The organism is Solidesulfovibrio fructosivorans JJ], from assembly GCF_000179555.1.
GTDB classification, from domain to species: domain Bacteria; phylum Desulfobacterota; class Desulfovibrionia; order Desulfovibrionales; family Desulfovibrionaceae; genus Solidesulfovibrio; species Solidesulfovibrio fructosivorans.
The window spans coordinates 1-41,067 of the sequence record NZ_AECZ01000036.1 but is presented as its reverse complement, the minus strand read 5'-3'; the positions used below and the strand labels follow the sequence as shown (position 1 = coordinate 41,067).

Annotated in this window: 36 protein-coding genes and 1 riboswitch; of the genes, 20 read left to right on the top strand and 16 right to left on the bottom strand. The window is 65.5% G+C overall.

Annotated elements, in window-relative coordinates; all coding sequences use genetic code 11:
- Positions 1 to 57: 57 nt before the first annotated feature.
- The gene (locus DESFRDRAFT_RS17775; protein ID WP_005996262.1) at positions 58 to 246 is read right to left on the bottom strand and encodes a hypothetical protein; all 189 of its coding nucleotides are present in this window, start codon (positions 244 to 246) and stop codon (positions 58 to 60) included.
- Between the two features lie 237 nt (positions 247 to 483).
- Positions 484 to 570, bottom strand: a riboswitch (cyclic di-GMP riboswitch).
- Between the two features lie 326 nt (positions 571 to 896).
- Here DESFRDRAFT_RS17775 and DESFRDRAFT_RS17770 point away from each other — a divergent pair.
- Together DESFRDRAFT_RS17770 and DESFRDRAFT_RS17765 are read left to right on the top strand one after the other, a co-directional pair.
- Positions 897 to 2,729: an ABC-F family ATP-binding cassette domain-containing protein gene (locus DESFRDRAFT_RS17770; RefSeq protein ID WP_005996260.1), complete on the top strand. Its 1,833-nt coding sequence runs from the start codon at positions 897 to 899 to the stop codon at positions 2,727 to 2,729.
- A 283-nt stretch (positions 2,730 to 3,012) separates the two neighbouring features.
- Positions 3,013 to 5,406: a methyl-accepting chemotaxis protein gene (locus tag DESFRDRAFT_RS17765; protein WP_005996258.1), complete on the top strand. Its 2,394-nt coding sequence runs from the start codon at positions 3,013 to 3,015 to the stop codon at positions 5,404 to 5,406.
- A 202-nt stretch (positions 5,407 to 5,608) separates the two neighbouring features.
- Here DESFRDRAFT_RS17765 and DESFRDRAFT_RS17760 read toward each other — a convergent pair whose 3' ends face one another.
- On the bottom strand, positions 5,609 to 6,574 hold the full coding sequence (locus DESFRDRAFT_RS17760; RefSeq protein ID WP_005996257.1) for a queuosine salvage family protein: 966 nt from the start codon (positions 6,572 to 6,574) through the stop codon (positions 5,609 to 5,611).
- An 80-nt stretch (positions 6,575 to 6,654) separates the two neighbouring features.
- On the opposite strand from DESFRDRAFT_RS17760, the gene DESFRDRAFT_RS23165 reads away from it, so the two are divergent.
- A complete protein-coding gene (locus tag DESFRDRAFT_RS23165) occupies positions 6,655 to 7,320 on the top strand; it encodes an NUDIX hydrolase (RefSeq protein ID WP_005996256.1) in 666 nt (221 codons plus the stop codon).
- On the opposite strand, the gene DESFRDRAFT_RS17750 is transcribed toward DESFRDRAFT_RS23165, so the two are convergent.
- Together DESFRDRAFT_RS17750 and DESFRDRAFT_RS17745 are read right to left on the bottom strand one after the other, a co-directional pair.
- Positions 7,317 to 7,892, bottom strand: coding sequence for a class I SAM-dependent methyltransferase (locus DESFRDRAFT_RS17750; RefSeq protein ID WP_005996255.1), 576 nt, complete (start codon positions 7,890 to 7,892; stop codon positions 7,317 to 7,319). The genes DESFRDRAFT_RS23165 and DESFRDRAFT_RS17750 overlap by 4 nt on opposite strands.
- A gap of 60 nt (positions 7,893 to 7,952) precedes the next feature.
- Positions 7,953 to 8,567 carry a TetR/AcrR family transcriptional regulator gene (locus DESFRDRAFT_RS17745; RefSeq protein ID WP_005996254.1) on the bottom strand — a complete coding sequence of 205 codons (615 nt, stop codon included), beginning with the start codon at positions 8,565 to 8,567 and terminating at the stop codon, positions 7,953 to 7,955.
- A gap of 152 nt (positions 8,568 to 8,719) precedes the next feature.
- On the opposite strand from DESFRDRAFT_RS17745, the gene DESFRDRAFT_RS17740 reads away from it, so the two are divergent.
- The 7 genes from DESFRDRAFT_RS17740 (at position 8,720) to DESFRDRAFT_RS17710 (ending at position 16,492) form a co-directional block, all read left to right on the top strand.
- Complete coding sequence (locus tag DESFRDRAFT_RS17740) at positions 8,720 to 9,688, top strand: ArsR/SmtB family transcription factor (protein ID WP_005996253.1); 969 nt, start codon at positions 8,720 to 8,722, stop codon at positions 9,686 to 9,688.
- The gene (ahcY, locus tag DESFRDRAFT_RS17735; RefSeq protein ID WP_005996251.1) at positions 9,669 to 11,093 is read left to right on the top strand and encodes an adenosylhomocysteinase; all 1,425 of its coding nucleotides are present in this window, start codon (positions 9,669 to 9,671) and stop codon (positions 11,091 to 11,093) included. Before DESFRDRAFT_RS17740 ends, ahcY begins: the two co-directional genes overlap by 20 nt.
- A 490-nt stretch (positions 11,094 to 11,583) precedes the next feature.
- Positions 11,584 to 12,768, top strand: coding sequence for a GGDEF domain-containing protein (locus tag DESFRDRAFT_RS17730; RefSeq protein ID WP_005996248.1), 1,185 nt, complete (start codon positions 11,584 to 11,586; stop codon positions 12,766 to 12,768).
- A 200-nt stretch (positions 12,769 to 12,968) separates the two neighbouring features.
- Positions 12,969 to 13,463 (top strand): tRNA (N6-threonylcarbamoyladenosine(37)-N6)-methyltransferase TrmO, encoded by a 495-nt coding sequence (gene tsaA, locus DESFRDRAFT_RS17725; protein WP_005996246.1) that lies wholly within the window; start codon positions 12,969 to 12,971, stop codon positions 13,461 to 13,463.
- A gap of 113 nt (positions 13,464 to 13,576) precedes the next feature.
- The gene (locus DESFRDRAFT_RS17720; protein WP_005996244.1) at positions 13,577 to 14,275 is read left to right on the top strand and encodes a GTP-binding protein; all 699 of its coding nucleotides are present in this window, start codon (positions 13,577 to 13,579) and stop codon (positions 14,273 to 14,275) included.
- Positions 14,272 to 15,261, top strand: coding sequence for an ATP-binding cassette domain-containing protein (locus DESFRDRAFT_RS17715; protein ID WP_005996241.1), 990 nt, complete (start codon positions 14,272 to 14,274; stop codon positions 15,259 to 15,261). The genes DESFRDRAFT_RS17720 and DESFRDRAFT_RS17715 overlap by 4 nt, the downstream gene beginning before the upstream one ends.
- Positions 15,262 to 15,268: 7 nt before the next feature.
- Entirely contained in the window at positions 15,269 to 16,492 is a 1,224-nt protein-coding gene (locus tag DESFRDRAFT_RS17710; protein WP_005996240.1) for an ABC transporter substrate-binding protein, read from the top strand.
- Between the two features lie 481 nt (positions 16,493 to 16,973).
- On the opposite strand, the gene DESFRDRAFT_RS17705 is transcribed toward DESFRDRAFT_RS17710, so the two are convergent.
- Entirely contained in the window at positions 16,974 to 17,489 is a 516-nt protein-coding gene (locus tag DESFRDRAFT_RS17705) for a class IV adenylate cyclase (RefSeq protein WP_005996238.1), read from the bottom strand.
- A gap of 211 nt (positions 17,490 to 17,700) precedes the next feature.
- Between DESFRDRAFT_RS17705 and DESFRDRAFT_RS17700 the strand changes: the two genes are divergently transcribed.
- From DESFRDRAFT_RS17700 to DESFRDRAFT_RS17685, 4 genes are all read left to right on the top strand, one after another.
- A complete protein-coding gene (locus tag DESFRDRAFT_RS17700; protein WP_005996236.1) occupies positions 17,701 to 18,132 on the top strand; it encodes a flavodoxin in 432 nt (143 codons plus the stop codon).
- A 102-nt stretch (positions 18,133 to 18,234) separates the two neighbouring features.
- Positions 18,235 to 18,594, top strand: a complete 360-nt coding sequence (locus tag DESFRDRAFT_RS17695) for a tetratricopeptide repeat protein (protein ID WP_005996235.1) — start codon at positions 18,235 to 18,237, stop codon at positions 18,592 to 18,594.
- Positions 18,595 to 18,897: 303 nt separating this feature from the next.
- Positions 18,898 to 19,260, top strand: a complete 363-nt coding sequence (locus DESFRDRAFT_RS17690) for a MarR family winged helix-turn-helix transcriptional regulator (protein ID WP_005996234.1) — start codon at positions 18,898 to 18,900, stop codon at positions 19,258 to 19,260.
- Entirely contained in the window at positions 19,257 to 19,688 is a 432-nt protein-coding gene (locus DESFRDRAFT_RS17685; protein WP_005996233.1) for a flavodoxin family protein, read from the top strand. The genes DESFRDRAFT_RS17690 and DESFRDRAFT_RS17685 overlap by 4 nt, the downstream gene beginning before the upstream one ends.
- A gap of 183 nt (positions 19,689 to 19,871) precedes the next feature.
- Here the strand turns inward: DESFRDRAFT_RS17685 and DESFRDRAFT_RS17680 are convergent, their stop codons facing one another.
- From DESFRDRAFT_RS17680 to DESFRDRAFT_RS17655, 6 genes are all read right to left on the bottom strand, one after another.
- Complete coding sequence (locus DESFRDRAFT_RS17680; protein WP_005996232.1) at positions 19,872 to 21,050, bottom strand: SpoIIE family protein phosphatase; 1,179 nt, start codon at positions 21,048 to 21,050, stop codon at positions 19,872 to 19,874.
- A complete protein-coding gene (locus tag DESFRDRAFT_RS17675; RefSeq protein WP_005996231.1) occupies positions 21,050 to 22,798 on the bottom strand; it encodes a [Fe-Fe] hydrogenase large subunit C-terminal domain-containing protein in 1,749 nt (582 codons plus the stop codon). Before DESFRDRAFT_RS17675 ends, DESFRDRAFT_RS17680 begins: the two co-directional genes overlap by 1 nt.
- A 105-nt stretch (positions 22,799 to 22,903) precedes the next feature.
- Positions 22,904 to 23,146 (bottom strand): (2Fe-2S) ferredoxin domain-containing protein, encoded by a 243-nt coding sequence (locus DESFRDRAFT_RS17670; protein WP_005996230.1) that lies wholly within the window; start codon positions 23,144 to 23,146, stop codon positions 22,904 to 22,906.
- 320 nt (positions 23,147 to 23,466) lie between these two features.
- Positions 23,467 to 24,771 carry a DUF2325 domain-containing protein gene (locus DESFRDRAFT_RS17665; protein ID WP_005996229.1) on the bottom strand — a complete coding sequence of 435 codons (1,305 nt, stop codon included), beginning with the start codon at positions 24,769 to 24,771 and terminating at the stop codon, positions 23,467 to 23,469.
- A 414-nt stretch (positions 24,772 to 25,185) separates the two neighbouring features.
- Positions 25,186 to 25,686: a hypothetical protein gene (locus DESFRDRAFT_RS17660; protein ID WP_005996228.1), complete on the bottom strand. Its 501-nt coding sequence runs from the start codon at positions 25,684 to 25,686 to the stop codon at positions 25,186 to 25,188.
- A gap of 45 nt (positions 25,687 to 25,731) precedes the next feature.
- Positions 25,732 to 26,397 (bottom strand): YkgJ family cysteine cluster protein, encoded by a 666-nt coding sequence (locus DESFRDRAFT_RS17655; protein ID WP_005996227.1) that lies wholly within the window; start codon positions 26,395 to 26,397, stop codon positions 25,732 to 25,734.
- 330 nt (positions 26,398 to 26,727) lie between these two features.
- On the opposite strand from DESFRDRAFT_RS17655, the gene dsrA reads away from it, so the two are divergent.
- From dsrA to DESFRDRAFT_RS17630, 5 genes are all read left to right on the top strand, one after another.
- The gene (gene dsrA / locus DESFRDRAFT_RS17650; RefSeq protein WP_005996226.1) at positions 26,728 to 28,041 is read left to right on the top strand and encodes a dissimilatory-type sulfite reductase subunit alpha; all 1,314 of its coding nucleotides are present in this window, start codon (positions 26,728 to 26,730) and stop codon (positions 28,039 to 28,041) included.
- A 16-nt stretch (positions 28,042 to 28,057) separates the two neighbouring features.
- A complete protein-coding gene (dsrB, locus tag DESFRDRAFT_RS17645) occupies positions 28,058 to 29,221 on the top strand; it encodes a dissimilatory-type sulfite reductase subunit beta (RefSeq protein ID WP_005996225.1) in 1,164 nt (387 codons plus the stop codon).
- Positions 29,222 to 29,284: 63 nt separating this feature from the next.
- A complete protein-coding gene (locus DESFRDRAFT_RS17640) occupies positions 29,285 to 29,512 on the top strand; it encodes a dissimilatory sulfite reductase D family protein (protein ID WP_005996224.1) in 228 nt (75 codons plus the stop codon).
- 130 nt (positions 29,513 to 29,642) lie between these two features.
- On the top strand, positions 29,643 to 31,058 hold the full coding sequence (locus tag DESFRDRAFT_RS17635; RefSeq protein WP_005996223.1) for a cobyrinate a,c-diamide synthase: 1,416 nt from the start codon (positions 29,643 to 29,645) through the stop codon (positions 31,056 to 31,058).
- 489 nt (positions 31,059 to 31,547) lie between these two features.
- On the top strand, positions 31,548 to 32,636 hold the full coding sequence (locus DESFRDRAFT_RS17630) for a hypothetical protein (protein ID WP_005996220.1): 1,089 nt from the start codon (positions 31,548 to 31,550) through the stop codon (positions 32,634 to 32,636).
- 11 nt (positions 32,637 to 32,647) lie between these two features.
- Here DESFRDRAFT_RS17630 and DESFRDRAFT_RS17625 read toward each other — a convergent pair whose 3' ends face one another.
- The gene (locus tag DESFRDRAFT_RS17625; RefSeq protein ID WP_005996218.1) at positions 32,648 to 33,472 is read right to left on the bottom strand and encodes a tetratricopeptide repeat protein; all 825 of its coding nucleotides are present in this window, start codon (positions 33,470 to 33,472) and stop codon (positions 32,648 to 32,650) included.
- A gap of 290 nt (positions 33,473 to 33,762) precedes the next feature.
- On the bottom strand, positions 33,763 to 36,387 hold the full coding sequence (gene polA, locus DESFRDRAFT_RS17620; protein WP_005996216.1) for a DNA polymerase I: 2,625 nt from the start codon (positions 36,385 to 36,387) through the stop codon (positions 33,763 to 33,765).
- Positions 36,388 to 36,639: 252 nt separating this feature from the next.
- On the opposite strand from polA, the gene DESFRDRAFT_RS17615 reads away from it, so the two are divergent.
- The gene (locus tag DESFRDRAFT_RS17615; RefSeq protein ID WP_233489651.1) at positions 36,640 to 38,262 is read left to right on the top strand and encodes a TolC family protein; all 1,623 of its coding nucleotides are present in this window, start codon (positions 36,640 to 36,642) and stop codon (positions 38,260 to 38,262) included.
- A gap of 101 nt (positions 38,263 to 38,363) precedes the next feature.
- Here DESFRDRAFT_RS17615 and DESFRDRAFT_RS17610 read toward each other — a convergent pair whose 3' ends face one another.
- From DESFRDRAFT_RS17610 to DESFRDRAFT_RS17600, 3 genes are all read right to left on the bottom strand, one after another.
- Positions 38,364 to 38,549: a hypothetical protein gene (locus tag DESFRDRAFT_RS17610; protein WP_043795252.1), complete on the bottom strand. Its 186-nt coding sequence runs from the start codon at positions 38,547 to 38,549 to the stop codon at positions 38,364 to 38,366.
- On the bottom strand, positions 38,546 to 39,835 hold the full coding sequence (serS, locus tag DESFRDRAFT_RS17605; protein ID WP_005996210.1) for a serine--tRNA ligase: 1,290 nt from the start codon (positions 39,833 to 39,835) through the stop codon (positions 38,546 to 38,548). Before serS ends, DESFRDRAFT_RS17610 begins: the two co-directional genes overlap by 4 nt.
- Before the next feature lie 203 nt (positions 39,836 to 40,038).
- Positions 40,039 to 40,998 (bottom strand): GDP-L-fucose synthase family protein, encoded by a 960-nt coding sequence (locus DESFRDRAFT_RS17600; RefSeq protein WP_005996208.1) that lies wholly within the window; start codon positions 40,996 to 40,998, stop codon positions 40,039 to 40,041.
- Positions 40,999 to 41,067: the final 69 nt, after the last annotated feature.

Sequence of the window (41,067 nt, the reverse complement as noted above, 5' to 3'; positions counted from 1 at the left end):
ACGGGTCCGCGTCATCTTGCAGACGCGGACCCGTCCCATACGCCGACGCGGACCCGATCAGACCTTCACGTCAAGGCGTGTGCCCACCCCGGGCTTGGCGTTTTGCACCGGCGCCGGCTGGGCGGGTTGCTGCGCGTTCTCCGCATTCGCGGCGAAAACACGCTTAAAGTATTGCATCTCCTTGTTGGATAGGACGGACGCCGTGGCGTCGCTGCCGCAAAGTCCGATCCCCGATACATTGCTCATGACCGTACTTCTCCTTCATCTCGAGCAACACTCCTGAGGGCCGGTTCGCCTTTTCTCCCGCCGAGGTGAAAGGCGCGCCAGGCCGTAAGCGGCAAAGGCGGAAAGTCCGCGCCCCTCTCCCGAGCGGGGACGATCCATGACGAAATAGGGAATGGGGGTGGAATGGATCAGGCGTCGCGTGGCATACCCGTACCTCCTTTCACGCTGGCCAAGGCGCTGTATCGGAGGATGCGGCGCATTGGCGGCCCGGCTACCGTATCCCTTGCGGGACGTAGGCCCGTGGCTTTGCGTCCCCTTCTTTCGAAGGGTTTGCCTTTTTCAGTGCGGTTTCGTTGTCCGGCACATCGTAACCGTCGCGGAGCGCGGTGTTGTCGGGGCCTAGTGGTTACCGACAAGGACCGCGCGGTCGCCGGGAACACGGCATGCGGACCGGCCTTTTCCGTGGACGCGTTCCCCGCAAGGCGGGGCGGCGCGCCCGAATATGAGGGCGACGCCATCGTCCAATGCAATAGGTGAAAAAGAGATTACAACTATTTTATTCTCTCGTAAATAAACAAACGTCACCTTTCGCTGGCTTTTGCGTCGGAGAGTTGCGTCAAGGGAAGCGATGGTTTGACGCCGGGGCGGCCCATGCACTACTGCAAGCGGCCATGAGCACATGCGTCACGCTGCGAAATATCGCCAAGGCCTTTGGCGTCCGTCGCCTGTTTTCCGATATCTCCCTGGCCGTTTCCGAGAAGGAACGCATCGGGCTGATCGGCCCCAACGGCTCGGGCAAGTCCACGCTTTTGAAAATCATGGCTGGCCTGGAACCGCCGGACGCGGGTGAGCGGACCCTGCGCCAGGGCGTGCGCCTGGCCTATGTCGCCCAGCAGGACAGCTTCGCCGACGGCCTGACCGCGCAAAAAGTCGTGACCCGGGCGGCGTCGGCCGCCTTTGACCGGCCCGAGAACGATCCCGAACAGTTGGCCCGCGTGTCCGTGACCCTGGGTCGGCTGGGCTTCGAGGACCCGGATGTGGCCGTGGACGCGCTTTCGGGCGGCTGGCGCAAGCGGTTGTCCATGGCCCGCGCCCTGGTGACCGAGCCCGACGTCTTGCTCCTCGACGAGCCGACCAACCATCTGGATCTGGCCTCCATTCTCTGGCTCGAGCGGTTCTTGTCCGCCGCGCCCTTCGCCTTCGTGGTGGTCAGCCACGACCGTTTTTTTCTGGAAAAGGTGTCCAGACGCACCATCGAACTCTCCGCCGCCTATCCCCAGGGATACCTCAGCGTGGACGGCCCCTACAGCGCGCTGCTCGAGACCCGGGAAGCCTTTTTGGAGAACCAGGGCGCGTTGGAACAGACGCTCGCCAACAAGGCCCGGCGCGAGATCGAATGGTTGCGGCGCGGGCCCAAGGCCCGGGCCACCAAGGCTAAGGCGCGCATCGAGGCGGCGGGGGAGCTTTTCGACGAACTGGCCGCGACCCGGTCCCGCAACCGGCAGATCGCCAAGGCGGGCATCGATTTTTCCGGGACCGGCCGCCAGACCAAGCGCCTGCTCGTGGCCGAAGGACTGGCCAAGGCATACGAGGGGCGGCCGCTTTTCTCGGGTCTCGACATGGTGCTTTCGCCCGGAGTGCGGCTGGGGCTGACCGGTCCCAACGGCTCGGGCAAGTCCACGCTCCTGCGCGTGCTGGCCGGCGAGGAGCGCCCGGACGCGGGTTCGGTCAAGCGCGCCCCGGGACTCGAGGTCGTGGTCTTCGACCAGAAGCGCGAACAGCTCGATACGGAGCGGACCCTGCGCCAGGCCTTCACCCCGGATGCGGACAGCGTCATCTACCGGGGCAACCCCGTGCACGTGGTGACCTGGGCCAAGCGCTTCGCCTTGCGTCCGGAACAGCTCGACTTGCCGGTGGGACTCCTCTCCGGCGGCGAGCAGGCCCGGGTGCTCATTGCCCGGCTCATGCTGCGCCAGGCCGACGTGCTGCTGCTCGACGAACCCACCAACGACCTCGATATCCCGACGTTGGAGATGCTCGAGGAAAGCCTGTTGGAATTCCCCGGCGCGGTGGTGCTCATCACCCACGACCGGTCCTTGCTCGACCGGGTGTCCACGGTGCTTTTGGGCCTCGACGGCGCGGGCGGTTCGGAAGTCTACGCCGACTATGCCCAGTGGGAGGGCGAGTTCGAGGCCGACCTGCGCGAGCGCGCCCGGGAGGCCAAGGCCAAACGGGAGCCGAGGGCCAAGCCCCGACCCCAGGCCGCGCCGGCCAAGAAGCTCTCCTATAAGGAACAGCGCGAATACGACGGCATGGAAGAAGCCATCGCCGAGGCCGAGGCGGCCCAGCAAGCGGCCATGGCGGCGCTCGAGGATCCGGCCGTGGCCTCGGACGGGGCGGAACTGTCGCGCCGGCTGGAAGTCTTCCAGGCGGCCGAGGCGACCGTGGAAGGGCTTTACGCGCGCTGGGCCGAACTCGAGGCCAAGCTGACGCCGCCCGCTTGAGCGGTGAGGGGACGCAAGCCGGGGCGGAGGTGTCTGTTCGGTTACAGCGGTGAGGATCAGGGCAAGCCGATGGCGTATCGTCCGGCCGTGGTTATTTTGAAAGAATGACCGGCTGCGCGGTATTGGTTTGGCGCCCGCATCGGATTTCGCGCGTCTCTTGTAACAAAGGAAAAGGGGCGTCGCCGAAATGACACATGGATTTCACTGTGTTGTGCGCCAGCGGGATATACCAGAGCGCAAATGCCGCCAGCCGGCGAGCACCGCTTAATCCCCGAGAAGTAGCATGACCCTGAAGTACAAGCTCATCTGTTTCTGTCTGGCCATCAGCATCCTGCCCCTTGCCGTCACCGGCGTCGTCAGCGTGCGCCAGGCCTCCGGCATCCTTGGCGAACAAGCCTTCGGCGGTCTGGCCGCCGCCAGGGACAGCCGCAAGGAGGCCCTGGAAGCCGCCGCCGCCACCTGGCTGCGCGAGGCCGCCATCATGGCCTCGGTCAAGGAAGTCTACAACGCCGTGGGCATGACCCGCGATTATTTCATGGGCACCAAGCCCGGCCGGCGGGCCCCTGTGGATACCCCTGACTACAAGGACCTCCACGAATACGTGGGGCCGGCCTTCGGTCCGTTCACCAAGGTGCTGGGCTTTGCCGACGCGTTGCTCGTGGCCGACGACGGCCGGGTGCTTTTCGGCGCGGCCCAGGGCAAGGAGGTGGGCGAGGACGTCAAGGAAGGGCCGCTTAAAAACACCAGCCTGGCCGCCGCCTGGCGCGGGGCCATGCAGGGCCGCATCGTGTTCGCAGATTTCACCCCCTATCCGCCCCTTGGCGGCGAGCCCACGGCCTTTGTGGCCGCGCCGGTCAAAAACCACACCGGCACTATGATCGAGGCCGCCGCCATCCTGCGCGTGCCCAAGTCCGAACTGACGCGCATCATGCGCCAGGGCGAGGGCACGGGCGTGACCCGCGATTTCCTGCTGGTCGGCGGCGACGGGGGCCTTCGGGTGGAAGCCGCCGCCTCCGATACCGATGCCGCCGTGCCTTCCGGCGACGCCGTGGCCCGGGCGCTTGCCGGGCAAACCGGCAACCTGACCGACAAGGACGCCTCGGGCCATGAAGCCCTGACCGCGTTCGCGCCGGTCCGCTTCGGCGACGTCACTTTCGCGCTTTTGGCCCGCACCCCGGCCTCGGAGGCCTTTGCCGCCGCCCATGGCCTGCGAAACGTGTCCCTGGCCGTGGCCGGCGTCACGGCCGCCCTGGTGCTGCTGGCCGTCACCGTCTTCCTGCGCCGGGAGATCCTCAAACCCCTGGCCGGCATCCTCACCTACCTGGCCGCCGTGACGCGCGGCGATTTCGCCGCCGGGAAGCCGGCGAAATGCAAGGGCGAGCTGGAAGATCTGCGCTCGGGCCTGCTCCAGATGGTCGACGAGATCAAAAACAAGCTGGGCTTTGCCTCGAGCATCCTCAAGGCCGTCACCATCCCCTGCCTCGTGGTCGATACGGCGGGCAAGGTCACCTTCGTCAACCCGCCGCTTTTGCGCCTTCTCGGCCTGGACGCCGATTACAAGGCCGTGCTCGGCCGGCCGGTGGCCATGATTTTCGGGGCCAACGCCGCCGCCGCCGGCCAGATGACCGCCTGTCTCGACGACAACAACTGCCGGCTGGGCGTGGAATTCCAGCTGGACGACGGCAAGGGGACCACGCGCCATGCGCGCATGGACACCGCGCCGCTCTACGACCTCGACGAGGGACTTATCGGGGCCTTCGCCCTGGTGGTCGACCTGTCCGACGTGAAATCCAAGGAAGCCATGATCGTCTCGCGCAACGAGGTGCTGCGCCGGGTGGCCGGGGAGGCCGAGGACATCGCCCGCCATGTCGCCGCCAACGCCGAGGAGCTTTCCGGACGGGTCGCCGCCGTGACCAACGGGGCCATGTCCCAGACCGCCCAGTTGCAGGAAACCGCCGCCGCCTTCGAAAGCCTCAACCAGGCCCTCGATGACGTGGCCTCCGGCGCCGAGGGCGCGGCCTCGGGCGCCGAGTCGGCCATGGCCGAGGCCAGGGCCGGCCGGGAGGCCGTGGAGCGCACGGCCAGGGCCATCGCCCAGGTCAACGGCATTTCCGATGCCCTGCGCCAGAGCATGGACGCCCTGGGCAATCGGGCCGCCTCCATCGGCGGCATCATCGCCGTCATTTCCGACATCGCCGACCAGACCAACCTGCTCGCCTTAAACGCCGCCATCGAGGCAGCCCGGGCCGGAGAGGCCGGGCGCGGCTTCGCCGTTGTCGCCGACGAGGTGCGCAAACTCGCCGAAAAGACCATGTCCGCCACCAAGGAGGTTTCCTCCTCGGTCCATGCCGTGCTCTCGGCCGTGGACGACAGCGCCGGCAAGGCGGCCTCCGCCACCCAGGCCGTGGCCGAAGCCGACGGACTGGTGTCCCGCTCGGGCGAAACCCTGGCCTTGATCGTCTCGCGCTGCGAGGACGCGGCCCGGGCCGTGCGCGCCATCGCCGCCTCGGCCAAGGCCCAGGCCAGCGCCCACGACGAGATCAACCGGGCCGTGTCCACCATCGGCGAGGTGGCCGAGGAAACGGCCATGGGCATGGACGAGGCGGCCGGCTCCGTCACCGACCTTGCCGGCCAGGCCGGCGAACTCATGCGCTTGATTGAAGATATGCGGGAATAGAGGAGGGGAGAGAAAAGAGTGGAAGAGAATGCGAGAGGGGCAACCCTTTAAAAAGGGTTGTCCCCTCTCGCGCTCTCCCCTTCCTAAATTTTTAATAATATAAATGAGTAACGAGTACTCATTCGTTATCGTCAAAAGTCTTTGGAAGGGGGCTTGGGGGGAAACCTTTCTTCAGAAAGGTTTCCCCCCAACTCTTCCTCCTCTAATAATACCATGTACGGCAGCGGGGGCGGGGCACGGCCTTGGAGGCGGGGCGTTGGCCCTTGTTCCAGAGCAGGAAATCGAGCTGCAACGGGCTCGCTTCCTGGCCGCGCTCCCGCAGTGCCGCCGCGATGCGCTCCACGGCCTGGACCGTGGCCGCCCGCATTTCCACCTCCTGCGGCGAATCCTTTTCCAGCAACTCCCCGACGGCGATGCGCGCCGCGAGTCCGGCCTCGAAGCGCAGGATGCCGTCGAGGCGCAGCACGTGGGGCACCAGGTTGTCCGCGAAGACGGTCAGCTCCCCCAGGTCGTCAAAGCGTCCCGGTCCCTGGCCGTCGAAGGCCACGGCCAGATCCGCCGCCGTGAGCTGGGCCCGCTTGTAAAAGGCCGTGGCTTGCCCCATATACGGCTGCTCGTCCCGGAAAAGTTCCATTTGCGCCAGGATGCGGCACAGGCGTTGGGCGCTGCCCGAGGCCGCCTCGATAAGGCGCGGCGCGCTGCCGCCATACTCCTGCTCCAAAAGCCGCCCCAGATCCTGAAGCGCCCGGGCGAAAAGCCCCATGAGCTCCATGGCCACGGGGTTTGCGCCATCCTGTTGGAACAGCTTTGCCGCCGCGTGCGGCGTCATGGCCAAAAGCGCATCCGCGTGAAGGGGGCCTTTGGCGGTAAAGCGCTCGGTCAGCCGGGTGGCCACGGTGAAGTAGCCCGAGCGCCCCGGCACCTTGCGCAGGTGGGGAAAGTAGCCGGAGCCGAAATTGACGGCGTCGAGGATGAGGAAAAAAAGGGCCGTGTCCGCGCCATGGCCGAGGTAATGGCTTTTCGGATCGTGCCGGGGCGCGGCCAGGGCCGCCAGGTCCAGCCCGGCGGCATAGGCGGGGATCGCCTCGTCGTTTATGGTCACGAAGCGGGCCGTGCGGCAAACCCGGGCCGTTTCGTCGCGGATGCGCCTGAAAAGGGATGCGGACATGGGGGCTCCTGGCTGTTTTTTGACTTATTGTATAAAGTACAATAACAACGGCGACGGGAGGGCGTCAATGCGGAGGCAATGTGGTTTTTGATCGGGGACGGGTGAGTCTGGCCGTGGACTGCGCGGTGTTCGGCTTTGCCGGGGAGGGCTTGCGTGTCTTGGCTGTCAGGCGGGGCGTGCCGCCTTTTGCCGGGAGTTGGGCGCTGCCCGGCGGCTTTGTCGAGGCGGGGGAGACGCTGCTTGCGGCGGCGGGGCGGGAATTGGCGGAGGAAACGGGTGTCGCGGCGGCGCGGTTGATCGAGGTCGGTTGTTTCGACGCCCTGGACAGGGACCCGCGCGGCCGGGTGGTGTCCGTGGCCTTTGCCGGGCTTGTGCGGCGTGAGCATTTGACGCTTCGGGCCACGGCCGACGCCGGGGAGGCCCGCTGGTGGGACCTGTCGGACCGGCCGGCATTGGCCTTCGACCATGAGGCGATCGTGACGGCCGCATTGGAGCATGTGCGCGCGGCCATGTGGGAACGGCCCCTGGCTCTGGAGCTTTTGGGGGAGCGTTTCACCCTGGCCGAGGCCCGGGCCGTGTACGAGGCCGTGGCCGGCGCGCCGTTCGATGTGCGCAATTTCCGCAAGCGGCTTCTGGCCACGGGCCTGGTGCGGCCCCTCGACGCCCGGGAAACCGGGGTGGCCCACCGGGCGGCCCGGTACTATGCCCGAAGCCGGAACGCCGCGTCCGGAGGCCGGGCCGGTTAATCCCGCGCGAAAAGCGCCGACAGGCTGAGCCGGATGCGGGGCGCGGCAATGAGCCGGAATCCCGCGTTTGCGGCAAGCTCGAGCGTGCGCTGGAAATCCGCCTTGGCGACATGGAAGCGCGGCTCGGCCAAGAGCAGCTTGCCGCCGGGTTTGAGGATACGATGGAGTTCGGCCAGGAAGGCGGCGATGTCCGGCGTTTCGTGGACCATGTAGAAGGCCAGGGCGAAATCCGCCGGCGTGGTCAGGCCGATGGACGCGGCTTCGCAGCGATGGCTGATGATGCGCGAGGCGAGCCCGGCGCGCTCGGCCCGGCGGCGCAGCATCCCCAGCATCTCTTCCTGGAGATCCACCGCGATCACGCGACCGTTGCGGCCGACCAGCCTGGCCAGGGGAAGCGTGAAAAAGCCCGGGCCGCAGCCGATGTCCACAGCCGTATCGCCTTCCCGGACCAGACCGCGCAACATCGCCTCGGGATGGTGCACCAGCCTGCGCAGGGAACTGGCCAGCCAGCCGGCGTGGCTCGCCGGGCAGATATGGGGGCTTTCCGTTTTTGCCGACGTATTTTCGCTCATGGGATGCTCCGTGTTTTGGGGATCATGATGCCGGGCATGGTTGGTTGGCGCATGCCCCTTTCAGCCGTGTGACAGAAAGGCCAGGCTCCCGGGCGCGGCGCCGAGGACCCGTTCCAGGATATCCTGGGCGGCGTCCTCGCGGGTATCCGCTTCCGGCTTGCCTGTGATCTCGGCCTGGCGGAGACGCAGGCCCTGGGCCATGATCAGAAACGCGGCGGTCGTTTCGGGATCGACCGTGGTGAACAGACCCTCGCGGTTCCCCTGGCCGATCACTTCCGCCAGCAGCGGGACAAGGGCTTTTGCCTCGATGTCGCGAACCTTTTGATGCAGCAGCAGGTTTTCGGGTTTGTGGACATGGCATTGCAGGCTTGTCCGGGTATGGCGCTCTTTTTCGTGGACGCGCCAAAGGTCGCGCAGTTTCTCGAGGGCGTTTCGTCCCGGGTCGGCCAGGATGGGCTCGATCGTTTCGAGAAAAAGGCCGATCCGGCGTTCCGCCAGGGCCTCGAGCAGGGCTTCCTTGGATTTGAAGTGCCAATAGAAGGTGCCTTTGGCGACGCCGACCTTGGCGATGATGTCGCTAACCGAGGTTTCGTCCACACCGCGCTCTTCGAACAGCGCCCGCGCGGCCTCGAGAAAATCCTCGCGCCTGTCTTGCGGCGTTTTGACGGTACGCATGCTATGCCCCGTGACTGGTCTGTTTCAGGAACAGTATTCATTGACCGACCGTCGGTCAATAGGTTTTGAGGCGCTTGAGGCGACAGGGAGGGAACAAACGGCTTGACGGGGTGAAACGAAATCAGTAGGTGAGCATATCAGGATATCTTGATATGCTGAAAAACGTCGAAACACCGCTGCCCTGGTTCAAGGCCCTGGCCGACGAGACCCGGTTGCGCCTGATCCGCATCCTGGGCCGCCATGAGCTGTCCGTGGGCGAGATCGTGGCCGCGCTCGGCATGGGCCAGTCGCGCATTTCGCGCCATCTCGGCATCCTGGTCGGTTGCGGGCTGCTTGCGAGCCGTCGGGACGGGGCCTGGACTTTTTACAGCCTGGCCGGGGGCGGACCGCAAAAGGATTTTTTGACGGCGCTGGCCCCATGGCTGGCCGTGGCCGGGCCCGAGGCCGATCTGGCCGCCGTGGACGCGGTGCTGCGCGAACGCCGCCAGGAGACGCGGCGCTTTTTCAACGCCATCGCCCCGGACTGGGCCCGGCTTCGCCGCGAGGTGCTGGGGCCGGTGGACCCGGCCGCGCTGGTGCGCGAGGTCATGCCCGGGCGCGTGTCCCTGGCCGCCGATCTCGGCTGCGGCCCGGGGGAGATGCTGCCCGTTTTGGCCGAGCGCGCCGCGACCGTCATCGGCGTCGACAGTTCCCCTTCCATGCTCTCCCTGGCCGAGCGCCGCACGGCCGGTTTGCCGGTCGGGATGCGCATGGGCGAACTCGAGCACCTGCCCATGGCCGACGGCGAGGCCGATTTCGCCGTCATCTGCCTGACGCTGCATCACCTGCCCGATCCGGCCGCCGCCCTGGCCGAGGCCCGGCGCGTGCTTGCGCCAAAGGGCCGGCTGGCGGTCATCGACTTCACCCCCCACGGGGACGAGGCCATGCGCCGCCGTTTCGGCGACCGCTGGCTGGGCTTTTCCCGGGAGAAATTCGCCGCCTGGTTTGCCCGGGCCGGCTTCGATTTGGAAGCGTATTCCGAACATCCCGCCAACAAGGGGCTTGTCGTGGCGCGCCTTGTCGCCCGGCCCCTCCAAAACACATCCGCCAAAGGAGACGAACATGAGCGTGAAACCGCTTGATTTGACCCTTCCCTACAAGGTCGCCGACCTGTCCCAGGCCGATTGGGGCCGCAAGGAGATGCAGCTTTCCGAGGGCGAGATGCCCGGCCTTATGGCCGTCATCGAAAAGTACGGCCCGCAGCAGCCCCTGGCCGGCATGCGCATCACCGGCTCGCTGCACATGACCATCCAGACGGCCATGCTGATCAAATGCCTGAAAGCCCTTGGCGCGGACCTGCGCTGGGCCTCGTGCAACATCTACTCGACCCAGGACCATGCCGCCGCCGCCATTGCCGCCGACGGCCTGGCCGCCGTGTTCGCCTGGAAGGGCGAGTCCCTGGAGGACTACTGGTGGTGCACCGAGATGGCGCTCACCTGGCCCGACGGCTCCGGCCCGGACCTCATCGTCGACGACGGCGGCGACGCCACGCTGTTCGTCCACCACGGCTGCAAATGCGCCAAGGACGACAAGGTGTTAAACGCCCCGGCCGTCAACAAGGAGATGGGCATCATCATGGACCGCATCCGGGCCGCCGTGGCCGCCGATGCCGGCCGTTTCGAGCGCCTGGCCAAAAAGATCCGCGGCGTCTCCGAGGAGACCACCACCGGCGTGCACCGGCTCTACCAGATGATGCAGGCCGGCGAGCTGCTTTTCCCGGCCATCAACGTCAACGACTCGGTCACCAAGTCCAAGTTCGACAACCTCTACGGCTGCCGCGAATCCCTGGCCGACGGCATCAAGCGCGCCACCGACGTGATGGTGGCGGGCAAGGTCGTGGTCGTGGCCGGCTACGGCGACGTGGGCAAGGGCTGCGCCCAGTCCATGCGCGGTTTCGGCGCCCGGGTGCTCATCACCGAGATCGATCCCATCTGCGCCCTGCAGGCGGCCATGGAAGGCTATGAAGTCACCACCATGGAAGAGGCCTGCCCCCTGGGCGACATCTTCGTGACGGCCACGGGCTGCTGCGACGTCATCACCGGCGCGCACATGGAAAAGATGAAGGACGGGGCCATCGTGTGCAACATCGGCCACTTCGATTCCGAGATCAGCGTGGCCTATCTGGAAAGCACGCCGACGTGCAAAAAGGATCAGATCAAGCCCCTGGTCGACAAATGGACCATGGCCTCGGGCAACGCCATCCTCATGCTGGCCGAGGGGCGGCTCGTCAACCTCGGCTGCGCCACCGGACATCCGAGCTTCGTCATGTCCAACTCGTTCACCAACCAGGCCCTGGCCCAGATCGAGCTGGCGACCAAGGAGTACAAGACCGGCGTCTACACGCTGCCCAAACTCCTGGACGAGGAAGTGGCGCGGCTGCACCTGGACCGCCTGGGCGCCAAGCTCGAAACCCTCACCAAGCCCCAGGCCGACTATCTCGGCATCAGCGTCACCGGCCCCTTCAAGCCGGAGCATTACCGCTATTAGGGAATGTTGGGGGGAAGGCGCGGGAGGGGAAACCCTTTTAAAAGGGCTGTGGCCCCTCTCGCGCTCTCCCTTTCCCAAAAGTGATCCTTGGGATGGTTTGGGTAGGTAACATTTTATTATTGTGGAAGTTTTTGAGAAGAGCCGGGAGATGCCCTGTCATGCGAAAGGGTGTCTCCCGGCTTCTTTTTGGGGATTGGGGTGAGGGCGTTGTTTTTCAACGCAGGGGATGTCGCTGGCCGGTGTGTGTCGCGGCGATATGCCGGCGGTATTGTGGAAAAATGGATAGCCCTGGCGCGATAGGGATTGTTTTCTCTCGGTTGCGCCTCGCGGTGCCGGACGTTGCGGCCGCTCACTGCGGTTGGAGAGACAGAATTACACACCCCTGTCACGGATTGATATTTTGCACAATGGGTCCATATTTTGCGTTACGACATGAAATGATCGAAGAAATGTTTGCTCCTGTTCTGAAAACGCGATATCCAGGCCGGCAATGCAGAATTTCGATTTCAAGACGGCCTCCGCCATTTATGTCGTCAGCAATTTTTGCATTGCCAGTTTGCTGGCCGTGGCCTTTGCCGACAGCCGGGTCAGGGGGACGCGCCTGTGGATCGCCGGGCTTTTCACGTTGATCTTTTCGACTCCGTTTTTCGCTCTGCGGGATGTCATTCCCCCCGACGTGGCCATTGTCCTCGGCAATGGCCTGTTCGCCCTGGCCTGGGTGCTCTTCCAGGCTTCCTTCGACGCCTTTTACGGCAATCGCCGTCCGCCCTGGCAACGGGGCTTGCCGATTTTTCTGGCGATGGTTCTTGCCGCCGGCCTTCTCGATGCGGTCAAGGTCCGGTCATTGTCGTTGACCACGCTGTACATGCTCCAAAGTCTGGCCATCGCCGGCACCATCGTGGTCAGACGTCGCGAATTCCGGCTGCGGGTGATCGCCATCCTCGCTTCGGGTTATGTCCTGGCCGCCCTGTCGTTTATGGTGCGCGGCCTGGCGGTGTTTTTCGACCCGCTGGCCAACCCCGACCCCTTTGCCCCGAGCATGTCCCAGGACATCGCCATGGTGCTTTCCGTGCCGAGCCTGATCGCCTGCTCCTTCGGCTTTGTCCTTCTGCACCGGGAACGCGTGGAAAACGAGGTCCGCCAGTTGGCCGACATCGATCCCCTGACCGGCCTGCAAAACCGTCGGGGGTTCGAGGCGGCCTTTGCCAAGGAATTGCGGGAGGCCGCCGATGCCGGCAGTTGGACCAGTCTGGCCCTGGTCGATATCGACCATTTCAAGACCGTCAATGACCGCTATGGCCATGCGTTGGGCGACGAGGCGCTGCGCACCCTGGCCCGGATCGTGTCCAGGGAGCTTCGGGGCGGGGATTTGGTGGCCCGCATCGGCGGGGACGAGTTCTGCGTGCTGCTTTCCCGCACGCCGCCGCTTCGCGCCGGGGTTGTGGCCGAGCGCCTGCGCCGGGCCGTGGCTTCCAACGATTGGACCTCGCTCGGGCTGACCCAGCGCCTGACCGTCACCATCGGCCTGTCCAGCCACAAGGGCAGCGAAGCCGACGACGGCGAGGACTTCATGCGTCTGGCCGACATGGCCCTGCTCACCGCCAAGGGCATGGCCCGGGACATGGTCCTGCATGCGGACCAGCTCACCGGCCGCACGGCCGAGGCCCGGCCCTGATTTTCGCTGTCGCAAGAGTCACTCCTTTCACCATTTTCGTGTCATTTAAGGCGGTTGCCTTCCTCGCGACAAGTTTGTATCGCTACACGACGGATTTGTCCGGGACGCCGGGCATCCGTGTCTAATATCCCGTAATCACGGGGCGGAAGAAGTGGCCCGGATCTTGATAAGTATCCTGCAACCGCCCGCGAGGAGCCACCGTGAACATAATCCCGGAAGACATCGCCTACCGTCCCATCGGCATTCTGCGTTCCCCGTTCACCGACATCCAGGGCATGCCCGTGCAGCCCGTGGGAGCCCTGGGCGTGACAGGGCATATCGAGGTGCACCCCGACTTCGCCGAGGGGTTGGCCGACCTGGAAGGGTTCTCCCACGTCTTTCTGCTCTACCACCTGCACCGGGTGCGCGGGTACGACCTGACCGTGCGGCCGTTTCTGGACAACGCCGACCACGGCATCTTCGCCACCCGTTCGCCCAAGCGGCCCAATCCCATCGGCCTGTCCGTGCTGGAGCTGGAGGAGGTTTCGGGCCTGACCGTGCGCCTGCGCAACGTCGACGTCCTCGACGGCACGCCGGTGCTCGACATCAAACCCTACGTGCCGCACTTCGACGTCTGGGAGGCGGGCAAGGTCGGCTGGTTCGCCACCAAGGCCCGCAAGGCCGACGGCTATATTTCCGACGACCGCTTTCGCTGATCGCCCGCAACCGGAAATCTTTCGCGATTTCGGCTTCGTTCCGGTCGGGTTGCCCTGACGCCGGCCGTGGCCTACCGTGGCCCGAAGCCGCGCAAAGGAGAACCCTTTCCGTCATGAAATGCGTCACCGTGGCCGGACCGCCCGCCTCCGGCAAGACGTCCGTATTGCTTAAGACCGCTTCCATCCTGGCCGGCCGGAGCCTTTCCCTCGGGGTGGTCAAGTTCGACTGCTTGGCCAGCCGCGACCGCGAGGCCTATGCCAAGGCAGGGGTGCCGGCCGTGCAGGGCCTGTCCGGTGCGCTCTGCCCGGACCATTTCTACGTGTGCAACGCCGCCGACGCCCACGCCTGGGGCACGCGACAGGGCGTGTCCATCCTGGCCATCGAGAGCGCCGGGCTGTGCAACCGCTGCGCCCCCCACCTCGAAAGCGTTTTGGCCGTGTGCGTGGTCGATGCCCTGTCCGGCATCGACACCCCGGCCAAGATCGGCCCCATGCTGCGTCTGGCCGATGTGGTGGCCATAACCAAGGGCGACGTGGTGTCCCAGGCCGAGCGCGAGGTGTTCGCCTTCCGGGTGCGCCGGGTCAATCCCCGGGCCACGGTCCTTTTCGTCAGCGGCCTGACCGGCCAGGGGGCCGACGCCCTGGCCCACGTCATCGCCGCCGCCCCGGACACCCCGACGCTTGACGGCGCGAGCCTGCGCTTCACCATGCCGGCGGCCGTGTGCTCCTACTGCCTGGGCCAACGCCGCGTGGGCGCGGACCATCAGATGGGCAACGTGCGCAAGATGGATTTCGGCGAGGCGGCGTCATGAGCGGCCGCACCTTCGGGGACATCTGGCGCGAGCTGCCGGCCGGGCGCGATTTTTTCGGCGTCCAGGGCCTGCCTCCCCCCGTCGACGCCATCACGCCGGAAGCCTACTTCGCCGCCCTGACCGAAACCGCCCTGGCCGAGGTCGGGCTGTCCCGCGAGGAGCTGGCCGAACGCTTCGCCCGGTTCGCCGAGGCGCTTGAGCACCTGGACGTCTCCGGCCCCAGGGTCGACTCCCTGGCCATTCGCGGCGGCACGGACAAGCGCGGCCGGCCCGAAGCCCTGGACCTGACGCTCACCCCGGGCGACGTCGTGGCCCTGGTCGGCCCCACCGGAGCCGGCAAAAGTCGCTTTCTGGCCGACGTGGAATGGCTGGCCGACGCTGACACCCCCACCCGACGCCGGGTGCTCTTAAACGGCGCGACGGCCGACGCCACGGCCCGGCTGTCCTTGTCCGGGCGGCTCGTGGCCCAGCTGTCCCAGAACATGCATTTCGTCATGGACCTGGCCGTGGGCGAGTTCCTGACCGCCCACGCCGAAAGCCGCCTGGCCGCCGATGTCCCGGCCGTTGTGGCCGAGGTGGTCGCCCTGGCCAACGACCTCGCCGGCGAACCGCTCAGCGCCGAAACGCCCCTGACCGCGCTTTCCGGCGGCCAGAGCCGGGCGCTCATGATCGCCGACGTGGCCCGCCTTTGCGCCTCGCCCATCGTGCTCGTCGACGAGATCGAAAACGCCGGCATCGACCGCTGCAAGGCCATTTCCCTTTTGACCGGCAGCGGCAAGATCGTGCTCGTGGCCACCCACGATCCGCTGCTCGCGCTTCTCGCCACGCGCCGGCTGGTCTTCGCCGCCGGGGCCGTGGCCGCCGTGATCGAAACCTCGCCGGCCGAGCGCGAAGCCCTGACCGCCCTGGCCGCCATGGACGAAAAGCTCGCCGCCGCCCGCGAGGACCTGCGCCGTGGCCGGCCCGTACGCTTTCCCAAGGAGTGATCGCCGTATGTCCGTTTTGGAGGAAACCTCCCTCGATCTGCCCGTCACCCGTTTTTTGGCCCATCATCCCGCCGGCCGCGACGTCCTGGCCGCCCAGGGCGTGGCCGCTGTGGCCGATGCCGAATTTCTGGCCTCCGCCGCGCCGTTTCTGAGCATGCGCACCTTGCTCGCCCTCCACGGCCTGTCCGGAAAACTTTTTCTCGAGGCCCTGGCCGGCCAGGACCGCACCGCCCCAAGCGGCATGCAGCCGCTTTTCTGCGACGGTTACAACGCCGCCGGGCCGGGCCTGCGCATGTTTTTGAGCCTGCCCTGTCCGCTCAAGGCCCCCATGGGCATCGCGCTTGAAAACCTTAAGGAACGCCTCGGCCCGGACGCCCCCTGGCCGCGCATCTTCATGGACAGCTGCGGCAAGCATACGCTGAACGACTTGGCCAGCTCCCTGACCGATCCGGCCGAGGTCCCGGACCTGATCGTCTCCTCCGGGCTCAACGGCTTTTTGTCCAAAAGCTTTCGCGACCGCTTCACCACCGGCGACCTGTTTGCGCCCCTTCCCCAGGATATGCACCCGGCCCTGGCCGACGCTAAACTGGCCGATCCGCGCGGCATCTGCCGCATCTACGGCGTCAACCCGCTGGTCATCGTGGCCGTGCGCTCGCGCCTCGGCGACCTTCCGGTGCCGCGCTCCTTCGACGACCTGCTGGACCCCGCCTACGTCGGCAGGATCGGCCTGTGCGGTCCGCCGGAAACCGCCGGCGACTCGACCCTGCTCCTAAACATCCGCCTCAAGCACGGTCCCGAGGCCCTGGCCGCCCTGGGCCGGGCCATGATCTGCGACACCCACCCGTCCCAGATCTTCCGCCCCGGCCCCGGGGCCAACCCGCCGCCCATCGGCGTCATGCCCTACTTCTTCGCCAACGCCGCCCCGCGCCAGGACGACGTGGAAATCATCTGGCCCGACGACGGCGGCCTCGTCTCGCCGCTGTTCGTCATGGTCAAACAAACAGCCGCCGAAGCCCTGGCCCCCCTGGTCGACTTTTTTCTCGGCCCGGAAACCGCCGCCATCGCCTCCGGAGCCCTCATTCCCCCGACAAGCCCCGCCGCGTCCTCGCCGCTCCCCGACGGGGCTTCCGTGCGCTTCATCGGCTGGGACGTTCTCGAAGAACACGACCTCGGGCCGCTCATCGCCGCTTCCGGCAAGCTGTTCGCCGAAGCGTATTACGCCAGCCATTAGTTTAGTAGTGATGAGGCGCCTCCGGCGGCCAGGGGAGGCTCTGCCTCCCCTGGACCCCTTCGCCGGGGGGCTTGATGCCCCCCGGTCCCCCCTTTACGCTTTGCCGGGTGGGACGACGGCAGGTTGACGGCGAGGCGGTTTGATCTTGCCGCCGCAATCGGCCCGGCGACACGAGGCGCTTTGCGCCTCGACGCCGGACACGATTGCGGCGGCAACCACGCCAGCGGCGAAACGCCGCATTTAAAAGCAAGAGTTTTCTTTAAAAGTTCGCCCCGAAGGGGCGACGGCGTGGGGGTCCGGAATTTTTCCTGACGCGCCTGCCGCGTAGCGGCGGCATCGTCAGGAAAAATTCCGGACCCTCCCCAGGCATCCGCCTGAGCGTCTGGCCAACCTCGCCTCCACCCGGCAGAGCGAGTAGGGGGGCGCGGGGGGCATCAAGCCCCCCGCCGGGGTGTGGGGCAGCGCCCCACCCTCCTCCCGTCTACCCTCCTCCCGCCAGTAGATCGACGTAGGCCTTGGCCACGAGTTGTTCCTGGCTGATGCCGAGTTGTACGAGCAGGGCCTTTGCGGTCGCTTCGCCGGCTGTGGCGGATTCCGTTGGTTCGAGGACGACTTCCAGTTCCAGGAAATCGCCGAGTCCTTCCACTGCGTCCAGGTGCAGGCGTGTGCGTCCGATGAGAAAGAGGGTGCGTTTTTTGCGCACGCGTCCGGCCTGTCCGTAGGCCGCGGTCAGGGTTTGGCGCAGGGTGTCGGGTGCGTGGGTCGGTGAGATGGTGTATTCGGACGTCTTGGGGCCCTGGCTGTCCGGGCGTTGGTAGAAGATCAGCTCACCGGTTCCGTCCGGAAAGGCGCGCAGTTTGAGCCGGCCGTTTGGGCAGGGAAAAAACGTATCGTCCTGGAGAAGTTCCGTCGGCCCGGCATCCGCCAGTTTTGCCGCCAGGGACAGCATGGCGTCGACGCTGTCGATCTTGGCCTTGATCTCCACGTTTCGGGGCATGGGCGCTCCTTGGTATTTTGGGGAATGGCGGCAATGCCGGGGCGTTGTCTAGCATGATCGCCTGGGACGCTGAAAGTCGGGCGGAGCGGTGGGATGAGTTTTTGCCAGATTATATTGACAATGAAATTCATTATCATTAAATAGGGAGCCCACAGGGACGGCCGCGGACAAAGGTTGTCGTCTGAAACGCGAAGCCCGCATGGAGCACGATATGGGAAAAGCGCTTGTGGTGTACGGGTCCACGACCGGCAATACCGAGACGGTGGCCCAGGTGGTGGCCAAGACGCTGGAAGGCGAGGGCATGGAAGTGGTCCTGAAAGATGTTGCCGGCGTCAAGCCGGGAGGTTTGGCCGACGGCTATGACCTCGTGCTTTTTGGTTGTTCCACCTGGGGCGATGACGAGATCGAGCTGCAGGAGGATTTCATTCCCTTGTACGACGGGCTGGATGCGGCCGGGCTTTCCGGCAAGAAGGTGGCGGTCTTTGGTTGCGGCGATTCGAGCTACACGCATTTTTGCGGCGCCGTGGACGCCATCATGGAGAAGGCTTCGGAGCTTGGGGCCAAGGTGGTCGATTTGCCGCTCAAGATCGACGGGACCCCTGACGAGGCCGAGGCCCGGACGTGGGCGAAGAACGTCTTGTAGGCGTTTTGGCGCTACGACCCCGGCGGGAGACGGGGCGCAGGAGACGGAGAGCATACGGGAGCAATCGGCGGCTGCCCGGCGGCCGTATCGGAGGATAGGTTTATGGCATGTGTGAACGGAAAATGCCGCTTGGCGAGCAGTGTGCGCGAACTGCGCGAGGCGGGCATGGATGCGTTGCGCGATGGCGACGTGGTCGGGGCCGAGGCGCTGTTGCGGCGTTCGGTGGCCATGTCCGAGGCCGGCGGCGGCGTATCGACGGCCACGGCGCATTCGGTCTACAGGCTGGGCATGGCCCTGCACGCGGCCGGACGTCAGGACGAAGCGGCCGAGCAGTTCGAGAAGGCGCTCTGGCTGGTCCGGGAGCGGGCCGGATGCGGCAGCAAGCTGTACCGGAAGATCCTCGGGCAGTTCGCCGAGGTCATGCCTTCGCGGGCGCCGCTTTGCGAATGCGATGCCGCGTAAAAGACAATCCGCTTGTCGGCTGTGCCCCATCGTCCGCGAGAAGACGGTGGGGTTTTTTTTTGTCCATTCCCCTCCCTCAAGCCATGGTCGCAGCGCCACGGCCTGGGATTGTTTTATCTTGGCAATAGTAAGTCGCCCTAGAGTATGGCGGCAAATGAAGCAAACACTGCATCCAAAATATGCTTCCGTCCTGGAAAAGATCACCCGGGTGGGACACCCCGATCTGGAGCCCATTGCCCGTTGTTTTGGGTTGTTGAGCGCGACGGCGGCCATCAACGGGGCATGCGATCGAGGGCTGGGGCCATGGGGTTTTCGGAGGGGCGGTTCGTCCTGCTTTTGCCGCTGCACGAGGAGCGGGAAGGGCTTTTCCCGCATGAACTGGCCCGGCGGGCCGGAGTGACGCGGGCAACCATCACCGGGGTGCTCGACAACCTCGAACGCGACGGTATCGTGACGCGGCGGGCCTGTTCGTCGGACAGGTGGAAGCTACGGGTCTGTCTTCCCGAAACGGGTCGCGATATGGCCGCGCGGCTGTACCGGTCGCATACGGACTGGGTCGCGTCTCTTTTTTCCGATGTCACCGCCGAAGAGGCCCGCGTGTTGGATGGGCTGTTCGAACGGCTCTCCCGTCGCCTGGAAGCGGATGCCAAAAGGGAGGAAATGTGACGCACATTCTTGTCTTGACGAGCAGCTCTCGCAAGAAGGGAAATTCCAATCTGCTGGCGGCGGAGGTGGTGGCGGGAGCGCGGAAGACGGGGCATGAGGTGACGGTCCTGGATCTGGCCCGGATGACGATCCACGGCTACCGGGATTGCGGCGCCTGCGAGGGGCCTTCCTCTGCCGGCTGCGCCATCAAGGACGATATGGCCACGGTGTATCCGGCGCTTTTGGCCGCGGACGGCGTCATTCTCGTCTCGCCCATCTCCTGGTGCAACCTAAGCGGCCAGATGAAACAGTGTTTGGACCGCTGGAAGGGCATTACTCCCGACAGGGAGCATAATCCGCTTCGGGGCAAGAAGATCGGCGCGGTTTTCAGCTATGGGGATACCGATGTGCTGACGTCGGGTTGCGCCAATGCCATCAAGTCGCTTTAAGATATGTGCGCCTACGCCGGGGCCGACTGGCTTGGGGCCGTGTACGGCACGGCTTTTCGGGCGGGGGATGTTCGGAACGATCCGGCGCTGCTGCAAAGGGCGGCCCGTTACGGCGCTTCTCTTTGAAAAAAATGGGGGAGAGGGGAGCGGCTGAGGCTCCCCTTCCGCGTTTCGACTCTTTTCCTAAAAAAACTGCATCTTGGTTTCCTTGAGGTATTTCTCCTCGAGGACGCGGCAGATGCGTTTGATGATGTTGCGCCGGATTTCCAGATCGATGGGCAGGTTGGGGTCCTGGTGGGCTTCGTTGATGCGCGCGCCGACCACGAATTCGATGGAATCGCTGTCGAGCAGGATGTCGTAGAGCGCGGTGGCCGGATTTTTCTCGCGGGGCGGCTCGTCGCTTTCCAGAAGCTGGGCCACGCGGGTGAGCGTCAGGATGCCCTCGGTGACGAGGTCCACCCCTTCCATGTCCGCCGCCGGGGGGATGTCGCCGCCGCCCGCGCCCATGAGGTTGTCGCGGATGGCGCGGCCCAGTTCCCGGCCCACGATGTTGGCCGTGGTGCCGCCGCAGATGATTTTGCGGCCGTCGAAATCGGCCAGGGTTTCGGCGAATTCCTTGTCGCGGCCGGCGGCGTAGGGCGGCCCGGTCAGCACGATGGCCCGGCGCGGGCGGCGCAGGTAGATCACCGCCGCCGTCATGTCGTCGTAGGCCCGTTGGAAGGGCTCCTGGCGCAGGGCCATGCCCAGGATTTTCTGGGAGAGCGCCCGGGCCGAGATGTTGGGGTCGGCCGCCACCTGTTCCAGGGCGTAGTCCCGGCAGCCCTTGATGCGCCAGCCCAGGCGCAGCCGCTCGGAGCCGAGCCCGGCCTGGGTGATGCCGTCGGAGGTGCATATGAGCCGGTCCCCGGGGCGCAGCTTGACGTCGTAGACCCGGATCACCCGCTCGTTGTAGCGCGGGGTGGAAACATCCTCGAATTCCAGGTTCACCACCGCGCCGTCGCGCACCAGGGTCACCGGCGGGTTGTCCATCTCGATCACCCGCGCCCCGCCGGTCGATTGGATGTCGATCACGGTGAAGGTGGCGTAGCTGATCTTGCGCACCTGGCACACGGGCAGCGCGTCCATGATGACCTCGGCCGCGCGCACGATGTCCATGTCGCTGGCCGTGTACTTGAGCGCCATTGTGGCCGTCATGAGCGACAGGATGGAGGCCTTGACCCCATGGCCCAGGCCGTCGGAGAGCACGGCGATGATGCGGCCCTCGTCGGCCAGGCGCAGGGTCTTGAAGGCGTCGCCGCAGATGTCCTCGCCGTAGCGGTTGCGCTGGGCCGCTTCCACCTCGACGAATACGTCGTCCGACATTAGCGCCGCCCCCGCAGGTCTTTTTCGGAGATGGGCTTGGCGGCGCTGGAAAAGCCTTCCGAAAGGGAACGCAGCAGGATTTCCGTGTCGGCCATGTTCTCGCCCAGGCGGCAGGCGATCTCCTGCACGGTCTCGAGGTTCTTGCGGATGATCTCCCGGGCCCGCTGGGCGATTTCCTCGCGGCGCAGTTCCGAACCCGTGACGTCGAAGATCACGCCGCCGATGACGCTGCGCGGCTCGATGGTGAAGATGGTGACGCTAAAGACCCGGTCGTCCTGGCGCAGCGCGTCGCGGTGGATGTCGGTTTCGGATTCGAGCGCCCGGCGGAACAGCCCGATGAAGGGCACGATCTTTTCCAGGGCCGCCCCTTCCATGCCCGGACTCGCCTCATAGGCCGTGAGCGTCTCCTCGCCGAAAAGCCGGGCGAAATGCTCGTTGCATTCGATGATGTGGAGCCTGGTGTCGGCGATGACCACCCCGGCCGGGATGCAGCGCAAAAGCGCGTTGGCCTTGCGGGTGGCGCGCTTGCGCAGGAAATGGACGCACATCGACGGCTCGGCCAGCCCTTCCAGCATGGCCCTGGCCAGTCCCCGGCAGGTCTCGTGGCCGCAGCCGCCGCAGTTGATTTCGTCCTCGGGCGTGAATTTGCCGATCAGCCGCAGCACCCGCACGTACTGGTCCTCGCTGTAGACGGGCAGGTCCACGGGCGCGGGGTTTTTGCGCTCGTTTATGGGCACGGCCGGGGTGCGCACCGGCTCGTCGGGAGCGGGCTTGACCGCGCGGGTGAAGACGTCGAGCTGGTCGAGCAGGCGCGGCCGGCGGCTCGAGATGCACGGTCCGCGCACGCAGCCGCCCACGCAGGCGAGCATCTCCACGAAGACCGGCTGGGGCAGCACGTGGTTTTGGATGCCTTCCAAGGCCTCCTGGATGGTCTGGATGCCGGAGAGGGTGGTGAAACAGACGTTCTTGTTGCCGGTATAGGCCTTGACCGTGTCGGTCATGCCGCCTTCGATGGGGTAGAGCGCTCCCTCCTTGGCCGCATGGGGTATGAAGACGTCGGCCGGTCCGGGGACGAGGTTCGCGGGGTTGATGTTTTCCTGGCGCAGCATGGCCCGCAGGTCGGTGAAGGTCATGGCCGCGTCGAGCAGTCCCGGGTGGTTGTCGGCTTCGGTTTTCTTGGCCACGCACGGGCCGAAAAAAACCACGCCGATGTGTTGGCCGTAGGCCCGGCGCAGCATGCGACAGTGGGACAGAAGCGGCGAGAGCAGCGGGGTGAGGTTGGGCACGAGCTCGGGCATGTAGCCCCGGATGAAATCCACCGAGGCCGGACAGGCCGTGGAGAGCATGAGCCGGGGCGCGCCCTGGGACAGGGCCTTGGCCACGCCGGCCGAGACCTCCTGGGCGCCGAGCGCCGTTTCCGACACGCCGGAAAAGCCCAGTTTGCGCAGGGCGGCGATGAGGGCCTGGGGCGAGACGTCGGGAAATTCCGCCACCCAGGACGGGGCCAGGGAGACGTAGGCCGGCCGCTGGGACCGCAACAGCTTGAAGACCGCGAAAAGGTCGCTGCGCACCTGCTTGGCGTGGGCCGGACAGGCGGCCACGCACTGGCCGCAGGCGATGCACAGTTCCGGCACCACAGTGGCCCGGCCGTTTTCCACCTGGATGGCTTTTACCGGGCAATGCCGCAGGCAACGGTAGCAGTCCTGGCATTCGGTTTCAATGGTATAGATGGGATAGTGCTTGAGCATGCCATCTCCCTTGGTTCCGACATGGAACGCTGCAAGGGATATTGTCGGCTTCATGAGCTGCGAAGGCAAGGAGAAAGGGGGAAACGGTCGGGCATCAGGGAACCCTTACGCGGAAAGGTGGCGACTTAATAGTTCCATCAGGCGTTCGCCGTTGATTTCGCCGTAAAGCTGTCCGTCGATGCGGATGTTGGGGCCTGTCGTGCACTGGTCCTCGCACCGGCTGCCGGTGAGGACCACGCTCTCGGAAAGCCCATGGTCCGCAAGGTACTGCTCGATCATCAGCAGATGCTTCTTGTTGCCTCGGGCGAAACACGAACTGCCCATGCAAATGACGATTTCATGTTTCATGGCAGCGGGCCTCACGTTGACACTTTTTTCACAAGTTACCCGCCATCGACACGCCTCGCAAGCCCAAAATAGTCCGATTGATGCAAAAATGCAGCCGGCGGTCCCCATGCGCCGGTAACGCCGCGATCCGGCTCCCGAAACGCCCTGTTGTCGAAAAAAAATAAGGATGAGGGGCGCGGGCGCAAGAGGGACATGCCCGGAAACGGAATCGGCGTTGGCGCGGGGGCGGCGACGCCGTCTCCTTTGGCGGGGCCGGCGTGACACCGGCGACCAAAGGATAGCCGGGAAGGCTTCGCGACGCAACCGCCCGCGCGGACGTGTTATTGCGCCGGGGGCGCGTCGAGTTCGGCCAGGGACCGGGCCAGGCTGGAAAGGCCCGAGGACCGGGCCAGGATCAGCGGTTTGAGGCAGCCCCGGCAGGCCTGCTTGACCAGGGAACAGGCCTCGTGGCTCACGCAGTCCACCGGGCACACCACCGCGTCGGCCGAGCCAAGCAGTTCCCAGAGGCGGTGGGCCGACTGTTCCCGGCCGCCGTCGTGGTGCATCAGCTCGCAGCCGAATTTGGAGGCCAGCAATTTGTAGTGGGCCACAAGCGAGCAGCGCCCGCCCACGTAGAGCACCCGCTTGCCGGCCAGTCCCGGGTGGGTTTGCGCGGCCGGACAGGGGCAGTCCCCGCCGCAGACCCCTTCGGGCAGCCCTTGTTCCCGGCAGGGGCAGACATGCCCTTCTTGCAGGGCCTCGATATCGTCCTGGTGGTGCTCGGCATGGGCGGCATGGGCCGCGGCCGCGTCGCCGAGGGCCGCGAAAAGCGATGCCTCCAGGGCCGTCACTTCGCTGTTCCGGTCGTCCAGGTCGCGCCGCGCCGTGGTCAGCTCGGCGTGCATCTTTTCCAGGGCCAAGGCTTGCCGGCCGGCCTCGGCTTCGGTCGCCTCCAGCTGCTTGGTCGTTTCCGCCAGCTGGCGGCTCAGGATGTCGCGGTCGCGGCGCACGGCGGCCACGGCCGAGTTTTCGATGGCGGCCTTGAGCGAGATGCGTTCGCGTTCCGCCGCATGTCGTTGCCGCCGCTGCTCGGCCAGCTCCTCCATGGCCTCCCGGCAGCGGTTCTTCCAGACGCCGACGGCTTGGCGCAGGACGCTTTTTTGATCCTCCAGGGCGGCGGCGGCTTCGGAGAGCTTCTCCTCGAGCCAGGCCAGGCGCGACAGGTCGGCCCGGTTGGCCGCGCCGACCCGGTGGGAAAGCATGTGCACTTCGCCGTAGACTTCGCGCATGAGCCATTGTGGCACGTTCGGATGGGACATGATCGCCCAGAAGGGGCCGGGCACGTCGCCGGCGTCGGCCCGTTCCCGCCACATGCGTCGCAGTTTTTCCGGGTCGTCGACGCGCAGGAAGGCGCGCAGGTCCTTGCGGTATTTCTTGTCCAGAAAGCGTTGCAGATACTTGGCCGGCGCGCCTCCGGCCACCTTGGCCTGGCCCACCAGGAAGCCGTGGGCGTCGTAGTCCGAAGCCTCGTCGGGCACGGCGTCACCGCATTTGCGGCAGATCCGGCGCAGTTCGGAAATGGTCAGGCAGGTGCCCACGATGGGGCAGGCGAATTCGGCGTTTTCGTGCAGGGTCTTGCGCTGCATGGCTCCTCCCCGGCCCCGGGCGGGACCGTATGGAACGGATCTACACGAAAATGAAAATCATTGTCAATTAGAATGCGTTTTAAGAAGGAAGCATGCGAGAGGGGAAACCCTTTAGAAAGGGTTCTCCCCTCTCGCGCTCTCCCCTTCCTAAATTTTATAATAGAAGGGATGCGACAACCATACCCGGTGCGATTATTGAAGTCTTTGGAAGGGGGGCCTGGGGGGAAACTTTTCGTAAGACAAAGTTTCCCCCCGGCTCTCCACACACCCCTGAAAAGCAGGCGCGTCCAGAGGCGGGGCGGCGACACGAGGTAAAGAATGTCCGAGAGCGCGTAGAAGGCGATGGTGGCGGCCAGTCCGGCCAGCGTCCAGCCGGTGACGCGAACCGGACGTGGCGGCGGTCATGGGCCGTGGTTAAATCTTACCGGCCCGGCGGTCGTAGATGATCATATAGACTTGGTCGATCTGGACGTAGAGGTCGGGCAGGACCCAGATGGTCTGGATCATGGTGGTGTCGGTCGGCTCGCCGAGCAGGGCCGTGGTTTTCTTGACGAGGTCCTTGACCGTGAGCAGGTCGTGGACGAGCACCACCAGGGAGAAACGGCCGGTTTTCTTGTCGCAGCCGTAATAGATGCGATTGAGGGGAATGCCCTGGAACTGGGGCTTTTCGTCCTTGTCGTAGTGCAGGATGAAGGGGCTTTTGGCCACCACATCGGGGTCGTAGGCCAGGCCGAACATCTGGAGCTGGCGGTTCCAGACGGGCCGGGCGCGCTCCACGGCGAAAGAGGGGCCGGAGAAAAGGGTCTGGCAACTTTCGCCGTAGCGATGTTTTCCGAAGCCTTGACGGATATCCATGGCATGGACGGCGACTGCGGTGGCGCAAACGAAGACAAAGGCGAGCAAAAGACGTTTCATGAAAACCTCGCAGACGTTGCTACTTCTTATGATGGCGTCGTCTGTTTAGGCGCTGGAGCCGTCGTTGTAAAGGGCGGCCAGGGCGGCGCGGCAGGCGGGCAGGGCCTGCCGGAGGGGGCGGCCGAAAAGAAAGGGCAGGACCTCGGGCGGGACGCCGGCGCGTTCGGGCACGAGGTCGCGCAGGGCGGCGTCGAGACGGTCGGCCCGGATGACGGCCTCGCGGGCGTCGCGGTCCCCGGCCAGGGCTTGCCGGCACCGTCGCGCCAGGTCGAGCAGCCCGGTTTCGGCTTCGTGGTGGGCGCACAACTCGGCCAGGGGACTTTGCGCTCCCAGGATGTCGCGCCGGGTGAGCAGTTCCGTCCGGTACATGGCGGCCAGAGCCCGCGGGGCTTCGCAGAAGAGGACGCGGCACTGGGCCGGGCGGCGTTCGTGGATGGCGCAGGCTCCGGGCGGGCCGGCCAGGTAGAACCGGCAGGTCCGGCCGCCCGGAACCGGGCGGATCTTGACCAGTTCCACCGGGGAGGGGCCGATCGTGCCGGCCACGTTGTCCGTGACGTATTCCCCGCGGCGCAGGGTCATGAGGTCGGCAAGGGCAAGGACGCCGTCCCCGAGAAGGGGCAGGTCCCGGACATGCAGGGCCGGGCCGCCGTCGCGGCAGCAGGCCCCGCAGCGGCGGCAGGAAGGGGCGGCGTCGGGCATGGCGACGTGCATGGGGGAATTTTGGGCCGTTGGCAAGGGGGGCGAGAGGCCGGCCGGGGACAAAAGGACTTTGCAACGACCGGGGCAAAATGCTATGGGTCCTGGATGCGCGCGGAACCGGCCAAAGGCCGTTTTCCCGTTGACATAAGGCTTTAGTCATCTTAGGACGTGAGCGATTGTGCATTCGTTCACGTTTTTTCAAGACCTCCCGCGTGAATAACGCCCCGCCCGCCGGCGAGCAGGGTCGGTCGGGGGGGAGGCGCCGAAAGGCGGCGGACGTCGCCCGGGGCGCGTGTTTAACTGGTTAAGGCGGTAACTCTTCAACCCCACTGGAGGAAGCAAATGGCGAAACACCAAACCCCCATGTTGGACCAGCTCGAAACCGGGCCGTGGCCCAGCTTCGTGTCCGACATCAAACAGGAAGCCGCGCACCGGGCCGCCAATCCCAAGGGGCTGGACTACCAGATCCCGGTCGATTGCGCCGACGACCTGCTCGGCGTGCTGGAACTCTCCTTTAAGGATAAGGAGACGCATTGGAAGCACGGCGGCATCGTGGGCGTTTTCGGCTATGGCGGCGGCGTTATCGGCCGCTACTGTGACCAGCCCGAGATGTTCCCCGGCGTGGCCCATTTTCATACGGTTCGTGTGGCCCAGCCCTCCGGCAAGTACTACACCACCGAGTATCTCCGCCAGATCATGGACATCTGGGATCTGCGCGGCTCGGGCCTGACCAACATGCACGGTTCCACCGGCGACATCGTGCTGCTCGGCACCACCACCCCGCAGCTCGAGGAAATTTTCCACGACCTGACCCACAATCTGAATACGGACCTTGGCGGCTCGGGCTCCAACCTGCGCACCCCGGCCGATTGCCTGGGCCAGTCCCGCTGCGAATTCGCTTGCTACGACACCCAGGACGTGTGCCACACCCTGACCAACGACTATCAGGACGAGCTGCACCGCCCGGCCTTCCCCTACAAGTTCAAGTTCAAGTTCGACGGCTGTCCGAACGGCTGCGTGGCCTCCATCGCCCGCTCCGACTTCTCGGTCATCGGCACCTGGAAGGACGATATCCAGATCGACCAGGACCGCGTGAAAGCCTATGTCGGCGGCGAGTTCAAGCCGGGCGGCGGCTCCCACGCCGGCCGTGACTGGGGCGCCTTCGACGTCGTCAAGGAAGTCGTGGACCGCTGCCCCACCGGCTGCATGAGCTACGACGGCGCCAAGCTGTCCATCGACAACAGCAACTGCACCCGCTGCATGCACTGCATCAACACCATGCCGGCCGCCCTTAAGATCGGCAAGGAAACCGGCGCGTCCATCCTGGTCGGCGCCAAGGCCCCGATTCTCGACGGCGCGCAGATGTCCTCCCTGCTCGTGCCCTTCGTCGTGGTGGAAAACCCCTACGACGAGGTCAAGGAAATCATCGAGAACATCTGGGACTGGTGGATGGAAGAAGGCAAGAACCGCGAGCGCGTGGGCGAGACCATCAAACGTCTCTCCTTCCAGAAGCTGCTCGAGGTCACCAACACCAAGGCTATCCCGCAGCATGTGGAATCCCCCCGTGCCAACCCCTACATCTTCTTCAAGGAAGATGAGGTGCCCGGCGGCTTTGCCCACGACGAAAAGGCCTATCGCCAGAGACACATGAGATAAGTGGGAGGACACTGACATGGCATTCATCTCTTCCGGATACAATCCCGACAAACCCATGGAAGGCCGCATCACGGATATCGGCCCTCGGCATTACGAGGAGTTCTATCCGGCGGTCATCAAGAAGAATAAAGGCCAGTGGGACTACCACGAGATCGTCAAGCCCGGCGTGCTCAAGCACGCCGCGCTCTCCGGCGACGTGGTCTACACCGTGCGTGTCGGCGGCGCCCGCCTCATGAGCGTCACCCACGTCCGTGAGATCTGCGAGATCGCCGACAAGCACTGCGGCGGCCACCTGCGCTTTACCACGCGTAACAACGTGGAGTTCATGGTCGAGACCGAAGAGGCCTTGAACGGCCTCATCGCCGACCTCGAGTCCCGCAAGTTCGCCGGCGGCAGCTACAAGTTCCCCATCGGCGGCACCGGCGCCTGCGTGTCCAACATCGTCCACACCCAGGGCTATGTGCACTGCCACACCCCGGCCACCGACGCCTCCGGCCCGGTCAAGGCCGTCATGGACGAAATGTTCGAGTACTTCCAGTCCATGACCCTGCCGGCCATGGTCCGCATCTCCCTGGCCTGCTGCCTGAACATGTGCGGCGCCGTGCACTGCTCCGACATCGGCATCGTCGGCATCCACCGCAAGCCGCCGATCGTCGAACACGACCGCCTGGACAACATCTGCGAAATCCCGCTGGCCATCTCCGCCTGCCCCACCGGCGCCATCAAGCCGACCAAGGTCGAGATCGACGGCAAGAAGGTCAACTCCGTCGCGGTCAACGCCTCGCGCTGCATGTACTGCGGCAACTGCTACACCATGTGCCCGGCCATGCCGCTCGCTTCCGGCGAGGGTGACGGCATCGTGCTCATGGTCGGCGGCAAGGTGTCCAACCGCATCTCCATGCCGAAGTTCTCCAAGGTCGTTGTGGCCTACATCCCCAACGAGCCGCCGCGTTGGCCGACGCTGACCAAGATGATCAAGCACATCGTCGAGGTCTACGCGAAAGACGCCAACAAGTACGAGCGCCTGGGCGAATGGGCCGAGCGCATCGGCTGGGAGAAGTTCTTCGAGCTGTGCGACCTCGAGTTCTCGCATCACTGCATCGACGACTTCCGCGATCCGGCCTACTACACGTGGCGCCAGAGTACGCAGTTCAAGTTCACGAAGCACATCGAGGCCTAAGCATCAACCAATCCTGGCGGGGAGGGACTCCTCCCCGCCAGGATCAAACAAAGAGGGAACGGTATGGCTTCCGAGAAAGAGCAGGTGCTCGAGTTCCTCACGGGCAAAACGGGTAAGAGCAAGTTCTACTTCAACGATTTCTGCAAGATTTTCCCGGACAAAAAGCCCCGCGAAGTCAAAAAGGTCCTCACCGAACTGGTCAACGAAGGCAAGGTCATCTTCTGGTCCAGCGGCTCCACCTCCATGTACGGCCTGGCCGGCGTGGGCAAGCAGCAGGCCGAGGAAGACTAGTTCGCGAGGCGTCCGGCGTATGCCTGGCCACGCGCCCGCCGCGTCGCTATGCGCCTGAGGCCGCGGCCGCCACGGCGGCGATCGCCCCGTGGAACACGTAAACCAGCCGCGCCGTCAGGCGCGAACGACGATGCGCGCCGTGAATGATCGCCCGCGTCTTGTCCTGGCCGGGCTGTCCGGGGGCGCAGGCAAGACCATCCTGACTCTTGGTGTTTGCCGGGCTCTGGCCGCCGCCGGGCTGCGCGTCCGTCCGTTCAAAAAGGGTCCGGATTACATCGACGCCGCTTGGCTCGGACTTGCCGCCGGGTGCGACGCCACCAATCTGGACCCTTTCTTATTGCCCGCCGAAAGGCTCCCTTCCCTTTTTCTGGAAAAATCCCAAGACGCCGACATCGCCGTCATCGAAGGCAATCGCGGCCTGTTCGACGGCATGGACGTGGCCGGCTCCTGCTCCACCGCCGCGCTGGCCCGCCAGCTCGACGCCCCGGTCGTCCTGATTCTCGACGCCACCAAGATGACCCGCACCGCCGCCGCCCTGGTCGCGGGCGTGGCCGGCTTCGAACCCGGACTGCGCCTTGCCGGCGTGGTGGCCAACCGTACCGCCGGACCGCGTCACCGGGCCATCGTGCGCGAAAGCATCGAAACCCTGGCCGGGGTGCCGGTGCTGGGACTGCTGCCCAAAATTTCCGACAATCCCATTCCCGAGCGCCACATGGGACTGGTCTCCAACCGCGAGCACGCCGCCGTGGACGCCATCCTGGACGGTCTGGCCGCGCTCGTGCGCGAACATGTGGACCTCGACCGGCTCGTCGCCCTGGCCCAGTCCGCGCCGCCGCTGCCAGACCTGGAGCTTCCCCCGCCGCCCGCGCCGCCCGGCCCGGACGCGCCGGTCATCGGCGTGGTGCGCGATGCGGCCCTGTGGTTCTACTATCCGGAAAATATCGAGGCGCTGACGCGCGCCGGCGCGCGCATCGTCTCCGTCAGCATCCTCGACCCGGCGCCTTGGCCCGACCTCGACGGTCTTTACCTCGGCGGCGGCTTTCCCGAAACCCAGGTCGCGGCCCTGGCCGACAATCGCGTCGTGCGGGAACGGGTGCGCGCCCTTTCCGCTTCGGGACTCCCCATCTACGCCGAGTGCGGCGGGTTCATGTACCTGTGCCAGGGGCTCGAGGTGCGGGGCGTCACCTACCCCATGGCCGGTGTGTATCCCATCACCACCACGCTTTGCGCCAGGCCCCAGGGACTTGGCTACAGCCTGGCCCGGGTGGTGCGGGACAATCCCTTTCACCCCGCCGGAACCCTGCTCCATGGGCACGAATTTCATTACTCCCGTTGCCAGGCGGCCCTCGACTGCTCGCCGCTCCCCGGTCCCGAAGCCTTCACCCTGGCCATGGAGCGGGGCGTGGGCATGTGCGAGGGCCACGACGGCCTGCTGACGGGCAACACCTTCGCCGCCTATACCCACATCCACGCCGAGGGCGCGCCCCACTGGGCGCCGAACTTCGTCGCGGCGGCCAGGCGCTACGCGGCGCGGCGTAGGGGGTAGGGAAGCAGGACGCGACGAGGCGAAGCAGGGGCGCTGCCCCTGCACCCCGCCGGGAGGCCACGGGCCCCCCGGCCCCCCGTCCGGTGTGCTTTGGCCGGGCGGGGGCGGGGATGGTTGGCGCTAAGGCGGAGTGCGGAGAAGATGGCGGCGGAATTTGTCGGGACGGTGCATGTCGCTTCGCGACAAGCTCGTCCCAAGCAAATCCCGCCTCCACCACGCCGGTCGCCCCAAGAGGGCGACATTCGGAGCGTACGATTTTTCTTGAAATGCGGCGCTTCGCCGCTGGCGCGGTTGTTGCCGCAATCGTGTCCGGCTTCGAGGAGCGAAGCTCCTCGTGCCGCCGGGCCGATTGCGGCAACAAGGCACCACCAACCACACCTCCACCCGCCATCCCAAGCCGGTAAAGGGGGGACCGGGGGGCATCAAGCCCCCCGGCGGGGTTCCAGGGGCGGAGCCCCTGGGCGTAGCGAGACAAGGCACACGACCGCCATGGACATCGACAACATCCGCATCATCAAGGAAATCGCCTCGCCCGACGGGGCCATGGCCTACGACGCTCACGACCACGCCTCCATGCCCGTCGAGGGCGACGACACGGGGCTCACGTATGGGGCCTATTTCGAGGCGCTGGAGGCGTTCGTTTCCGGCGAGGGCTTCGCGCCGCTTATGCGGGCGCTGGTCGCCTCGGGCCGGCCGGAAGGGCTGGCGGAGGCGAAAGCGGTGGTGCTTCGGGCCGAGAAGCATGGGGCGCTGTATCATCCGGCTAGTTGCACGGTGCGCTTCGACGGCGACGCGGCCAAGTTCTGCCTCAATGTGGCGGCCTCGGAAATGGGCCGGGGGTGTCTGGAGGTCGAGGCCGGGCTCCTCGAAACCTTACGCGGGCGTTTTACGCCGGAGTTTCTGCCGTGTCCCTATGCCTATGGCAAGGTGGGGGCGCTTGGGCTTTTGCTCGAGGAGTGGTTTGGCGGCTATCACGAGTTTCACCAGGACGGTTCGGGCCGGGTGCGGCTGTGGGATTTCGACGCCGGCGAACGGCTGTTGACGGCTGGGGAGGCGGCGGCGCTGTACGGCGAGGCGGCGCGTATTCTGACCCGGTATTACGATACGGAAACCGGGGCCTCGATCGGTCCGTGGCACCATGGGGCCGGGGATTTCGTGGCCAGGATCGCCGACGGCGCGGTCTCGGCCAGACTGATCACGGTGCGGGGATACGGAGCGTCGCGGCCTTTTACCGAAGCCGGTCCCATGGCCGAGCGTTTGGCCGGGCTTTCCTTTTTCGCCAACATGACGATGCGGGCGCGCTTGGACCGGGTCAACGGCGTGGGGGATCTCGTTTTGGCCGACACGGCCGTGGTGCCGTCCATTGTGGCCGGTTTCGCCACGGCCCTGGGCGAGCGTCCGGACAGCGGCGACGCCGGGCTGGGGCTGCTCGATTTTCTGGGCTCCTTTTCCGCCGAGGAGTTGGCCGGAGCCGGGGCGCAGCTCATGGAGACCTGTCCGCCCGAGGAGCGGGAGCTGCTGGCCGTCGCCTGGCCGGAACACGCCGAAGCTCTGGTCGCGGGGCTGGGCGGGCTGTAGGCGGGGAGGGCTCAGGACGCCTGGGGCGAGGGCGCGGCGGCCAGCTTTTTGGCGGCCGCGGCCAGGACCTTGCGGGCATCGAGCAGTTGCTCGTCGGCTTCCAGGGCCCGCTTGGCCGCGCTTTGGGCCTCCTGCCAGTTGCCGAGCCGCGCGTGGACCAAGGCCAGGGCCTGGTCGAGCAGGGGGTGCGGTCCCTGTTTCGGGCCGGCCTCGTTTAAGATGCGTTCGGCATGCACCCATTCATTGGCCTTGCCGGCGGCGGTCATGAGAAAATCGTAAGCGCGCGGGTTGTCCGGAGCTTCTTCCACGGCCCGCTTGATGTACTCAAAGGACGCCTTGAAGTGGCCGGCGTCAATGAGCTTTGAGGCAATGAGCGGGAAAAGGCCTTTCTCGTCGACATAATCCTCCACAGCCGCCCGGAAATTGCGCTGGGCTTCGAGCAGGTTGCCTTCGCCAAGGAGTTTGCTGCCCTTGATGACGGCATGGTCGATGCGCAGCTTGCGCTCGCGCATGGCGTCGAGGCTTTCGCGATTGATGTCGTCGGCGATTTTTTGGGCCAGGGGGAGCAGGAAGGCGCACAGCTTTTTTTCTTGGCCCTTGGTGTAGGGGATGCCGTGGGGCGCGTATTTCTTGACCCGGGGCAGCTTGCTGATGTTGGCGAAGTTCTCGCGCAAAAGGCCTTCCACAGCGATGCGGTCCGAAGAGGACAGCTTGACGGAAACGAACGCCTTGAGCGCCGTGGCGATGAGTTGGACCGTGCGCAGGTCCTCGTTTTTGGCAAAGGCCGCTTTGGCCCTGGCCAAGTCCTCGCGTATGGATTTTCCGGTTGGCGGCATGCCGCGATCCCTCGGGTTGCGCCGTGCCGGGAGAAGTCCCGGCAGGCCGTGATTTCTTATCCACAATACGGGACTTTGGCCCCGATTAAAAGTCCTCGTGATTCGTTTTGAAAAGCGGGTGCGAGAGGGGAAATCCAATCTTTGAGAGTGCTTTCCCCAAACCGCCTATCTCCACAGTCCGTTATGATGTAACATTCTAAAAGGTAAAAACTTTGGGAAGGGGAGAGCGCGAGAGGGGAGAACCCTTTTTAAAGGGTTTCCCCTCTCGCACCCTTCCCGCTTCATCCATCCTAGTGCGCCTGGCCCCAGGTGTGGCCCGTGCCCCAGTCGACCACAAGCGGCACGGCGAGCTTGATGACGCCGCACATGAGGTCGGACAGCCGCTTTCCGGCCGCATCGGCTGTGTCCATGGGGGTCTCCAGAAGCAGTTCGTCGTGGATTTGCAGCACCATGACCGCGCCGGCCCGCTTGAGGTCCGCGTCCTTGTGGGCGGCCAGCATGGCCATCTTGATGATGTCGGCCGCGCCGCCCTGAACCACGGTGTTGATGGCCTGCCGTCTGGCCTGGGAAGCAAGCTGGGAATTTTTCGATTCGATGTCGGGCAAAAGCCGCCGGCGTCCGGCCAGGGTTGTGACGTAGCCCTGGGTCTTGGCCGACTCCACGATGTTGTCGTAAAAGGCGGAAAGCCCGGAGAGCCGCTCGAAATATTTGGCGATAAAGGCCTTGGCCGCGTCGAGCTTGATGCCGAGGTCGCGGGAGAGCTTTTGCGGCCCCATGCCGTAGAGCAGGCCGAAGTTGATGGTCTTGGCCTGGCGGCGCTCATCCGGGCCTATTTCGGCTTCGGGTTTGTCGAAAAGCAGCGAGGCGGTGCGGGCGTGGATGTCGGCCCCGGCGGCGAAGGCCGAAAGCAGGGCTGGTTCGCCGGAAAGATGGGCCAGCACCCGCAGTTCGATCTGGGAGTAGTCGGCCGCGACCAGCGTCTTGCCCGGACCGGCCACGAAACATTCGCGCATGCGCCGCCCGAGGGGTCCGCGGATGGGGATGTTTTGCAGGTTGGGGTTGGAGCTCGACAGCCGGCCGGTGGCCGTGGCCATGTTGTTGAGGGTGGTGTGGATGCGCCCGTCGGCATCGGCCAGTTTCGGCAACGGGTCGAGATAGGTGGATCGCAGCTTTTCGAGCTTGCGGAATTCCAGGATGCGGTCGACCAGGGGATTGGAGCCGGCCAGACGCTCCAGGGCGTCCTGGGAGGTGGAGGCCGCGCCGCCCGGGGTCTTGCCCTTGGGGGTGAGCCCCATTTCGGTGAAGAGGATCTCGCCGAGCTGCTGGCTGGAGCGGGGGTTGAAGGGGTGTCCCGCCAAGGTGTGCAGCTCCTTTTCCAGGCGGGTCAGATCGGTCGCCACCTCCGCGCCGAAGGCGGCCAGGGACCGCAAATCCACGCCGATGCCGGCCCGCTCCATGTCGAGCAGCACCGGAATGAGCGGCAGCTCCAGCCGTTCGACCAGATCGGTCAGCCCGGCCGTGTCCAGGCGGGCCGTGTAGACCTCGGCCAAGAGCGCGGCCGCCCGGGCGGTGTCGTCGGGAGAAACGGCCGAGGCGTCCACGGTGGGATCGGCGAAAAGGCTGTCGCGAAGGCGCGGGAAGCCGTAGTTGCGCTGCTCGGGATCGAGCAGATAGGCGGCGAGCCCCAGATCGAACCACAGGGAGAGCGGCAGGGCGGCAAAGGCCGCGTCCATGGCCAGCATTTCCTTGACCGAGGGCACGGCCACACGGTCCGCCTTGGCCAGAAGCGGGGCCAGGGCGGCCGGGGCGGCGTCGGTTACGATCTCGTCCGGTCCCAGGGACAGGGTGAAGCCGGCCGCGACCGGGACGAGGGCGACCCGGCGTCCGGCCAGGTCGGGCAGTTCCCCGGCCGGCACGGGTTTCGGCGCGGGATCGGACGCCGGCGTGGCGGCATTCCCCGCCGGCGGATCGTCGAAAAGCGACAGCCGGCGGCTGGCTGCGGTTTCCCGCTTGGATTCCGTCGGCGCCAAGCTGGACAGGCCCGGGATGTCGCGGGCCAGGGTGCGAAATTCATAGGATTCGAGGAAAGCGCGTAATCCTTCGGCGTCCGGCGGCGTCAAGGCGGTATCGGCCAGGGAAACCTCCGGCAACAGGTCGGTGCGCAGGCGCGTCAGTTCCCGGTAGGTGAAGACGTCCTCGATGGCCGGCTCGATCTTTTTGCGCACCGTGGCCTTGAGGTCCGGCAGGTTGTCGCGCACGTCCTCCAGGGTGGGGTGGTCGCGCAGGATGCCAAGCGCGGTCTTGATGCCGATTCCGGGAACGCCCGGGATGTTGTCGCTGGTGTCGCCGACCAGGGCCTGCAAGTCCGGCCAGGAGGCGGGCTCGATGCCGCTCTCGGCGGTGAACTCGGCCTTGGTGGTGAGCTTTTCGGCCTTGCCCGAGGGGTCGTAGAGGACCACGCGCTCGTCCAGGCACTGCTTGAGGTCCTTGTCCGCGCCCACGATGACCACGGGGAGCCGGTCCCGAAACCGGGCGGCCAGGGAGGCGATGCCGTCGTCGGCCTCGGCGTCCTCGGGCACGATGACCCGCGCGCCGAAAAGGCGCAGGCCGTCAAGGAGCGGCTCGACCTGACGGGCCAGGGGTTCGGGCATGGCCTCGCGATTGGCTTTGTAGTCGGTATAAATTTTGCTGCGAAAGGAGGGACCGCGCCCGTCCAGGAAGAAAACCAGATGGCGCGGGTGTTGTTCTTTGACGAGTTTAAACAGCAAGCGAAAAATCATGAACAGGGCGCTGGTCGGAAAACCGTCCGAGCGGGCGATGTCGCGGAAGGCGTGGTAGCCGCGGTAGAAAAACGCGCTGCCGTCGATGAGGAAAACCGGGTCGGCCGTGAAGCCGAGTCGTGTGGCCAGGGACATGGGGCTCCTTTCGCGGCGGCGTTTTCTCCGCCCGCTTTGGCGGTTTTACGGCACGGGGCACTCGGGCGCAACCGGGAGCGGGTATGTCTCGACAAAAGCTTTTTAAGCGGATAGGATAATAGGATTGGAAGGTTGTTTGTCTGTTTGGTTAATGCCTGTTCACAACGCTATACATTCCGGATTAATTGTTTTATCGGGAATTGCCTGATTCTTGGGTAAACACCCGGCATGGAGAAGGACGGAATGACCGCAATGTCCAAGCGAAAACATTTTCTGGCCTTTGTGGCCGGTGTTTTTCTCGTTGTTGCCCTGGCCGCCCCGGCCCTGGCCCAGGACGCCGCCGCGCCCGCCGCGTCGGACCGCGTGGCCAAGCGCTACACCAAAGGGGTGATGGCCCCTGATGCCTCCGCCACCCCCGTTCTCCCGTCGAGCGGCATCGAGCAGAAAATCGAAAAGATTCCGCTGCCCGATTTCGTCAATACGGATCGGACGGATACGGAAGTGGCCAAGCAGATCGCTCCCGGCGCGGCCGGGGTGGCCCCTGAAGGGCAGCCCCTGAGCATGGCGGAGAGCGTCAAGCGCGGCCTCGACGCCAACCCCCAGATGCAGTCGGCGCGCGCGACCTTCAGCGGCGCGGAGGAAAGCCGTCGCCAGGCCCTGGCCAACTTCGCTCCGGTGGGCACGGTCAGCTACACCTTTCAGCGCACCGACGCCGAGAACATCGGCATCGCTAGCCAGTCCCTGCCCGGCAACCAGATCATCAACTCCATGGCCGGCACCTCGCTTTCCACCACGCGCAACACCCATTCGCGGCAGGGCTACTGGCAAAACCTCTACCAGCTCCAGTTGACGGTCACGCAGCCCATCTTCACGGGTTTCAAGCTGCTGAGCAGCTACCAGAAGGCGGCCCTCAACAAAGAGTACAGCAACGCCAACATCGATTATACCGAGCTTTCCCTGATCAAGTCCGTCCAGCAGGCTTTCCTGAGCCTGCTGCAGGCCCGGGCCAACGTGAAGAGCAACAAGGACTCCGTGGCCCGGCTCGAATCCCAGTACAAAGTGGCTCAGGCCTACTATGACGTCGGCCTCAAGCCGCGCCTCGACGTCCTGCAGGCGGAATCCGATCTGGCGGCGGCGGAGCAGACCCTGCTTTCCTCCCAGAACACGGTGCTGGTGCAAACCGCCCAGCTCAATTCCCTGCTCAATCTGCCGCTCAACCAGCAGACGAATTACGTGGGCGAGCTGACCTACCTGCCGTTTACGATGAGCATCGAGGACTGCCTGAATACGGCCTACAAACAGCGTCCGGACCTGTATATGGGCGTCAAGTCGGTGCAGATGGCCGAAAAGGACGTCAAGATCGCGGCCGCCCCGCTGTATCCGCAGATTCAGGCCCAGTACACCTATACCAAGCAGGGCAACTCCGCCGACCTGTCGCTTCAGGACATGTCCGGCGCCACCACCCCCGAGTCTTCGGCCGTCGGCGTCTCGGCCACCTTGCAGGCCTGGGACTGGGGTTCCACCTTCTTCGGCATGCAGTCGGCCCGCGAGACGGTCAAGAAGCTCCAGGCCGATCTGGCCAAGCTGCGCCTGGACGTCGGCTACCAGGTCAAGACCTTCTACCTCAATATCCAGGACGCGGCCAAGCGCATCTCCGTGGCCCGCACGGCCGTGGAGGCGTCCAAGGAAGGGTTCCGCATGGCCATTGCCCGGTACCAGGCCCAGGTGGGCACGAGCGTGGACGTGCTGACGGCCCAGTCCTCGCTGACCACGGCGGAAACCAACCTGACCCAGGCCCTGACCGACTATCAGAGCGCCCTGGCCGACATCTACGTGGCCATGGGCGTGCGCAACCTGAACCTTGGGGGCGACTAGTCAGAGCCGCGGACGACGACACGACATGGAAAAGGGCGGAAGGCGCAAGCCTCCCGCCCTTTTTTTGCGTGGCGTCGCGATGCCGGTCCGGCCGGCGGCGATCAGTCCTTGCGGCGCTTGTCGATGGCCCGGCGGGTGAGCACGGCGAAAAAGCCGCCCACGAGGCCAAGAATGAGCCCTCGGCGGATATCCATGAAAAAAAGGCCGCCGATGACGCCGATCGACCCGCCGATGATGAGCCCCCGCTTGAGGGCGTCCATGAAATCCTGGCGTCTGCTCCCGCTCATGCCTTGTTCCCTTCGGGCTCGAGGGACTCGACGCCGCCCATATAGGGCACGAGCGCCCGCGGCACCGTCACCGAGCCGTCTTTTTGCAGGTAGTTCTCCAGAATCGCGGCCATGGTGCGGCCGATGGCCAGCCCGGAGCCGTTTATGGTGTGCACCAGCGCCGTCTTCTTGGCGCCTGACGGCTTGAAGCGGATGTCGGCGCGCCGGGCCTGGAAATCCTCGAAATTCGAGCACGAGGAAATTTCGCGGTACTTGTCCTGCCCCGGCAGCCAGACTTCCAGGTCGTAGGTCTTGGCCGAGGTAAAGCCCAGGTCGCCGGTGCAAAGCGACACCACGCGGTAGGGCAGCTCCAGCTTTTGCAGGATGGCCTCGGCGTGGCCGGTGAGCTTTTCCAGCTCGTCGTAGGACGTGTCCGGGTGCACGAGCCGCACGAGTTCGACCTTGCCGAACTGGTGCAGGCGGATGAGCCCCTTGGTGTCTTTGCCGTAGGAGCCGGCCTCGGACCGGAAGCACTGGGTATGGCAGCAATAGGCCACGGGCAGGGCCGATTCAGGCAGCGTCTCGCCCCGGTGCAGGTTGGTCACCGGCACCTCGGCCGTGGGGATGAGGTAGGACTCCAGGCCCTCGAGCTTGAAGAGGTCCTCGGCGAACTTGGGCAGCTGGCCCGTGCCGGTGAGGCTCTCGGCGTTGACGATGTAGGGCGTGGCCACCTCGGTGTAGCCGTGGTCGGCGATGTGGGTGTCGAGCATGAACGCGGCCAGGGCGCGCTCCAGCCGGGCAAGATCCTTGCGCAGCACCACGAACCGCGCGCCGGACAGCTTGGCCGCCCGCTCGAAATCGAGCCCGTCCAAGGCCGTGCCCACGTCCTGGTGTTCCTTGATGGGAAAATCGAAGACGCGCGGCGTGCCCACCGTGCGCACGGTGGGGTTGTCGTCTTCCCCGGCGCCGTCCGGTGTGGAGGCGTTGGGGATGTTCGGCACGCCGAGCAGCCACTGCCGCACCTGCTCGTCGAGGTCCCGGGTCTTTTCGTCCAGGGCCTTTATTTCGGCGGACAGCGTGCCGAGGCCTTCCAGCACGGGGGCGGCGTCGCCGCCCTGGCGCTTGATCTTGGCCACCTCGGCCGAGGCCGCGTTGCGCTGGCTCTTTTTTTGTTCGACGGCGGTCAAGGTCTCGCGGCGGGCCTCTTCCAGGGCCAGGAAGGCCGGCAGGTCCAGGGGAAAATGCCGCCTGGCCATGCCCTCGGCCACGGCCTCAGGATTCTGGCGCACGAATTTAAGGTCCAGCATGTGTGCTCCTTCAGGAGAAGGGAAGATGCGAGAGGGGAAACCCTTTAAAAAGGGTTGTCCCCTCTCGCGCTCTCCCCTTCCTAAATTTTTTATCGTTCCGGAAGCCGTACGCTTAACATTCGGTCCCTATTAAAAATCTTTGGAAAGGGGGCCTGGGGGGAGAACCTTTCTGCAAGAAAGGTTTCCCCCCGGTCTTCTTCTTTCTACCCCATGCGGGCGGAGGCGATGTTGTCGCAGAACCAGCGGTAGGTTTCCGCGAGTCCCGTTTCCAGGGAAAACGTGGGCTCCCAGCCGAGGGATCGCAGGCGGCCGATGTCCAGGGCCTTGCGCGGCGTGCCGTCGGGTTTGGACGCATCGAAGACGATTTCGCCTTGGTAGCCCGTTATCTTGGCCATGAGCGTGGCCAGTTCCCGGATGGTGACTTCCTGGCCCGAGCCGATATTGACGATTTCCGCGTCGTCGTAACGCAGGTAGCAGGCCACGGCCGCCCGGGCCATGTCGTCGACGTGGAGAAATTCGCGCAGGGCGTTGCCCGTGCCCCAGACGGCCACCTGCTTGCTGCCGGCGAGCCTCGCCTCGTGGAAGCGGCGCATGAGCCCCGGGATGACATGGGAGTTGACGGGCGTGAAATTGTCCCCCGGGCCGTAGAGGTTGGTCGGCATGAGGCTTATGGCCGAAAACCCGTACTGGCGGCGGTAGGCCTGGCACATCTTGATGCCGGCGATCTTGGCGATGGCGTACCACTGGTTGGTGGACTCGAGCGGCCCGGTGAGCAGGCAGTCCTCGCGCATGGGCTGGGGGGCGAGCTTCGGGTAGATGCACGAGGAGCCGAGAAAGACGAGCTTCTTGACGCCCGCGTTCTTGGCCGCGTCGATGACGTGGGTGGCGATCAACAGGTTGTCGCGGATGAAATCGGCCGGATAGGTGTCGTTGGCGTGGATGCCGCCGACCTTGGCCGCGGCCAGAAACACCGCCGCCGGCCGTACGCTGTCGAAAAAGGCCCGTACCGCCGCCTGATTGGTCAGGTCCAGCTCGCGGTGGGTCCTGGTGACGAGCGTCGCGCCCAGACCGGTCAGTTCCCGGGCGATGGCCGCCCCGACCAGCCCCCTGTGCCCGGCGACGTAAATGGGCCCTTCCAACAGGGCGTCATGACATGTTTCCATGGAGATTGCCCCTACCACGACGCCGGAGTGCTGCCTAGAGCCGTGGCCCGGGAAAACATTGATGGAAGA

Excerpts from the sequence above, each read along its gene's own strand:
- DESFRDRAFT_RS17775 (WP_005996262.1), bottom strand. The coding sequence starts at position 246 with ATGAGCAATGTATCGGGGATCGGACTTTGCGGCAGCGACGCCACGGCG.
- DESFRDRAFT_RS17770 (WP_005996260.1), top strand. The coding sequence starts at position 897 with ATGAGCACATGCGTCACGCTGCGAAATATCGCCAAGGCCTTTGGCGTC.
- DESFRDRAFT_RS17765 (WP_005996258.1), top strand. The coding sequence starts at position 3,013 with ATGACCCTGAAGTACAAGCTCATCTGTTTCTGTCTGGCCATCAGCATC.
- DESFRDRAFT_RS17760 (WP_005996257.1), bottom strand. The coding sequence starts at position 6,574 with ATGTCCGCATCCCTTTTCAGGCGCATCCGCGACGAAACGGCCCGGGTT.
- DESFRDRAFT_RS17750 (WP_005996255.1), bottom strand. The coding sequence starts at position 7,892 with ATGAGCGAAAATACGTCGGCAAAAACGGAAAGCCCCCATATCTGCCCG.
- DESFRDRAFT_RS17745 (WP_005996254.1), bottom strand. The coding sequence starts at position 8,567 with ATGCGTACCGTCAAAACGCCGCAAGACAGGCGCGAGGATTTTCTCGAG.
- DESFRDRAFT_RS17740 (WP_005996253.1), top strand. The coding sequence starts at position 8,720 with ATGCTGAAAAACGTCGAAACACCGCTGCCCTGGTTCAAGGCCCTGGCC.
- ahcY (WP_005996251.1), top strand. The coding sequence starts at position 9,669 with ATGAGCGTGAAACCGCTTGATTTGACCCTTCCCTACAAGGTCGCCGAC.
- DESFRDRAFT_RS17730 (WP_005996248.1), top strand. The coding sequence starts at position 11,584 with ATGCAGAATTTCGATTTCAAGACGGCCTCCGCCATTTATGTCGTCAGC.
- DESFRDRAFT_RS17720 (WP_005996244.1), top strand. The coding sequence starts at position 13,577 with ATGAAATGCGTCACCGTGGCCGGACCGCCCGCCTCCGGCAAGACGTCC.
- DESFRDRAFT_RS17715 (WP_005996241.1), top strand. The coding sequence starts at position 14,272 with ATGAGCGGCCGCACCTTCGGGGACATCTGGCGCGAGCTGCCGGCCGGG.
- DESFRDRAFT_RS17710 (WP_005996240.1), top strand. The coding sequence starts at position 15,269 with ATGTCCGTTTTGGAGGAAACCTCCCTCGATCTGCCCGTCACCCGTTTT.
- DESFRDRAFT_RS17705 (WP_005996238.1), bottom strand. The coding sequence starts at position 17,489 with ATGCCCCGAAACGTGGAGATCAAGGCCAAGATCGACAGCGTCGACGCC.
- DESFRDRAFT_RS17700 (WP_005996236.1), top strand. The coding sequence starts at position 17,701 with ATGGGAAAAGCGCTTGTGGTGTACGGGTCCACGACCGGCAATACCGAG.
- DESFRDRAFT_RS17695 (WP_005996235.1), top strand. The coding sequence starts at position 18,235 with ATGGCATGTGTGAACGGAAAATGCCGCTTGGCGAGCAGTGTGCGCGAA.
- DESFRDRAFT_RS17690 (WP_005996234.1), top strand. The coding sequence starts at position 18,898 with ATGGGGTTTTCGGAGGGGCGGTTCGTCCTGCTTTTGCCGCTGCACGAG.
- DESFRDRAFT_RS17680 (WP_005996232.1), bottom strand. The coding sequence starts at position 21,050 with ATGTCGGACGACGTATTCGTCGAGGTGGAAGCGGCCCAGCGCAACCGC.
- DESFRDRAFT_RS17675 (WP_005996231.1), bottom strand. The coding sequence starts at position 22,798 with ATGCTCAAGCACTATCCCATCTATACCATTGAAACCGAATGCCAGGAC.
- DESFRDRAFT_RS17670 (WP_005996230.1), bottom strand. The coding sequence starts at position 23,146 with ATGAAACATGAAATCGTCATTTGCATGGGCAGTTCGTGTTTCGCCCGA.
- DESFRDRAFT_RS17665 (WP_005996229.1), bottom strand. The coding sequence starts at position 24,771 with ATGCAGCGCAAGACCCTGCACGAAAACGCCGAATTCGCCTGCCCCATC.
- DESFRDRAFT_RS17660 (WP_005996228.1), bottom strand. The coding sequence starts at position 25,686 with ATGAAACGTCTTTTGCTCGCCTTTGTCTTCGTTTGCGCCACCGCAGTC.
- DESFRDRAFT_RS17655 (WP_005996227.1), bottom strand. The coding sequence starts at position 26,397 with ATGCACGTCGCCATGCCCGACGCCGCCCCTTCCTGCCGCCGCTGCGGG.
- dsrA (WP_005996226.1), top strand. The coding sequence starts at position 26,728 with ATGGCGAAACACCAAACCCCCATGTTGGACCAGCTCGAAACCGGGCCG.
- dsrB (WP_005996225.1), top strand. The coding sequence starts at position 28,058 with ATGGCATTCATCTCTTCCGGATACAATCCCGACAAACCCATGGAAGGC.
- DESFRDRAFT_RS17640 (WP_005996224.1), top strand. The coding sequence starts at position 29,285 with ATGGCTTCCGAGAAAGAGCAGGTGCTCGAGTTCCTCACGGGCAAAACG.
- DESFRDRAFT_RS17635 (WP_005996223.1), top strand. The coding sequence starts at position 29,643 with ATGCGCGCCGTGAATGATCGCCCGCGTCTTGTCCTGGCCGGGCTGTCC.
- DESFRDRAFT_RS17630 (WP_005996220.1), top strand. The coding sequence starts at position 31,548 with ATGGACATCGACAACATCCGCATCATCAAGGAAATCGCCTCGCCCGAC.
- DESFRDRAFT_RS17625 (WP_005996218.1), bottom strand. The coding sequence starts at position 33,472 with ATGCCGCCAACCGGAAAATCCATACGCGAGGACTTGGCCAGGGCCAAA.
- polA (WP_005996216.1), bottom strand. The coding sequence starts at position 36,387 with ATGTCCCTGGCCACACGACTCGGCTTCACGGCCGACCCGGTTTTCCTC.
- DESFRDRAFT_RS17615 (WP_233489651.1), top strand. The coding sequence starts at position 36,640 with ATGTCCAAGCGAAAACATTTTCTGGCCTTTGTGGCCGGTGTTTTTCTC.
- DESFRDRAFT_RS17610 (WP_043795252.1), bottom strand. The coding sequence starts at position 38,549 with ATGAGCGGGAGCAGACGCCAGGATTTCATGGACGCCCTCAAGCGGGGG.
- serS (WP_005996210.1), bottom strand. The coding sequence starts at position 39,835 with ATGCTGGACCTTAAATTCGTGCGCCAGAATCCTGAGGCCGTGGCCGAG.
- DESFRDRAFT_RS17600 (WP_005996208.1), bottom strand. The coding sequence starts at position 40,998 with ATGGAAACATGTCATGACGCCCTGTTGGAAGGGCCCATTTACGTCGCC.